This is a genomic window from Streptomyces radicis, from assembly GCF_003626575.1.
Lineage (GTDB): Bacteria > Actinomycetota > Actinomycetes > Streptomycetales > Streptomycetaceae > Streptomyces > Streptomyces radicis.
Genome location: NZ_RBDY01000016.1, coordinates 57,672 through 115,216, shown reverse-complemented (window position 1 = coordinate 115,216; position 57,545 = coordinate 57,672). Strand labels below are relative to the sequence as shown.

The window sequence follows — 57,545 nt, the reverse complement described above, 5'->3', positions numbered from 1 at the left end:
CGCACACGACGCGGTCGCCGAGACGCAGCTCGGTGCCGAGCACCCGCTCCTCGCCGCCCTGTCCCTGCCTGCGGGCCATGGTGTCGGTGCGCGCCCTGCGCAGCGAGTCGGCCTGCGCCCGTCCGCGGCCCTCGGCGACGGCCTCGGCGAGGTTGCCGAACAGCACGGTCAGCCACAGCCACGCGGCGATGGTCCAGCCGAACCAGTCGCCCGGGTCGGTGAGCGCGAGCACCGTGGTGAGCAGCGAGCCGACGCCGACCACGAACATGACGGGCGACCTGACGAGCAGCCGCGGGTCCAGCTTGCGGAACGCCTCGGGCAGCGACTCCCACAGGAGCGCGGGGTCGAAGGCGCCGTGGCGGACGCGGGCCCTGGACGCCTGGTCCTTGGGGCGTTGCGGGGTCTTCTCCGGTCGTGGGCGGACCGGCGTCGAGGTGCTCATGTCGCGAGTCCTTCCGCGAGGGGGCCGAGGGAGAGTGCGGGGAAGAACGTGAGGCCGGCGACGACGACCGTGCTGGCCACGAGCATCCCGGCGAAGAGGGGTTGGTGGGTGCGCAGCGTGCCCGCGGTGACGGGGACGCGCCGTTGCTCGGCCAGCGAGCCGGCCAGGGCGAGGACGAACACCATGGGCAGGAAGCGGCCGAGCAGCATGCACAGGCCGAGCGTGGTGTTGAAGAACTCCGTGTTGGCGCCGAGGCCCGCGAACGCGCTGCCGTTGTTGTTCGACGCGGACGCGTAGGCGTAGAGGACCTCGGAGAAGCCATGGGCGCCGACGTTGGTCATCGCCTCCTCGCCGTCGCCGTTGGCCATGGCGTAGGCGGTGCCGCCGAGCACCAGGGCCGGGGTGACCAGGATGTAGAGGGCCGCGAGCTTGATCTCGCGCGCGCCGAGCTTCTTGCCCAGGTACTCGGGCGTGCGGCCGACCATGAGCCCGGAGATGAACACCGCGATCACGGCCAGCATCAGCATCCCGTAGAGGCCGGAGCCGACGCCGCCAGGGGCGACCTCGCCGAGCACCATGCCGAAGATCAGCACGCCGCCCGAGAGCCCTTGGAAGGAGTCGTGGAAGGAGTTGATCGCCCCGGTCGAGGTCATGGTGGTGGAGACCGCGAACAGCGAGGAGGCGCCCTCGCCGAACCGCTGCTCCTTGCCCTCCATCGACCCGCCCGCCAGCTGCGACGCCGTGCCGGGCGCCTGGTGCTCGACGACGGTGACGGCGATGACGCCGGCCAGCCAGATCACGCCCATCGCGGCGACGATCGTCCAGCCCTGCTTGACGTTGCCGACCATCCTGCCGAACGTGCGCGGCATCGAGAACGGGATCACCAGGATCAGGAAGATCAGCAGCATGTTGCTGATCGCGTCGGGGCTGGAGAACGGATGGGCGGAGTTGGCGTTGTAGAAGCCGCCGCCGTTGGTGCCCAGGTGCTTGATGGCCTCCTGGGACGCCACGGGCCCGCCGGTGACGCTCTGATCGGTGCCGGTGAGCGTCTGGACCTGCTGGATGTCCGAGAAGTTCTGGATGGTACCGAGCGCGACCAGGACGATCGCGAAGAGCACCGAGATCGGCAGCAGGACGCGGATCGTGCCGCGCACCAGGTCGGCCCAGAAGTTGCCGAGCTCGCCCGTGCGGAAGCGCGCGAAGCCGCGCACGAGGGCGACGGCCACGGCCATCCCGACGGCGGCGGAGACGAAGTTCTGCACGGCGAGGCCGCCGGCCTGGACGAGGTGGCCCATGGCCGCCTCGCCCGAGTAGGACTGCCAGTTCGTGTTGGCCACGAACGACACGGCGGTGTTGAACGCCTGGTCCGGCGTGATCGGGTCGAAGCCGAGGGACCAGGGGAGGTGGTTCTGGACCCGCTGGAGCAGGTAGAGGAAGAGGACACCGACGAACGAGAACGCCAGCACCCCGCGTAGATAGGCGGTCCAGCGCATCTCCGCGTCGGGATCGGCGCCGATCGAGCGGTAGATCCACCGCTCGACGCGCAGGTGCCTCGTGCTCGAGTAGACGGCGGCCATGTAGTCGCCCAGCGGGCGGTGCACGAGCACGAGCGCCACGATCAGGGCGGAGACCGCGAGTATGTCCGCGAGAGATTCGTTCACGGCGGGCGCTCAGAACTTCTCGGGGAACAGCAGGGCCAGGACGAGATATCCGAGCAGTGCCACGGACACGCACAGGCCCGCGATGTTCTCAGCGGTCACAGCTTCGTCACCCCTTGGGCGACGAGCGCCACCAGGGCGAAGCCCGCCACGGTGACGAGGACGAAGACCACATCGGCCATCGAATGCTCCTGAAGGGGACAGGGGTCGGTGTTGCTGACCCCTTCAGGGAACCCCCGCCCGAGCACGATCGGTCATTCCTTGATGCGGCTCTGACACGGCCCGGCTCAGACTTGACGGGACACTTACGCGGCCTCTTGTCCCCCGCTGTCCTCTTCCGTGTCGGTCCCCGCCCCGGTGTCCCGCTCCTGGTCGAGCCCCTGCTCACGGCGGCGGCGCAGGATGATCGCGAGGTCGATCGCCGCGATCACCGTCAGGACGGCGGACGCCAGCGTCAGACCGCCGAGGGCCCAAGTGCCCGAGATCCCCCACCAGATGGCGAAGAGAATGGTCAGCAGCACGAAGAAGGGCAGAAAGATGCCGGACAGCAGCAGTCGCAGCCGCAAAGCGCTGTAGGCGGTCACCGGCTCGGTGCCGGTCCGCTCATGGCGTCTGTCGACCATGGTGGCCTCCTCCCGGAGGCCCACGAGTACCCTGGCCGACCGCCATGACACCCGTGACACTGACACCCGTGACACACCCCGCCGCCCCCGGCGGGGTGTGCGCGTGCCGTCGAGCGGCGGCCCTTCGCCCGCGCCCGGGTCCTACCTGACCTCGGAGATCTCCGGGCCGCGGCGCAGCTTGTCCAGGCCACCGGCGAAACGGGAGACGGGCGTGCCGTCGTCGGGCGCCTGCTCCTGCTTGACCCCGTCGGGCACCATCTGGGCGTCCTGGGGAAGCTTGAGGACGATCGGGTCGCGGGGCGCCATCGGCGACTCGCCGCGGACCACGACGGTGTCCTTGAAGATCTGCTCGAGCAGGCCACCGGCCTGGGGCTGCACCGCGCCCTGCCCGGAAATCACCCCCCGCAGGAACCAGCGCGGGCCGTCCACGCCGACGAAGCGCACGACCTGCATGCCGCGCTTGCCGTCGGGCAGCTGCACCGGCACCTTGGCGCGCAGCTCCCAGCCGAGCGGGCCCTCGATCTCGTCGATCACGCCGCCCTGCTGCGTGATCCCGGCGGCGATCTCCTCGCGGACCTCGGCCCAGATGCCCTCGCGCTTGGGGGCGGCGAACGCCTGGAGCTGGACCGCGCTGTCCTTGACCACCACGGTCGCGGCGACGATCGCCTCACCGGCGACCTCGACACGCAGCTCCATGCCCTGCACACCGGGGACGAAGAGGCCACCGAGGTCGACGCGGCCCTCGGCCGCCTTGCTGACCTCGCTCACGTCCCAGGGGCCCTCGGGCCGGGGCGCGGGCTCGAGCTTGACCCGGCGCACCTCGTCCTCGTCCAGAGCCTCCTCGTCCGCGGTGGCCTCGACCGCGTCCTCGGGCTCCTCGTTCCGCTTGCGACGACGTCCGAACACGTCATTGTCCTTTCCGGTCGGCAGTCCCGCCGGGACCGACCGCAGCATAAGGGGTGAGCACGCCGGGATGGCCGCCCGTCGAGCCGAAACCCCCCATGGCCCGCGCCGATCCCGGCAGCTCCGCGACCTCGTGAAAACGGACCGTCTCCACCCGCTGGACAACGAGCTGGGCGATCCGGTCGAATGGCTGGAACCTTACGGTCTCCCGCGGATCCAGATTGATCACGATGACCTTGATCTCCCCACGGTACCCGGCGTCGATGGTCCCCGGGGCGTTCACCATGGCCACCCCGCAGCGGGCGGCGAGGCCGGAACGGGGATGCACGAAGGCCGCGTACCCGTCGGGGAGGGCGATCGAAACGCCGGTGGGCAGCACGGCACGCTCGCCGGGAGCCAGCTCGGCGGCCTCGGTGGTGATCAGGTCGACGCCGGCGTCGCCGGGGTGCGCCCGGGCCGGCACGGGGACCGACGGGTCCGTCCGCCGGATCAGCACGTCTACGGGGGCTCTGCTCGCGGGGGCACTCACGGTGCAGACCCTACCGCCGCACGGCAGCGCGGGGGACGAGCCTGCCATGCTTGGGCCCATGAAGCCCTATGACGAGCGACTGACGGTGCCGAGGACGTGGTGGCTGCTGGCCGTCCTCGGCGTGGCTCTGTTCGGGGTCGCGCTGGCTCCGCTGGGCGCCGTGCCGGTGCTGTGCGGGCTCGCGGTGGGCGGCGCGGTGGCCGGGGTGGCGCTGAGCGCCTACGGATCGGCCAGGATCCGGGTGGTGGCCGACTCCCTGATCGCCGGACAGGCCAGGATCCCGCTCACCGCCCTGGGAGAGGCCCGGGCCCTCGACGCCGACGAGGCGCGCGCGTGGCGCTCCCATCGAGCGGATGCCCGGGCACACATGCTGCTCCGCGCCTACATCCCGACGGCGGTGCGGGTCGAGGTGGTGGACCCGGACGATCCGACGCCCTACCTCTATCTGTCGACCCGCCGTCCCGACCGGCTCACCGCGGCGCTGGTCGCGTCCCGCCCGGACATGGCTTAGCCAGCATCCGGGCGCGGACACTCATGCCGCGCAGTCGCGGCAGATGGGCTGGCCGTCCTTCTCCGACGCAAGCTGCGAACGGTGGTGCACCAGGAAGCAGCTCATGCAGGTGAACTCGTCGGCCTGCCGAGGAAGCACCCGGACCGACAGCTCCTCGTTCGACAGGTCGGCGCCCGGCAGCTCCAGGCCCTCCGCCTGCTCGAACTCGTCGACATCGACCGTGGACGCCGACTTGTCGTTCCGCCGGGCCTTCAGCTCCTCGATGCTGTCCTCGTTGACATCATCGTCGGTCTTGCGTGGAGTGTCGTAGTCGGTTGCCATTCGTTCTCCCCCTCCGGGTGTCTGTGGTATCTCCAGCGCTCGTAACGCGCGGGGGGTCGGACTTTGTGCCCGACCTGAGGCGGAGATTTTGCCTCACATCAAGTGGTGTTACTCAATCGACACCCAACCGAACGCCTGAAGAGGTGATCATTCCGGCTGCCGATCGGGCCGTTAACGGGCCAAAACGCCTGTTGCGGCAAGGGCGCGCACGCGCCGCTCCCGCACCGGTATGTGATTGATCACATCTCCTTCTTTCCCGTCCCCTCGTGTGCTCAGACCGGAATGGCCACGCGCATGACGAGGCCACCGCTCTCGCGGGGCTCGGCCACGACATAGCCACCGTGGGCCCTCGCCACCGACCGGACGATGGACAGGCCGAGACCGACACCCTTGTCGCTGCCCGTGCGCTGCGTCCTGAGCCTCCGGAAAGGCTCGAACATGTTATCGACCTCATAGGCGGGGACCACCGGGCCGGTATTCTCCACCACGAGCATGGCCTGCCCTGGCCGGGCCTCCACATCGACGCGCACCCAGCCGTCGGGCACGTTGTACCGTACGGCGTTCTGCACGAGGTTGAGGGCGATGCGCTCGAGCAGCACGCCGTTCCCGTGGACGAACACCTGGTGTCTGACGCCCGACATCTCCACGCCCCTGCGCCTGGCCTCCTCGCGGACCTGCTCGACCGCCTGGTCGGCGACCTCGGAGAGGTCCACGGGCTTCCGGTCCACCAGCTCGTTCTCGCTGCGGGCGAGCAGCAGCAGGCCCTCCACCAGCTGCTCGCTGCGCTCGTTGGTCGCCAGCAGGGTGTTCCCGAGCTGGGTGACCTCGGGCGAGACCTCCGGGTCGGAGAGCTGCACCTCGAGCAGCGTGCGATTGATCGCCAGGGGGGTGCGCAGCTCGTGCGAGGCGTTGGCCACGAAGCGCTGCTGCGCGGTGAACGCCCGGTCGAGCCGGTCCAGCATCTCGTCGAAGGTGTCGGCCAGCTCCTTGAGCTCGTCGTCGGGGCCGTCCAGCTCGATCCGCCGGTGCAGGTCCGATCCGGCCACCCGGCGTGCGGTGCGGGTGATCCTGCCGAGCGGCGACAGGACCCGGCCCGCCATCACATAGCCGAACGCGAACGCCGCCACCGCGAGGCCGAGCAGCGCGAGCAGCGAGCTGCGCAGCAGCTGGTCGAGGGCGATGGCGCGCTGGGTGTCCGAGCACTTGGCCAGCCACGCCTCGAAGTCCGAGGCGTCCACCGGGCTCGGCAGGGCGGGGCAGATCTCGGAGGTGATGGTGACCTGGGTCGTCTGGTTGTTGAACCGGAAGGGGGTGTCCGTGCCGCGGTCGAGCGCCTGGGCCGCGAGCAGATAGATGATCGTCAGCAGCACCACCCCGGCGATCAGGAACATCCCGCCGTACAGCAGCGTGAGCCGGATGCGGATGGTGGGGCGGAGCCAGCTCCTCGGCTGCTCGGTCTCGTGCGGGTCCCAGTGCGGCTTGGGCGGGGCAGGGGGCATCGGCGGCGGGGAGGCCGGGGGTGGCGAGGGCGGGGGGGACGGCGGGGAAGCGGCCATGGCCTAGATCCGGTATCCCGCGCCCGGCACGGTGGTGATCACCGGCGGGTCCCCCAGCTTGCGGCGCAGCGTCATCACGGTGACGCGCACGACGTTGGTGAACGGGTCGGCGTTCTCGTCCCAGGCCTTCTCCAGGAGCTGCTCGGCCGAGACCACGGCCCCCTCGCTGCGCATCAGCACGTCGAGCACCGCGAACTCCTTGGGCGCCAGGCTGATCTCCCGGCCGTCCCTGCGCACCTCGCGGCGGTTGGGGTCGAGGGTGATGCCGGAGCGCTCGAGGACCGGGGGCAGCGGCGGGGTGGCCCGCCGGCTCAGGGCCCGCACGCGGGCGATCAGCTCGCTGAAGGCGAACGGCTTGGGCAGGTAGTCGTCGGCGCCGATCTCCAGGCCCTCGACGCGGTCGCTGACGTCCCCCGACGCGGTGAGCATCAGCACGCGCGTCGCCTTGCCCTGCTCGACGATGTGCCGACAGACGTCGTCGCCGTGGAGCAGGGGAAGGTCCCGGTCGAGGACGACCACGTCGTAGTCGTTCAGGTCGACGCGCTCGGTGGCGGCGGCGCCGTCGTACACCACGTCCACCGCCATGGCCTGTCGGCGGAGGCCGGTGGCGACGGCGTCCGCGAGCAACTGCTCGTCCTCCACGACGAGTACGCGCACGTCCTGCCCCTCTCTCGTCATACACGCTGGCGGGGGCGGCGGCCGGCCGCCCCCGACACCCATCCTGCACCGCACCCTCGTAAACCAGGGGTAAGGGAAGGAGCACGCGGACGGCTCCCGAATTTCTCGTGGGCCGATGTTTCCGGCCGACGCGCACCGGGGAGGACAGCCACACACCCCGCGACCACGCCTCTGTAGGCGGTAAGCCGACGCGCTGCCGACCCACGTGGAGGGACCACAGAGGTCGCACCCACCACGGCACTCCCCCAGTGCCGCCGATCGAAGACGAGGGGGCGCACCTTGGACGCGTTCACCGCTGGAATTCTCAAGCGAATCGAAAGCACCGAGTCCGATCTGCACCGCGCTCGTGAGGCCGGAGACGTGTTCACGATGGATGTGGAGCAGGCCGAGCTGGACGACCTGCGCCGACTTGCCGCGGAGCACGGCGTCCACGTCGGCTGAGCCGGTCAGACCCTTCGACACGGCGCCCCCCGGATCCTCCGGGGGGCGCCGTGCGTGTGGTCACCCGATCGGGTGACCCCCGCGCCCGGGTCAGTCGTGCCAGGCGCCGAGCTCGTCGAGGAGCGGCTGGAGGACGGCGAAGACGCCGGGGGACGCGGCGACCGTGAGGTCGCGGTCGGGGCGCCGCCCCGGGCGGCCGCCGGTCAGGGCGCCCGCCTCCCTGGCGATGAGGTCGCCCGCCGCCAGGTCCCAGGGCGCCAGGCCGCGTTCGTAGTACCCGTCGAGTCGGCCGCCCGCCACGTCGCACAGGTCGATGGCGGCCGAGCCGGAGCGGCGGATGTCCCGCAGCCGCGGGATCAGCCGGGCCGCGAGGGCCGCCTGGGCGGTGCGGACGGTCGCCACGTAGTTGAAGCCGGTGCCGATCAGCGCCTGGTCGAGCGGCGGCGAGGGGCGAGGGGCCAGCGGCTCGGGGGCCCCGGCGGCCTCGAGCAGCCGCCAGGCGCCGCCGCCGCGCACGGCCCGGTAGGTCTCGCCGCGCATCGGGGCGGCCACCACGGCGGCGATCACCTCGCCCTCGTGCTCGGCCGCGATGGACACGGCCCACTGGGGCAGGCCGTAGAGGTAGTTGACGGTGCCGTCGAGCGGATCGATGATCCAGCGCACGCCGCTCGTGCCGTCGCTGGTGCCGCCCTCCTCGCCGAGGAAGCCGTCCCGGGGGCGGTGGTCGGCCAGGAAGCCGGTGATCAGCTTCTCGGCCGCCAGGTCCATCTCGGTGACGACGTCGATGGGGCTCGACTTGGTCGCCAGGACGCCCAGGTCGGCGGGGCGGCCCTCGCGCAGCAGGAGGCCCGCGCGGGTGGCGGCCTCCTGGGCGAGGTCGAGCAGCTCGGCCGCGAGATCGGCGGCGGGGCGTTCGGACACGGTGGTGCTCCTTGCGATGGCGGGCCGCGACGGCGGCGGATCAGGCGTAGGGGCTGTCGGCGCCCGCCGCGGCGGGCCTTGGCGCCCGGCCGGGGCAGCAGCCCACGGGGCACAGGTCGTGGCCGGGCCCGAGGCGGCCGAGCGCGGCGCGGCGCGGGGTCTCGCCCCGCTCGGCGGCGGCGCGTTCGAGCACGAGGTCGCGGATCGCGGCCACGAAACGCGGGTCGGCGCCGACGGTGGCGGACCTGACGGCGGGCAGGCCCAGCTTCTCCGCCGTGTCCATGGCCTCGGTGTCCAGGTCGTAGCGGACCTCCATGTGGTCGGAGACGAAGCCGATCGGGACCATCACCACGGCGGGCGCCCCGCTCTCGCGCAGGGCGGCGATGTGGTCGTTGACGTCGGGCTCGAGCCAGGGGGTCGAGGGGGCGCCGCTGCGGGACTGGTAGACGAGCCGCCACGGGTGGGTGGCGCCCGTGGCCAGGTCGACGGCCTCGGCGACCGTGCGGGCGGCGTCCAGGTGCTGGGCGACATAGGCGCCGCCGGGGCCGTGTCCCGGGGGCGGGCCCGAGGTGTCGGCCGAGGCGTCGGGGATGGAGTGGGTGCAGAAGGCCAGGTGCGCACCGTCGCGCACGCCGGAGGGCAGGCGTTCGATGGCGGCGACGACGCCGTCGGTCACGGTGTCGAGGAAGCCGGGGTGGTTGAAGTAGTGCCTGAGCTTGTCCACGCGCGGCGGCTCGACGCCCTCGTCCTCCAGGGCGGCAAGCGCGCCCGCCAGGTCCTCGCGGTACTGGCGGCACCCGGAGTAGGAGGCGTAGGCGCTGGTGGCCAGCGTGAGGACGCGGCGGCGCCCTTCGGCGGCCATCTCGCGGAACGTGTCGGTGACATGGGGCGCCCAGTTGCGGTTGCCCCAGTAGACCGGGAGGTCGAGGCCGTACTCGGCGAAGTCGGCGCGGATCGCGGCGAGCAGGGTGCGGTTCTGCTCGTTGATCGGGCTGACGCCGCCGAAGAGGTGGTAGTGCGCGCCGACGGCGGCCAGCCGCTCGCGGGGGATGCCGCGCCCGCGGGTGACGTTCTCCAGGAAAGGGATGACGTCGTCGGGGCCCTCGGGCCCCCCGAACGACAGGAGCAGCAGGGCGTCATACGGAGCGGAAACGGGGGCACGGTCCATGTCCCCACATCCTGCCACCCGGGCCTTCGGCGCCCCGAGGGACCGCCTCGCCGCCCACGGGGGGCGCCCCGACCGTTCCCGCGCGCAATCTCCACGGAAAGTTCCGCCATTCGCCGCCTCGCGCACAGTCCGCACACGCGGGCGCCATGGATCGCGTGAGGCGTGCGGGGATTGTCACCGGTTGGCCGCGTCTGTGAGTCTTGTCACCCTTGGGGGTGGGGAAACAACGGGTCAACTCCCTTGGTGAGGGGAAACTTCCGGGGCGCGGCGCCCTTCCCGGCTGGCCCCAATGGAGTAATGTGAAATCCCAGGCCTTGGCCCGCCGCGGCCCGAGTGCGCGCATTTCGCTCGCGCCGGTCACCGCACGTGGCAAAGTGGTGACTGTGCCACAACAGCGGATCAAGACCATGGCCCGACACGCCGGGCAAGTCAGCAAGGTTGTGGCAGGCTGCGCCCGGGCAAGTCACACTCGTCTAGCGGGAGCAGCGACGTAGGTGACGTCGGCAGGCACCACCGGGAGGTCCTCGTGCCCGAACTGCGTGTCGTGGCCGTGAGCAATGACGGCACACGCCTGGTGCTCAAGGCTGCCGACAACACGGAGTACACCCTGCCCATCGACGAGCGGCTGCGCGCCGCCGTGCGGAACGACAGGGCGCGTCTGGGCCAGATCGAGATCGAGGTGGAGAACCACCTGCGCCCGCGCGACATCCAGGCGCGCATACGAGCAGGCGCGACCGCCGAGGAGGTCGCCCAGTTCGCGGGGATCCCCGTGGACCGGGTGCGGCGCTTCGAGGGACCGGTGCTGGCCGAGCGGGCGTTCATGGCCGAGCGCGCGCGCAAGACGCCGGTGCGCCGCCCCGGCGAGACGGCGGGGCCGCAGCTCGGCGACGCGGTGGCCGAGCGGCTGCTGCTGCGCGGCGCGGACAAGGACGCGGTGCGCTGGGACTCCTGGCGGCGGGACGACGGCACGTGGGAGGTGCTGCTCGTCTACCGGGTCGCCGGGGAGACGCACTCCGCGAGCTGGACGTACGACCCGCCACGCCGCCTGGTGCAGGCCGTGGACGACGAGGCGCGTTCGCTGCTCGGCGAGACGGACGACACCCCGGAGCCGAGCACCCCGTTCGTGCCCAGGATCGCCAGGCTGCCGCGCGAGGGCGAGCGCCCCGTGGCGCCGCGCTCCTCCCCCGAGAACGACGCGGACTCGCTCACCAGCCTGCTCGAGGCGGTGCCCAGCTTCAGGGGCGACCTCGTGGTGCCCGAGCAGCAGGGCCCGCAGCCCGCGGCGATGGCCGCGGGCGACGAGCCCGAGGGCGAGGAGCCGCCGGCGCGCGGCGGACCGGCGCCCGCGGCCTCGGCCGGCTCGACCTATGCGGACGTGCTCATGCCGCGCTCGGTCGGGGGCCACCGCGACCGGCTGACCGGCAGCACCGACCGGCAGGCCGAGGCGGATGGCGTCCGCCCTGGCCGCCGCGCCGCGGTGCCGAGTTGGGACGAGATCGTCTTCGGCACCCGGCGCAAGAAGAAGGAGTGACGGGTCAGCCAGGCTCCGTGCCCGTGGCGACGGGGCGCCCGGGGTCGGCGGTCCACTCACTCCACGACCCCGGGTACAGCTCCGCGTCGATGCCCGCCTCCCCCAGGGCCAGCACCGCGTGGGCGGCGGAGACGCCCGAGCCGCAGTAGACGCCGACCCGCGCGCCCGGGACGGCGCCCCACTCGGCGTGCCGCGCCGCCAGCTCGGCGGGCGGGCGCATGCGGCCCTCGGCGGTGACGTTCTCCGTGGTGGGCGCGGACAGCGCGCCGGGGATGTGCCCGCCGACGGGGTCGATGGGCTCCACCTCGCCCCGGTAGCGCTCCCCCGCCCTGGCGTCGAGCAGCACGCCCTCCCTGGCCAGCCGCGCCGCCCCCGCGGCGTCAAGCACCGGGAGCGCGCCGGGCGCGGGCACGAAGTCGCCCTCGGGGAGCTCGGGCACGTCGGTGGTCAACGCGCCCTGCCACGCCGGGAGTCCACCGTCGAGGACGCGCACCCTGGGGTGCCCCGCCCAGCGCAGCAGCCACCAGGCCCGCGCCGCGGCCCAGCCCTGGCCGCCGCCGTCGTAGACCACCACGGGACGCCCGTGGGAGACCCCGGCGCGGCGCATCGCGGCGCCGAAGATCTCGGGATCGGGCAGCGGATGGCGCCCCGCCGGTCCCGGCGGGGCGGCCAGCTCGGTGTCCAGGTCCACGTAGACGGCGCCCGGCAGGTGTCCGTCGGCGTACTCACCACGCCCCGGTGGGCCCCCGAGCCGCCAGCGCACGTCGAGCAGTGCGGGGCGCTCGGACGGGGGCGTGCCGGGGCCGAGTGCCGCGGCGAGTTCGGGTGCCGGGATCATTGCAGTCATGGGCCCATTCTCCCCGTCGGGAGGGGGAGACTCGTGAGGGCGAGCAACGGCAGTGGCGTGATGGACCCCGAGGAGAGAAGAGACAGAATGACCGAAGCAGCGAGTCCGCCGATCTCCGGGACGCATCGGTGGGTGAGTCTGATGGTGCATGACCTGGCGGCGAGCCAGGAGTTCTACCACGGGCTGTTCGGCTGGGAGTTCGACGAGGGGCCGAAGCAGCTCGGGGCGTATGTGCGCGCGCTGCGGGACGGTCACCCGGTGGCGGGGCTCGGGGAGATCACGGAGGGCGCGCGGCGCGTGGTCGCGTGGCTGCCGTACATCGCGACGCGGGACGCCGACGCGACCGCGGCGACGATCCGCGAGAGCGGCGGCACGGTCGCCGTGGGGCCGCTCGACGCGGAGCAGGTGGGGCGGCTGGCGATCGCGGCCGACCCGGGGGGCGCGGCGTTCGGGCTGTGGCAGGGCGGGCCGAAGCGGCGCTCGGGGCCGTTCCCCGGGGCCGCCGGGGCTCCCGTGTGGAACGAGCTGATCACGTTCGAGACGCGGGCCGTGAGCACGTTCTACTCGACGGTCTTCGGCTACGAGGCGGCGCCGGAGAAGGCGTTGCCGCCGGAGAGCGACTATCTGACGCTGCGGCTCGGTGAGCGCCCGATCGCCAGCATCCGCGGGGTGGCCGAGGCGGTGCCGCACGACCGTGGCGCGCACTGGCTGACGTACTTCTCGGTGCCCGACGTGGAGGAGGCGGTCGAGGAGGTCAAGCGGCTCGGCGGGCGCCAGCTGACCGGGCCCCAGGTCTCGCCGTTCGGGCAGTGGGCGCAGGTGACCGACCCCGAGGGCGCGCCGTTCGCGGTCATCCGCGAGGCCAAGCGCGGCTGAACGGCGCCACCGCACGACGCCGCTGACCGGCTCCCGGCCCCTGAGGGCCGGTCAGCGGCCCGGCACCGGGTCGGTGGGGAGCACGTCCTGGGAGAGCGGGCCCGCGCCCGCCGCCGCGGCCGTGAGGCGGCGCCGGTGGTGCCGACGGCACAGCACCTCGTACCCGATCTCCGCGGCCTCACCGCCCGTGCCGCCCTGGCTCACGTCGCCCACCACGACCTGCGCGCCCTCGACGACCATCCGCCCGCCGACGGTGCGGGCGTTGTGCGTGGCCTTGGCGCCGCACCAGCACAACGCCTCGACCTGGAGCACCTCGACGCGGTCCGCCAGCTCGATCAGCCGCTGGGAGCCGGGGAAGAGGCGGGTCCTGAAGTCGGTGGTGATCCCGAACGCGATGACGTCGATGCCGAGGTCGTCGACGACCCGGGCGAGCTGGTCCACCTGGCCTGGCGAGAGGAACTGCGCCTCGTCCGCGATGACGTAGTCGACGCGTCCGCCCGACGTCAGGTACTTGACGACGTGGGCGTGGAAGTCGAAGAACTCGTCGGCCTCGATGGCGTCGGTCACCAGGCCGAGGCGGGAGGAGAGCAGGCCGGCGCCGGCCCGGTCGTTCCTGGTGAAGATCAGTCCGATCAGGCCGCGGGCGGAGCGGTTGTGTCGCATCTGGAGGGCGAGCGTGCTCTTGCCGCAGTCCATCGTGCCGGAGAAGAAGGCGAGTTCGGCCACTGTCGATCAGCTCCGGTCAGGTGCGTACTTCGAGGAGCGGGACAAGCTGCTCGGCGGGGGTGACGGATCCGTGCATGCCGATGAGGGCCGACTCCTTGGGCTCGTTGACGCTGGCGATCACGCTGGCCACGCCGGTCATCGCCACCACGACGTCGCCGACGCGGTCGCGGACGCGGTCCTCGAGCGCGGTGCCCGGCGGGCCGAACCAGCCGAGGGCGACGGCCTCGTCGCGGGTGACCACGAACGCCTGGCCCGCGAGCACCTCGCTCCAGACGGCGTGCACGTCGGCCGCGGCGCCGGGCACCGCGTAGACGTGGCGGGCGCGGCCCTCGCCGCCGAGGAGGGCCACTCCGGCGCGCAGCTCCCAGTCCTCGTCGAAGTCGAACCGCGCCTCGGGGGTCTCCGGGATGTTCACCATGCCGTGGTCGGCGGTGATGTACAGGGCGGAGCGCGGCGGCAGCTGCTCCGCGAGGCGCTGGGCAAGGCGGTCGACGTGGCGCAGCTCGGCGAGCCAGGCGGGGGAGCCGGTGCCGGTGCGGTGGCCGGTGCCGTCCACCTCGGAGTAGTACGTGTAGACCAGCGCCCGGTCGGCGGCCGCGAGCCGGCGCGCGGCGACGTCCATGCGCTCCTGCGCGTCGAGGCGGCCGACGAACGTGCCGCCGGAGAGCGCGACCTGGGTGAGCGGGGTCCTGGCGAAGTGCGGCGCGGAGACCTGCGCGGTGGCGACGCCCGCGGCGTGGGCGAGCTCGAAGACCGTGGGGTGCGGCTGCCAGCGCCTCGGCTCGGTCCAGGGGTCCCAGCGGAGCTGGTTCATCAGGCGGCCCGTGCCGGGGTCGAGCGCGGCGTAGCCGACCAGGCCGTGGGCGTGCGGGGGGAGGCCGGTGCCGACGGAGGCCAGGGAGGTCGCGGTGGTCGCGGGGAAGCCGCACGTGATCGGCTCACCGGCCCCGGCGCGCGACGTGGGCAGCAGGGAGGTGAGGAACGGTGCCGCCTCGGGGTGGGCGCGCAGCGACTCCCAGCCGAGGCCGTCGACGAGGAAGACGCAGACGCGATCGGCGGGCGGCAGCGCGAGACCTGAGCTCAGACCGGGGACGCCGAGCCCCGCGGCCACCGCCGGGAGGACGTCGGCGAGCGATCCCGACCCGTACCTCGGCGCGGGCGCCTCGCGCGGATCGAGCGGCGCGGGGTCGTGGGCCTGGGACGGGGAGAACCCCGAACTCCCCTGCGGGGGGAACGTCACCTGCCGGCCACCGCCGTCGCCTCGGAGAGCGCCTGCGCGAACTCGAGGGTCTGACGGACCGTCTCGGGGCCGTCGCCCGCCTCGCTGATGCGCAGCGACAGGTCGTCGGCCGTGGTCGAGCCGGTGTAGCCGTGGTCCGCCTCGCAGTTGGGGTCGCCGCAGCTCGCGGGCTCCATGTCGATGCGTGAGACGGCGCCCCAGCCGATGGTGAGCACGACCTCCCTGGGGAGCGTGCCGGGGGCGTACGACTGGGGGTCGGACACGACGCGGCTGATCACCACGGAGGCGATCCGCGAGAGCTTGACGGACTCGGTGGAGGTGGTGGCGTACGGCGCGGGCGCTGAGCTGTCCGCCGACTGCTCGTCGGTGTGGCTGACGATGAAGCGGGTGCCCGTCAGCACGAGGACGGTGGCGTGCCGGCGCACTTCGTTGCTGTCGAACGTCGTCTCCTGGTGGACCAGGAAGGAGACGACGGGCTCCCGTCCCACGGCGGCCTCCACCGCCTCGGCGACCAGCGCCGGGTAGTACCCGCTGCGCTCGATCGCCTCCCGCAGCCCCTGGGACGTCGTACCGGTCTTCGCCATGCCGCCCATCCTACGGGGCGGCACCGTTCCGGGAAGGGCCGCTCGACGTCAGTAGGCGGGCAGCCGGCGCGGGCCCAGGTCGGTACGCGGTGGCGGGGGCGCGACGCGCACGGCCGCGGCCAGCGCGGTGGCGCCGCGGGGGGCCACGACGACGGGCTCCAGGGTGACTTCGGCGATCTCGGGGTGGTCGTCGACGAGGCGGCCGAGGCGCAGCAGCAGCTCCTCGAGGGCCGCGGTGTCGACCGGCTCGGCGCCGCGCCAGCCGAACAGCATGGGGGCCGCGGCGATGGAACGCACCAGCTCGGCGGCGTCCCGGTCGGTGACGGGCAGCAGGCGGTGGCCCATGTCGCCGAGCAGCTCGGACGGCGCCCCCGCCAGGCCGAACGACAGCAGCGCGCCCACGGCGGGATCCACGGTCGCGCGCGCCACGGTGTCCACGCCCCGGGGCACCATCGCCTGCACCACAAGCCGGAGTGCGCCGGGGGCGCCCCGCGCGCCCGGGTGGCGCGTCAGCTCGGCGTGCGCCCTGCGGAGTTCGCCCTCGGTGGCCAGGCCGAGGCGGACGCCGCCGAGGTCCGCGCGGTGGCGTAGGTGACCGGCGGTGGGCTTGAGGGCGACCGGGTAGCCGAGCCGCCTCGCCGCCTCGACCGCGGCCTCCGGGTCGGGGGCGGGCAGCGTCGGGGGCACGGCGATGCCGTAGGCGGCGAGGAGCTCTCGCGTGCGATCGGCGTCGAGGGCGGCGGGCGGTGCCGCCCCGTCGGCCCTGGCACGGGTGGCGTCGGCGAGCAGGCGGGCGGCGGCCGACTCGTCGATGTCGTCGTACGCGGGCACGCGCCCCGGCTCGGCCGCGTCCGCCCGCCAGGCGGCGTGCCGGACGGCGTGCGCCAGCGCGCGGACGGCGCGTTCCGCCGAGGGATAGGCGGGCACGCCCCGCGCGCTGAGCGCGTCGGCCAGGCCGTCGAGGGCCAGGTGCGCGACGACGACCGGCTTGCCGCCGCCCGCGGCCCGCCTGACGGCGTCGGCCACGGCCGTCACCACCTCCCCCTCGCCCTCCCCCTCGCCCCGGCCGCCCGCCTCGTCGCCCACGCTGGGCACCGCGGTGACGACGACCGCGTCGGTGCCGGGGTCGGCGAGCGCGGCCTCGAGCGCGGGCCCGAGGTCGTCGGGGCGCGAGGGCGGCAGGGGGTCGAGGCCCTGGGCGCGGCAGGCGTCGTACGCGACGAGGGCCAGCGCCTCGGCGCCGCCGACCACGGCGACCCTGGGCCCTCGGGGCAGCGGCTGGTGGGCCAGGAGCAGCCCTGTGTCGATCAGCTCGACGGCGGTGTCGGTCTCGATCACCCCGGCCTGGCTGAGCAGCGCGGAGACGGTGGGCTCGGGGGCGTTGCCCACGGGGACGGCGTGGCCGTGCGGCGGCAGCCCGCCGCTGTGCCGACCGCCGCGGACCACCACGACCGGCTTGCCCGCGGCGGCGCTGCGCCGGGCGACGCGGGTGAACTTGCGGGGGTTGCCGACCGATTCGAGGTACATCAGGGCCACATCGGTGTCCCGGTCCTCGTACCAGTACTGGAGGGCGTCGTTGCCCGACAGGTCGGCGCGGTTCCCGGCGGAGAGGAACGTGGAGAGCCCGGCGCCGCGGCGTTCCAGCTCGTCGAGGACGGCGATGCCGATCGCGGCGGACTGCGTGAACAGCCCGATCCGCCCGGCCCTCGGCAGCCGGGGCGCGGGGCTGGCGTTGAGGCGCACGGCGGGGTCGGTGTTGATCACGCCGAACGCGTCGGGGCCGATGATCCGCATCCCGTACGACCGTGCGCGGGCCACGAGTTCGCGCTGCTCGTCGCGCGAGTGCCCCGCGGCGAGGACCACGAGGCCCTGCGTCCCGTGCTCGCCGCAGTCGACGACCACGTCGGCCACCTGGGCGGCGGGCACGGCGAGCACGGCCAGGTCGACGGGCGCGCCGATGGCGCCCACGGAGCGGAACGCCGGAACGCCGCCAAGCTCGGTCAGCCCGGGCGTGAGGGCGGCGTTGACCGCGTACAGGCTCCCCGTGAACCCGCCCGCGCGCAGCCCCGCGAGCACGCTCAGGCCCGCGCCTCCCGCGCCCCGGCTCACCCCGACGACGGCGACGCTGCGCGGGGCGAGCAGCCGCTGCACCGACCTGGCCTCGGCGCGCTGCTCCCTGGCGCGCATGACGGCGAGGGACTCGGCGGTCGGCTCGAGGTCGAGGGTGAGGTGGACGGCGCCGTCGGCGAAGCTGCGGCGCTGGGCGTATCCGGCGTCGGTGAAGACCTTGATCATCGCGGAGTTGGCGGGCAGCACCTCGGCCTCGAAGCGGCGGATGCCGCGCTCCCCGGCGACCGCGGCGATGTGTTCGAGCAGCGCCGAGGCCAGGCCGCGGCCCTGGTGGGCGTCCTCGACGAGGAACGCGACCTCCGCCCGGTCGGCGGGCGGCGAGGCCGCGGCGCCCCGTTCGTCCACCCGGTCGTAGCGGACGGTGGCCAGGAAGTCGTCGCCCACGGTGGCGGCGAGGCCGACGCGGTCGACGTAGTCGTGGTGGGTGAAGCGGTGGACGTCGCGGTCGGAGAGGCGCGGGTAGGGCGCGAAGAAGCGGTAGTACTTGGACTCGTCGGAGACGCGCTCGTAGAAGCTGACCAGCCGGTCGGCGTCGTCGGGGGTGATGGGTCTGATGTGGGCGGTGCCGCCGTCGCGCAGCACCACATCGGCCTCCCAGTGCGCCGGGTAGGGAGTCTTGGCGGGCGCGCGCATGACATCAGCGTACGGTTGTGCGTGTCCGGACGGGAGGCTCCACGCCTTCCGCCATGGACGCTGATCCGCGCACCTGTTCACCCCCGGAGGGCACCACCATGGCCGAGCGCCGCGTCTCCATCGGCTGGGCAGAAGGGCTGCACGCCCGTCCCGCCTCGATCTTCGTCCGCGCCGCCATGGCGACCGGCGTCCCGGTGACCATCGCGAGGAAGGACGGCCCCGCGGTGAACGCCGCCTCCATGCTCGCGGTGCTGAGCCTGGGCGCGGAGGGCGGCGACGAGATCACGCTGACCTCTCGGGCGGAGGACACGGCGGCAGCCGAGGCGGCGCTCGACCGGCTGGCGAAGCTCGTTTCCGAAGGACTTGAGGAGCTTCCGGAAACCGTGTGAATACATGCGCACACAAGGCCGCCAATTCCGGGCACGGAAATGGCGGCCGCGCCATTCACGCAACGGAATTCGGGCGGGCCATTCCCAGGTGTATACGGTCGCTGTTAAATCTGGCCGCGCACTGTGTTTACGGCAGGTTTCGGGCTTCTCACCGCGACCGCCCTGAACTGCCGCCTCGCGGGGGTGGCCCGGTCGAGCTGGGCCGCCGACAGGGCGCGGGCGCGTTCGGCGTCGCCGCGCGCGATGGCGTCCACCAACGCGCCCCGCTCCTGCCACAGGACGACGGCGCGTGAGACGGGCTCCGCGGTGTAGAGCCAGGTGATCTTGCGGCGGATCTGGATCAGCAGCGAGGTCAGCCCGGGCGAGCAGGTGGCCTGGGCGACCGTCTCGTGGAACCAGTCGCCGAGCGACCGCAGGTCCGACTCCTGCCCCTGGCCTGCGCGCTGACGCCCGAGGCGCACCAGACCGCGCAGCACCTTCAGGTGCGCCTCGGTGCGCCGCTGCGCCGCCCTGGCCGCGCCGAGCGGCTCGATCAACGCCCTGATGTCGAGCAGATCGGCCGCCTCGCGGTCGCCCAACTCCGCGACACAGGCCCCGGCGTGCCGCCGCGAGACGACGAAGCCCTCCGACTCGAGCGTGCGCAGCGCCTCGCGCACCGGGACGCGGGAGACGCCGTACCGCTGCGCCAACTGCTCCTCGGCGAGCCGGACACCCGGCGGCAGGACACCGGCGACAATGTCGTCACGGATCGCCGTGCATACCGTGTGCGCGGAGATACGCATGAACAAACCCCCAAGGCAAGCCGGCGTCTGCCCTGTCGCATTACTACCGGGTCACTGGGGGGAACTGTATGGCACAACTCCGTGAATGCCGATAGCGCCCCGGTAAAACGAAGCGTTTTTCGGCCTCGAGCCGAAGCGCGCATGAAGCGCGGTCACTCCCGGGGAAGCGCGCGCGAATGCCCGCGGCCCCCGGCGCGCACGCCGAGGGCCGCGGCGCGGGTCGCCGCCCCGGGTCAGCCGCCGAGCACCGTCACCTCGCCGATGCCGAGCTCCCGTACCGGCCCGGCGATCTGCTCCGCGTCCCCCACGAGGACCGTCACCAGGCGGTCGGCGGGGAACGCGCGGACCACCGCGGCCGTCGCCTCGACCGCGCCCGTCTCGGCGAGCCGGGCGTAGAGCGTCGCCTGGTAGTCGTCGGGCAGCTCCTCCTCCACCTGGTCCGCGAGCGTCCCGGCCACCGCGGACGCGGTCTCGAAGCTCAACGGGGCCACGCCCACCAGGTACTGGGCGGCGGAGTCGCGCTCCTCGTCGGTGAGCCCGCCATCGGCGAGGTCGCGCAGCACCGTCCACAGGTCGGCCAGGGCGGGCCCTGTCACCTCGGTGGCCACCGAGCCGCGGATGCCGAGCAGCGAGAGCCCGGTGCCGTCGGCGCGGGAGAGCAGCACCTGGCTGAACGCCCTGATGCCGTAGGTGTAGCCCTTCTCCTCGCGCAGCACCCGGTCGAGGCGCGAGGTGATCGTGCCGCCCAGGCAGTACACGCCGAGGCGGCGGGCCGGGTGGACCGGGTCGTGCCGGTCCGGGCCCGTACGGCCGATGAGCAGCTGGGTCTGCACCGAGCCTGGGCGGTCCACGATGATGACGCGGCCGGTGTCGTCCGCCGTGACCGGCGTCCAGGCGAACGGCTCGCTGGCCTTGCCGGTCCAGGCGCCCAGGGTGCGGCCCAGCTCGGCGTCCAGGTCGATGCCGGTGAAGTCGCCGACCACCACGACCGTGGCGGCCGAGGGCCTGATGTGCGCCTCGTAGAAGGCGCGCACGGACGTGGCGTCGATGCGCGCGACCGTCTCCGCCGTGCCCTGCCTCGGCCGGGAGATCCGGGCCTCGGCCGGGAACAGCGAGGCGTAGAGCGCCATGGCGGCGCGGCGGGCGGGGTTGGCCAGCTCGTGAGGGATCTCGTCGAGCCGATTGCGGACCAGCCGCTCGATTTCGCTCTCGGCGAAGGCGGGGGCGCGCAGCGCGTCGGCCAGCAGGTCGAGCGCCTTGCCGAGCCGGGAGGCCGGAACCTCCAACGACACCCGCAGGCCCGGGTGGTCGGCGTGCGCGTCGAGGGTGGCGCCGTACCGCTCGAGCTCGGCCGCGAACTCCTCGGCGCTGTGCTTGTCGGTGCCCTCGTTCAGCGCGCGGGCCATGATCGTGGCGACGCCCTCCTGGCCCTTGGGCTCGGCGGCGAGCGGCGCGGTGAGGTTGACCTCGACGGCGATCAGCCGCTGGCCGGGGCGGTGGCTGCGCAGCACCGTGATCCCGTTGGGGAGGCCGCTGCGCTCGGGCCGGGGGAACGCCCAGGGCGTGGGCTCACCGCCGGTGGGCCGGGGATGGAGCTGCATGGCTGGCTTGGCCTCGGTCACTGGTCAGCCCCTTCGGCGTCGATGATGTCGGTTCCCTCGGTGGCCTCGGCGTCCGCGTCCTCGGTGGGCTCGGTGGGCTCGTAGACCAGCACGGCTCGGTTGTCGGGGCGGAGCCTGGCGGCGGCGACGGCCCGCACCTCCTCGGGGGTGACCTCCATGATCCGCCGCACCGCGGTCAGCGCGAGCTGCGGGTCGCCGAACAGCACGGCGAAGCGGCACAGCTCGTCCGCCCTGCCGCCCACGGTGGCCAGCCGGTCGAGCCACTCGCGCTCGAGCTGCGCCTGGGCGCGCTCCATCTCCTCCGGGGTCGGGCCCTCGGCGGCGAACCGCGCCAGCTCCTCGTCCACCGCCGTCTCGATCTCGGGGACGGTCGCGTCGCCCGAGGTCTTGACGTCGAGCCAGCCCATCGAGGGCGCCCCGGCGAGCCGCAGCAGGCCGAACCCCGCGGTGACGGCGGTGCGGTCGCGGCGGACCAGGCGGTTGTGCAGGCGGGACGAATCGCCGCCGCCGAGCACGGTGAGCGCGAGGTCCGCGGCGTCTCCCTCGCGCGTTCCGTCGTGGGGCAGCCGGTAGGCGGCCATCAGGGCGCGGGCGGGCACGTCCTCCTCGATCACCTCGCGCAGCTCCTCGCCGATGACGTCGGGCAACGAGCCGTCGCGCGGGGGGCGTTTGCCCTCGTGCGAGGGGATCGAGCCGAAGTACTTCTCCACCCACGCGAGGACCCGCTCGGGGTCGATGTCGCCCACGACGGCGAGCACGGCGTTGTTGGGCGCGTAGTAGGTGCGGAAGAACTCATGCGCGTCCTCGAGCGAGGCGGCGTCGAGGTCGGCCATCGAGCCGATGGGGACGTGGTGGTAGGGGTGGCCCTCGGGGTGGACCTTGGCGGTCAGCCGCTCGAACGCCGTGCCGTAGGGGACGTTGTCGTAGCGCTGGCGGCGTTCGTTCTTCACGACGTCGCGCTGGTTCTCCAGGGACTTCTCGTCGAGCGCGCTCAGCAGCGTGCCCATGCGGTCGGCCTCGAGCCACAGGGCGAGCTCGACCTGATGGGCGGGCATGGTCTCGAAGTAGTTGGTGCGTTCGAAGCTGGTGGTGCCGTTGAGCGAGCCGCCGGCTCCCTGGACGAGCTCGAAGTGGCCGTTCCCTTCCACCTGTTCGGAGCCCTGGAACATCAGGTGCTCGAAGAGATGGGCCAGCCCGGTGCGTCCTGGGACCTCGTGGCGCGAGCCCACGTCGTACCAGAGGCAGACCGCGGCGACGGGGGTGAGATGGTCCTCGGAGAGCACGACGCGCAGTCCGTTGTCCAGGCGGTGCTCGGTCGCTGAAAGCCCGCCGACGGAATCCTGCGGAATGGCCGTGTGGCCCATGGGGTCGGGTCCCTTCGCTCGGACGGTCGGAGTCCCCGCCACCTTATGCAAGGTGAGCCGGGGTGTGCGAAGTTCTCGCTTGTCGGTGGAGCGGGCCACAATGGTCCGCGGTAACCCGTCCACCCGTACGAAGGAGCCCTGCCGCGATGGCCCGCCGCAGCACGCAGTCCCCGCCTCCCGAGGAGTTCGAGGAGCGCATCCTCGACATCGACGTCGTCGACGAGATGCAGGGGTCCTTCCTCGAGTACGCCTACTCGGTGATCTACTCCCGTGCGCTGCCCGACGCGCGGGACGGGATGAAGCCGGTGCACCGGCGGATCCTGTACCAGATGCACGACATGGGGCTGCGGCCCGACCGCGGCTATGTGAAGTGCGCCCGGGTGGTCGGCGAGGTGATGGGCAAGCTGCACCCGCACGGTGACACGGCCATCTACGACGCGCTGGTGCGCATGGCCCAGTCGTTCTCGATGCGGCTGCCGCTGGTGGACGGCCACGGGAACTTCGGCTCGTTGGGGAACGACGACCCGCCCGCCGCCATGCGGTACACCGAGTGCCGCTCGGCGCCCGCGGCCGGGCTGATGGTGGACGCGATCGACGAGGACACCGTCGACTTCGCGCCCAACTACGACGGCAGCGAGCGCGAGCCGGTCACGCTGCCCGCCGCCTATCCCAACCTCCTGGTGAACGGGTCGAGCGGCATCGCGGTCGGCATGGCGACGAACATGCCGCCGCACAACCTCGGCGAGGTCATCGCGGCGGCCCGCCACCTGATCCGCCACCCCGCGGCCGACCTGGCGACGCTGATGCGCTTCGTGCCGGGGCCCGACCTGCCGACGGGGGGTCAGATCGTGGGCCTCGACGGCATCCGCGACGCCTATGCGAGCGGGCGCGGCACGTTCCGGATGCGGGCGAAGGTGACGGTGGAGAAGGTCTCGGCCCGCCGCAAGGGGCTCGTCGTCACCGAGCTGCCGTTCACCGTGGGCCCCGAGAAGGTGATCGCCAAGATCAAGGACCTGGTCAACGCCAAGCGCCTCCAGGGCATCGCCGACGTCAAGGACCTGACCGACCGCGAGCACGGGCTGCGCCTGGTCATCGAGGTGAAGAACGGCTTCAACCCCGAGGCCGTCCTCGCCCAGCTGTACAAGCTGACGCCGATGGAGGAGACCTTCGGCATCAACAACGTCGCGCTGGTGGACGGCCAGCCGCTGACGCTCGGGCTGCGCGAGCTGCTCCAGGTCTATGTGGACCACAGGTTCGAGGTGGTGCGGCGGCGCAGTGAGTTCAGGCGGGCCAAGCGGCGGGACCGGCTGCACCTGGTCGAGGGCCTGCTGGTGGCGCTCGTCGACATCGACGAGGTCATCAGGATCATCCGTTCGAGCGAGAACGCCGCGGAGGCCAAGGAGGGGCTGATCGCCCGCTTCGGGCTCTCCGAGGTCCAGACCCAGTACATCCTGGACACTCCGCTGCGGCGGCTGACCAGGTTCGACCGGATCGAGCTCGAATCCGAACGCGACCGGCTGACCGCGGAGATCGAGGAGCTGACCCGGATCCTGGACTCGGACGCCGAGCTGCGGAAGCTGGTGTCCGGCGAGCTGGCCGAGGTCGCCAAGAAGTACGGCACGCCGCGCCGGACGGTCCTGATGGAGTCCGAGGGCGCGCCCGCCGAGGCGCTGCCGCTCGAGGTCTCGGACGACCCGTGCCGCGTGCTGATGTCGTCGACGGGGCTGCTGGCGCGGACGGCGGACGGCGAGGCGTCGTTCGAGGCGACGGACACGCCGCAGTCCACGTCGCGCGGGAAGCACGACGTGGTGGTCTCGGCCGTGGCCTCCACGACCAGGGGCGAGGTGGGCGCGGTGACGTCCACGGGCCGCCTGCTGCGGATCGCGGTGGTGGACCTGCCGCAGCTGCCGAGCCGCGCGTCGGCGCCGAGCCTGGCGGGCGGGGCGCAGGTGTCGGAGTTCCTGTCGCTCGAGGGCGACGAGCGGGTGGTGTGCCTGACGTCGCTCGACGAGTCGTCGCCGGGGCTCGCGATCGGCACGGAGCAGGGCGTGGTCAAGCGGGTGGTGCCCGACTACCCCTCGAACAAGGAGGAGTTGGAGGTCATCACCCTCAAGGAGGGCGACCGCATCGTGGGCGCGGCCGAGCTGCACACCGGCGAGGAGGACCTCGTCTTCATCACGAGCGACGCCCAGCTGCTGCGCTACCAGGCGAGCCAGGTGCGGCCGCAGGGGCGGCCCGCCGGTGGCATGGCGGGCGTCAAGCTGGCCGATGGCGCCTCCGTCGTCTCCTTCACGGTGGTCGATCCGGCGCGGGACGCCGTGGTGTTCACGGTGGCGGGGGGCAGCGGGACGCTGGACGACTCGCTGGGGACGGCCAAGCTGACGCCGTTCGACCAGTATCCGCGCAAGGGGCGCGCGACGGGCGGGGTGCGCTGCCAACGGTTCCTCAAGGGCGAGGACCGGCTGGTGTTCGCGTGGGCAGGGGCGGCTCCCGCGCGGGCCGCGACGGCGACGGGCGCGCCGGTGCCGCTCCCCGAGACCGACCCGCGCAGGGACGGCTCGGGCGCGCCGCTGGCCAAGGCCGTCGCGGTGGTCGGCGGCCCGGTGTAGCCGGTCCGCGCGGCGGTCAGCCCCTGGGGTCGGCCGCGCCCTCGGGGTCCTCCACCTCGACGCGATCGGCGGGGTCGGCCGGGTCCGCCGGGTCGCCATGGTCGACATACCGGAGGAACTCCCCGTGGGCGCGGCCCCCTTCGGCGCCCTCCGGGGCCCCGGGGGCGGCGACGCACGCGTCGAGCTCCTTGCGCAGCGCCCCCGCGTCGATGCCGGAGCCGATGAGGACCAGCTCGGTGCCGCCATCGGGCGAGGCGGGGTAGAAGCGCAGGAACCGCCCGACGGCGTGGACGGCGAAGCGCTCGGCGCCCACCTGGACGAAGCCCTTGATCCGGTAGAGGCCAGGCGGCCGCTCGTCGAAGAAGCGCATCAACGGGCCTGGCGCGAGCGGCGTCCCGGCCGTGAACGCCACGCTCTCGTGGTGGGTGTGCGGGTGGTCGTCCGCGGTGGCCGCCGCGTCGAGGTCGGCGAACGACAGCTGCCGCGGCCCCCGCGCGGGCTCGCCCGCGGCCTCGGGGTCGAACAGCAGCCGGGGGTCCACGCGCCCGTGCGCGGCCTCGACGACCGGGGCGCCGCCGCCGCGCCGCCGCAGCTCGGCGGCGAGGGCCAGGCGCGTCGCCCCGTCCACGCGGTCGGTCTTGTTGAGGACGATGAGGTCGGCGACGCCGGGGTGGCGGGTGCCCGCGGGCTCGGCGGCGTCCACGACCAGGACGAGGCCGCCGTAGACGATGCGGTCGTTCTCGCTGGCGAGGATCATCCGGATCAGCGCGGGGGGCTCGGCGAGGCCGCTGGCCTCGACCACGAGCAGGTCGATCGCGGCCTCGGGGCGGGCGAGCCGGTCAAGGGCCGCGTCCAGGTCCTCGGTGTCGACGGCGCAGCACAGGCAGCCGTTGCCGAAGGAGGCCATCGCGTCGACCTGTCCCGCCACGGTCATGGCGTCCACGGGGATGGACCCGAAGTCGTTGACGACGGCGCCGATGCGGACGCCGGAGCGGTTGCGCAGCAGGTGGTTGAGGAGCGTGGTCTTGCCCGCGCCCAGGAAGCCGGCCAGCACGATGACCGGGATCCTGCGGCCTTGCGCGCCCCGGCCGTTGATGCCATGCATGCGTCGAACGATACGCCGGGCGGGCACCCCGGCGGCGCCGGAGAGGCGCGCCGCCGGGATGCCGCCCCGGGGGATCCGGCGTCAGGAGGCGTACGCCTCCAGCTCGGCGAGCTGACCCGCGGGCCAGCCCGTGTTGGCGGTGAACACGAGGTGCAGGTAGCGCACTTCGGTGGAGCCCGGCAGGGTCTGGGCGACCTCGTTGCCGCGGGCGGGGTCGAAGGTGTAGAGCCGTGAGGCGACCAGGTCGGTGAGGGATCCCGGCTGGTCGCCGCCGCGGATCGTGATGGTCTGCGAGCGGGTCTCCCAGGCCGCGGGCGGGGGCAGCTTCAGGACCACGCGGCCCACCTCGGTCGGCGCGCCGAGGTCGACGGTCAGGGTCTCAGGGAAGCTGTGGTTGGCGGACTCCCAGTAGGTGGAGGCGTTGCCGTCCACGGCGTTGGGGCCGCTGTGGACATCGGTGTGGCTGGTGACGGTGACGGGCCTGCCCGCCGCGAGGTTGCGGTCGGGGTCGGGCTCGCCCGGGGTGTCGCCGGGCTGGGGCCAGGTCGAGCAGTCGGTCCACTCGCCGTCCCAGCCGGAGTTCCCGCCGCCGTCGTCGAGCCGCATCGGGGCGATGCCGGTCGGATAGGGGCAGTTGTAGACGCCGGTCACGCCGACGCCCGTGGCGGTCACGCCGCTGATGGTGGCGGATCCCGTGGTCTCGGCCTGGAAGACGACGGTGCCGACGTTCCGCACGGTGGCGCCGTCGATCGTGACGCGGTCGGCCGCGAGCCCCGTGCCGCCGCCCGAGACGAACTGGAACGCGCTCCACGGGCTGTCGATCACCGTGGTGTCGGTGATCCTGACGTCCGCCTCGATCGGGTGGTTGTAGGGGTCGACGCGCAGCGCGGACATGGGGTGGTTCCAGTTGGGGTTCATGGCCCCGGTGCGCACGAGCGTGTTGCCGTGCACGGTGATGGTGCCGGCGAGGGGGAAGAACGGCTGGAGGAACGCCTGGTTGGAGATGGCGATGCCGCTGCCCAGGGCGTTGGTGTCCTGGACGTGGTTGTTGGTGACGCTGATGTTCTCGCCGCCGTAGATCGCGATGCCGTTGGCCAGGTTGGGCTGGATCACGGTGTTGCTGTCGAACGTCGCGTCGCGGTTGATCTGGGGCAGCGACCACATGGCGAGCGCGTCGTCACCGGTGTTGCGGACGTAGTTGTTCCGCACGGTGATGTCGTCGGCGTTGCCGTTGAGGTTGAGGCCGTCGGCCGCCATGTCGACGATGCGGTTGTCCTCCACGACCAGGCCGTCGTTGGTGCCGGTCATCCACAGGCCGACCTTGAGGCGCTGGAGCCACAGGCCGGAGACCGACGAGCCGGGCCCGAGGCTGCCGTTGACGGCGTTGTCGGGGTCGCTGTCCACGCGCTGGGTGACGTCGCCCACGACGGCGAAGTCGGCGAGGTGGACGTCGCCGGGGGACTGGCCCTGGTTGATGAAGCGGGAGCTGCGCACGATCGAGTGCCAGTTGCCCGCGCCGCGCAGGGTGACGTTCTCGACGTAGAGCGGCTGCTCGACGCGGTAGGTGCCCGGCGGGATCCACACCGTGCCGCCGCGGCCCTGGGCCACGGCCTGGACGAACGCCTGGGTGGAGTCCGCCTGGCCGCTGGGGTCGGCGCCGAGGGAGGTGACGTCGAGCGCGCCGGGGGGCGGCGAGGCGGGCGCGGCCACCTGCTCGAAGTCGACCGAGTCGATCGTGTAGTCGCCCGCGGTGTCGCCCGGGTCCACCCGGAGCGTGACGGTGTCGCCCGCGGCGAGGTCCTGGCCGAGGAGCAGTCGGCCGTGGTTGAAGAAGTGGTGCGTCTTCGACCCGGCGATCCACGGGGCGTCGAAGTAGGCGTACCGGGAGGTGACGTCGAGGCGCTGGTCGAGCCGCTGCCCTTCGGCGTACACCGACAGGGTGCCGGAGGCGCCGTCCTGGAGGCTGTAGACGACGGTGATCGCGTTGGCCGGCTCGTCGAGCGTGAACTCCACGTGCTGGCCCGAGGCGATCCGCACCGCCTGGCGGCCCGACGCCTCGGAGGCGACGGTGCCCTGGGTGTGGTCGGGACCGATCACGGTGCCGTTGTGGTCGGCGTCCTCCGCCTCCTGGGAGACGAAGGGGAGGTCGGCGCCGGCCAGTGGGGAGACGTCGGCTGTCGCGGCGGACGGCCGCGCCGCCTCGGCGCCCTGGACCGGGGCCGCCGCCCCGAAGGCGCCGAGAACGGCCGCACACGCTCCGACGGTGAGCGCCGCACGCAGGCGCGGACGGGACCGCCGCGCTGCTTGTGGTGCGGTCATGACATTCCCTTCCGTGGGGGGTGGGGTGGGTGGCGGCCTCGCCGCGGGGGTCAGCCCCGCAGCCAGGCCGCCGTGTCCGGCGGCAGCAGGGCCGCGTCGTCCAGCGGACCGCTGCTGAGCAGGACGGCTGTGTGGGCGGGGAGCGGAACGGGCTCACCCGCCAGGTTGACGGCACAGATCAGCCCGTCGGCGCGGGCGAAGGCGAGCAGCCCAGGCTCGCCCTCGAGCCAGGTCAGCGCCTCCGTGCCGGGGTCGGCCCAGCCGCGCCGCAGCCGCAGGGCGGTGCGGTAGAGGCTGAGCATGGAGTCGGGGTCGTTCTCCTGCCGCGCCGCGGTGTAGGGCGCCCAGTCGGCGGGCTGGGGCAGCCAGGTGTCGCGCCCGCCGAAGCCGTAAGGGGGCCGCTCGCCCTCCCAGGGCAGCGGAACGCGGCAGCCGTCGCGGCCCGGGTCGACGCCGCCCGACCTGTCGTGCATGGGGTCGGTGACGCGGTCGCGGGGGATCTCGGCCTCGGGCAGGCCGAGTTCCTCGCCCTGGTAGATGTAGACGGCGCCCGGCAGGGCGAGGGTGAGCAGGGCCGCCGCCCTGGCCCTGCGGGTGCCGAGGGCCAGGTCGGTGGGGGTGCCGAAGCGCTTGGCGGCGAACGCGAAGCCCGTCTCGGCGCGGCCGTAGCGCGTGACGGTGCGGGTCACGTCGTGGTTGCAGAGCACCCACGTGGCGGGGGCGCCCACCCCGGCGTGGGCGGCGAGCGTGGCGTCGATGGAGGCGCGCAGCTCGTCGGGCGCCCAGGGGCGCGACAGGAAGTCGAAGTTGAACGCCGTGTGCAGCTCGTCGGGGCGCAGATACCGCGCGAACCGCTCGACGTCGGGGAGCCACAGCTCGCCGATGAGCACGCCGTCGTAGGCGTCGGCGACGGAGCGCCACGAGCGGTAGATGTCGTGCAGCTCGTCGCGGTCCACATAGGGGTGCGGGTCGCGCCCCGGCTCGAAGTCCGGCAGGTCGGGGGCCTTGGCGAGCAGGGCGGCCGAGTCGATGCGGATGCCCGCGGCGCCGCGGTCGAACCAGAAGCGGAGGATGTCCTCGTGCTCCCGGCGGACGCGCGGGTGGGCCCAGTTGAGGTCGGGCTGCCCGGGAGCGAAGAGGTGCAGGTACCACTCCCCCGGCGCGCCGTCGGCGGCCTCGGTGCGGCTCCAGGCCGGGCCGCCGAACTCCGAGCGCCAGGCGTTCGGCGGCTCGTCGCCGTTCGGGCCGCGCCCGGGGCGGAAGTGGAACAGCTCGCGCTCGGAGCTGCCAGGCGGGGCGTCGAGCGCCGCCCTGAACCACGCGTGCTCGTCGGAGACATGGTTGGGGACGACGTCGACGATGGTGCGCAGGCCGAGCTGGCGCGCCTCGGAGATCAGCTTCTCCGCCTCGTCCAGGGTGCCGAACGCCGGGTCGATGGCCCGGTAGTCCGCCACGTCGTAGCCGCCGTCGGCGAGCGGCGAGACGTACCAGGGCGTGAACCACAGCGCCTCGACGCCGAGCGCGGCGAGGTAGGGCAGCCGGGCGCGGACCCCGGCGAGGTCGCCGGTGCCGTCGCCGTCGCCGTCGGCGAACGACCGTGGATAGACCTGGTAGATGGCGGCGGTCCGCCACCATGCGGAGGGGTTGTGCGGCACGGGCCGTCCTTTCGGTGATCAGGTGCGATCGGGTGCGATCAGCCCGATCGGATAGCGATCGGCTTCGATCGGGTCGCGGGGGGATCAGCCCTTGAGGCTGCCCGCGGTGAGGCCGGCGAGTATCTGTCGCTGGAATATCAGGAAGATCGCCACGAGAGGAATGCTGGCCAGGACCAGCCCGGCGATCAGCAGGTTGAGCGAGGTGGTGTCAGCTATCCGCTGGAGATAGACGGTGATGGGCTGCTCGGCCGGGTCGGGAAGGACGACGAGCGGCCAGAGGAAATCCCGCCAGAGGGCCGAGATGGAGAGGATCGACACCACGGCGATGATGGGGCGCGAAAGGGGAAGGATGATGCGCCACATCGTGGCGAAAGGCCCGGCCCCGTCGATTCTCGCGGCATCGAGAAGGTCGTTCGGTATCTGGTCGAAGAAGTTCTTGAGGACATAGATGTTGAACGCGTTGGCCGCCGCGGGGAGCCAGACCGCGGCCGGTTCGTTGATGAGGTTGGTGCCGAATATCGGCACGTCGGAGACGGTGAGATAGGTCGGGATGAGCAGGACCGTGGCCGGCACCATGAGCGTGATCAGCATCAGCCCGAGAATGACGTTGCCGAAACGCGGCCTGAGCTTCGAGAGGGCATAGGCGGCCGGTAGCTGAACGGCGAGGCCGAGCAGCCAGGCGCCACCGATCAGGACGATGGTGTTGCCGAAGTATGTGGCGAGGTCCAATTCGTCCCACGCGTCGGCGTAGTTGCCCGGATGCCACTGCTCGGGTACGTAGGTCGGTGGATTGCGGGCCAGCTCGGGCGAGCTCTTCATACCGCCGGTCGTCATCCAGTAGAGCGGGATGATGAACGCGACGGTGAACGCCAGCAGCGCCACGACCAGCAGCGACCAGTAGACCAGCCGACCGCGCGGCGTCCTGAGCACCGCGGGGCGGACCAGGGTACGCATCGGGATCCCCTCTCAGCTCTGTCGGCCGCGGGTGACCCGCAGATAGGCGGCGGAGAAGACGGCGAGCACGGCGAGCAGGAGCAGGCTCATGGCGCTGGCCGCGCCGAAGTTGTTGTAGACGAAGGCATAGCGGTAGATGAGGAGCATCACCGTGACCGTGGAATCCTGGGGTCCGCCACCGGTCATGACGAATGGCTCGGTGAACACCTGCATCGTCGCCACGATCTGGAGAAGAAGCAGCATCAGGATCACAAAGCGCGTCTGCGGGATCGTCACATGCCACACCCGCCGCCAGATGCTCGCGCCGTCGAGCTCGGCGGCCTCGTACAAATCCCCGGGAATGGTCTGGAGCGCCGCCAGATGAATGAGCGTCGCGGTGCCCATGTTGGCCCAGGTGGAGACGATCACCAGCGAGATGAGCGAGGTGTCGGCCGAGTTGAGCCACTGGGACGTCGGCAGGTTGACGGAGCCGAGGACCTCGTTGATGAGGCCGCCCTCCGGCAGATAGAACCAACGCCACATCAGGGCCACGACCACCGGCGGGAGCATCACCGGCAGATAGACCAGGATCCGGAAGTAGGCGCGGGCGTGCCGGAATTCGTTGATCAGCACGGCGGTGAGAAAGGGGACGGCGAATCCGAGCACCAGGGCGTAGAGCGTGAACAACGCGCTGTTGCGCCACGCCGTGCCGAACAGCGGGTCGTCGAGGACATGGGCGAAGTTCTCCAGGCCCACCCAGCTCGAACCCCGGACGAAGTTGACCTCCTGGAAGCTGAGGATCACATTCCGGACGACGGGGTACCAGGCGAAGAGGGCGAAGACCACGAGCGCGGCGCACAGGAAGCCGTACGCGGTGACGTTCTCGGTGAGCCGACGCCGCCGCTCGGGGCCGCGGCGTCGGCTCGCCTCTCGTCCGTGACCCTTGGTCACGGTGGCGGGCGCGGTCATGTCAGGCGGTTTCGTACATCCGGTTGACGGCGGTCTCGGCCTCGTCGAGCAGCGCCCGGATGTCGGCGCCCTCCTCGGTCAGCACGCCCTGCACGACGTTGTCGAGGATCGCGTAGACCTCCTGGGCCCGCGGCGGCTCGATGTGGCCCTCGATCCGGGTGGCCGCGTCCATGAACGGCTGGACGTTGCCGACCGGGACGTTGGCGTGCTCCGCCTTGAGCGCCTCGACGCCGTCGCGGGTCGCGCCGTCCACCCAGATGTCGGGGGTGGGGGGCATCGGCAGGCCGACGGGCAGGTCGTCCTCCAGGGTGTTCAGGACGCGCCGCTCGATCTCATCGGCGTTGACGAAGCGCCACTGGAGCCATGTCATGGCCGCCTCGATCTGCTCGTCCGAGGCGTTGGCGTTGATCATGTAGCCCTCGCCGCCGATCAGCGTGCCCTGGCCGTCGGGGACGGGCGCGAGGCCGAGGTTCTCGTAGGTGCCCTCGTACTGCCGGACGATCATCGGGATGTTGTCGGGGGCGGCGAGGTACATGCCGAGCTGACCCGCGCCCATCTGGATCATCAGGTCCTCGCAGGTGCGCAGCTGCTCGCTGCCCATGGAGTCGTCCTCCCAGCGCATGGCCTGGAGGTTCTCGAGCAGCTCGACCGTCTCGGGGGAGTCGAACGCCGCGCGCCAGGCCTCGCCGTCCCGCTCGGCGACCTGGCCGCCCTTGGAGTAGATGCTCGCGGTCAGGTGCCAGCCGCCGGTGTTCTCGATGGTGCACTCGCCGTAGCCGACCGTGCCACCGCCGAGTCCCGCGATCGCGTCGGACGCCTCGCGGACCTCTTCCCACGTGGTGGGCGGCGCGTCGGGGTCGAGCCCGGCCTCGCCGAACAGGTCGCGGTTGTAGAGCAGACCCATCGAGTAGTTGGCCGTGGGGATCCCGAACTGGCGGCCCTCCTCGTCCTGGAACACCTGATGCAGCTCGGGCCGTATCTCCTCGAACTCCGGGTGGGCGTCCATGAAGTCGGTGACATCCGCGGCGTAGCCCTGCTCGATGATGCGGGCGGGATCGGTGAAGTAGACGTAGAAGACGTCCTCGAGCTCGCCGCCCGCGATGCGGGTGTTGAACGTCTCCGGCTCCATGAAGCCCTCGTGCGGGACGATGTCGATGTCGGGGTGCGCCGCCTCGAACGCCTCGACCTCCTCGTTGAACACCGCCAGCTCGAGCGCGTCGGTGTTCGGAGGCATGCCGTTGATGTCGAGCCGGATCCTGCCGTCCCCGCCCTCACCGCCGCCGTCGTCGGACGAGCAGGCGGTCAGGCCGACGGCGAGAACGGCGACGGTCGCGACGCAGCGGCGCACATGCCGGTAAGCACTGGATGACATCGGTGTCCCCTTGGTGAGCATGGCCGGGAAGTGGGCGACACTCAACCACCGATGTCAGCAGCGCGCAATATACTGAGCTTAGATTGCAAAAAACTGACTGCTAGCTGTTGTCCCGCCGTGGCGCGGGGCCTGTCGACTCGCGCACGACCAGCTCGGGCTCGAACAGCAGCTCGTCGCGGGAGACGTCGCGACCGCCGAACTGCGCGACCAGCACCTCCACCGCGGCGCGCCCGATCGCCTCGATCGGCTGGCGCACGGTGGACAGCGGAGGGGACGTGCACGGCATGAGCGACGAGTCGTCGAAGCCGACCACGGACAGGTCGTCGGGGACCGCGAGGCCGCGGCGCCTGGCCGCCCTGACCGCGCCGAGCGCTATCACGTCGCTGGCGCAGATCACCCCCGTCACGCCGCGGTCCAGGAGCGTGGACGTCGCGGCCTGCCCGCCCTCGAGCGTGTACATCGCCCGCGCCACCCGCTCGTCGGGCAGCTCCCCGCCGCCCGCCCTGGCGGCTGCCCTGGCCGCCTCGAGCTTGCGCTGCGAGGGGATGTGGTCGACGGGCCCGAGGACGAGACCGATCCGCTCGTGGCCGAGCGACACCAGGTGGCGCCACGCCTGCTCGACCGCGACGGCGTCGTCGCAGGAGACCCGGGGGAAGCCGAGCCCCGGCACCGACGCGTTGATCAGCACGACCGGCAGGCGGCGTTCGGCCAGGAGCCTGTAGTGCTCGTGCGAGGCGTCGGCCTGCGCGTAGAGGCCACCGGCGAACACCACGCCGGAGACCTGCTGTTGGAGGAGCAGGTCGACGTAGTCGGTCTCCTGGATGCCCCCCGGCGTCTGGGTGCACAGCACGGGCACCAGGCCGCGCTGGGCCAGCACGCCGCCGAGCACCTCGGCGAACGCCGGGAAGATCGGGTTCTGGAGCTCCGGCAGAACCAGGCCGACCAGCCTGCCGCGCTCCCCGCGCAGCTGCGTCGGCCGCTCGTAGCCGAGCACGTCGAGCGCGGTGAGGACGGCCTGCCGGGTGGCCTCGGAGACCCCCGGCTTGCCGTTGAGGACCCGGCTGACCGTGGCCTCGCTCACGCCCACCTTCTGCGCCACCTGGGCAAGTCGTCGCGTCATGCCCGCAAGAATAACGCAAGCGACGCAAGCGAATTGCGTGCACCCATCATCGACCAGCGGGCGACCGCCGCCCGGGGCCCGTGTGACAGCAGAGGTTAGCCTTACCTGTGTGAGCACGTGCACCGCCGCCTCACTGGCGTGGGCCGAGCCCCTCGCCGGCACCGCGGCCACCGCCAGGACATGGCTGCTGGTCGAGCAGCCCGGCCCCTGGGGCGCCAAGGCCCTCCTCCGGAGCCGCCTCGACCCCGAGGTGGGCGCTGCGCTGAGCGCGGCGGCGGACGGAAGCGCCGGGGTGCGCGTGGCCCTCATCAGGCGCCCGGGGCGCACCACCGGCGGCCGACGCGCCTTCCTCGCGCACACCGCGCCGGGCAACGCCTGGATCCGCGTCCTCGCCGACACCGACCCCGCGCGGCTCACCGGCCTCGACTTCGCCAGGCTCGCGCAGGGTCACCACGACGGGATCGGGGAGCCCTACGACGGCGCCCCCCTCGTCCTGGTGTGCACCAACGGCACCCGCGACCGCTGCTGCGCCCTGCTGGGGCGCCCGCTGGCCGCCGAGGTCGCCACCGCGGGCGGCGCCGACGTCTGGGAGATCACCCACCTCGGCGGCCACCGCTTCTCCCCCACCCTGCTGACACTGCCGCACGGGTACGCCTACGGCCGGATGACCCCGGTCGGCGTCAAGAACACCGTGGCGGCGCTGGCCCGGGGGCGCGTCGCCCTCGAGGGCTGCCGCGGGCGCTCCACGTGGGACCGCCCCGGGCAGGCGGCCGAGCTGGCCGTGCGGGCCCTGATCGGCGAGGAGGGGGCCGACGCCCTGACGGAGGTCATCACCTCGCGCGCCCAGGACGCCACGGGCGAGGGCGCGGCGTGGACGGCGACCGTCTCCCACGCCGATGGCCGCCGCTGGTCGGTGACGCTCGCCGAGGGGCCGACCGGGGCGGCGGCCCCCGCCTCGTGCGGGGCGGCGCCGGCGCCCGTCGCCCGGCTCACCGCGCGGGCCATGGAACGCCTGCCCTGAGCCCGCCGCGCCCGGCGAGCCGGGGCGGCCCGCTCAGGTGTCGATGCGCGAGCGGTCCAGGGTGGCGGCGGAGCTGGAGATGAACTCACGGCGGGGAGCCACCTCGTTCCCCATCAGCAGGCTGAACGCCTCTTCGGCCGCCTCGAGATCGCTGATGTTGATCCGGCGCAGGGTCCGCTTGCGCGGGTCCATCGTGGTCTCGGCGAGCTGGTCGGCGTCCATCTCCCCCAGGCCCTTGTAGCGCTGGATCGAGTCCTTGTGGCGGACCTTCCTGCGCTCCAGGTCGAGCAGCGTGTCGCGCAGCTCCTGGTCGGAATAGGTGTAGACGTACTTGTCCTGGCCCCGCCTGGGGTTGCTCAGCTCGATCCGGTGCAGCGGCGGCACGGCGGAGAAGACGCGGCCCTGCTCGACCATCGGCCGCATGTAGCGCTGGAAGAGGGTGAGCAGCAGACAGCGGATGTGCGCGCCGTCCACGTCGGCGTCCGCGAGGAAGATCACCCGGCCGTAACGCGCCTGGTCGATGTCGAACGTCCGCCCCGACCCGGCTCCTATCACCTGGATGATGGCGCTGCACTCGGCGTTCTTGAGCATGTCGGAGACCGAGGACTTCTGGACGTTGAGGATCTTGCCGCGGATGGGCAGCAGCGCCTGGAACTCGGAGTTCCGCGCGAGCTTGGCCGTGCCGAGGGCGCTGTCGCCCTCGACGATGAACAGCTCGCTGCGGTCCACCTCGTCGCTGCGGCAGTCGGCCAGCTTGGCGGGGAGCGCCGAGGACTCCAGGGCCGTCTTGCGGCGCTGCGCCTCCTTGTGCTGCCGCGCCGCGATGCGCGTGCGGGCGGCTGCCACGACCTTGTCGAGCACCGCGCGGGCCTGCTGCTTGGCGTCCCGCTTGGTCGACGTCAGGAACTCCTTCAGCTCCTTCGCCACCACGTTCGACACGATGCGCGCCGCGGCCGAGGTGCCGAGCACCTCCTTGGTCTGCCCCTCGAACTGCGGCTCGGCCAGCCGGACGGTCACCACCGCCGTGAGGCCCTCGATGGCGTCGTCCTTGGTGATGTCGTCCTCGGCGACGCGCAGGAGCTTCGCGGAGCGCAGCACGTCGTTCACGGTCGTGCGCACGGCCCGCTCGAACCCCGCGACGTGGGTGCCACCCTTGGGGGTGGCGATGATGTTGACGAACGACTTGAGTGTCGTGTCGTAGCCCGTGCCCCAGCGCAGCGCGACGTCCACCTCGAGGTCGCGCCTGACCTCGGTGGGGATCATGTGGCCGCGGTCGTCCAGGACCGGGACGGTCTCCTTGAACGTGCCCTGGCCGGTCAGCCGCAGCACGTCGCACACGGGCTTGTCGGGCGCCAGGTACTCGCAGAACTCACTGATGCCGCCGTCGTACCTGAAGACCTCGTCGGACGCCTCGGCGCCGTCCACGCCCCGCTCGTCACGCACCGTGATGGTCAGCCCCGGCACGAGGAACGCCGTCTGCCGGGCGCGGGCGTGCAGCGTCTCCAGGGAGAGCTTGGCGTCCTTGAGGAAGATCTGCCGGTCCGCCCAGTACCGCACGCGGGTACCCGTACGGGTCTTGGGGATCTTCTTGCCCTTGAGCAGCCCGCTGCTGGGGTCGAACGGCGCGTCCGGGCCCCACTCCGTGAAGATCCCGGGGGTGCCGCGCCTGAAGCTGATCGCGTGCGTGCGGCCGCCGCGGTCCACCTCGACGTCGAGACGGGCGGACAGGGCGTTCACCACGGAGGCGCCGACGCCGTGCAGGCCGCCCGAGGCGGCGTAGGAGCCCCCGCCGAACTTCCCACCGGCGTGCAGCTTGGTCATGACCACCTCGACGCCCGAGAGGCCCGTCTTGGGCTCGACGTCGACCGGGATGCCGCGCCCGTTGTCCCTGACCTCGACCGAGCCGTCGTCGCGCAGCAGCACCTCGATGCGGTCGCAGTGGCCGCCGAGCGCCTCGTCCACGGCGTTGTCGATGATCTCCCACAGGCAGTGCATCAGACCGCGACTGTCCGTTGACCCGATGTACATCCCGGGGCGCTTGCGCACCGCCTCGAGGCCCTCGAGGACGAGCAGGTGCCGCGCGGTGTAGTTGCCCCCGGGATCGGATCCGGTCAGCAGTGCGGTCGATGGCACGGACGTGTCGGCGGTCACGCAGTTCGCTCCTCGCTGAATCCTGATCGGTGGCAGAGTGCCGCTCAGAGGGTACCGAGGCCCTGTAGAGCGGTTGTGCAGCTACCCGAGAAGTATCAGGGTAACCCAGAGTCGCTCACGTGTTCGATGACTCGGCCGGGTGACGCCAACATCACGTTCCCTTCGAGGCATGAACCATTTAGGGTTCGGGCACGTCCTCCTGAACGAAGGAGGGGAGCCCGGGTACACGGAAGTAGCCGGAATAAGAACCACCAGACAACGCTTACACGAAACAACTACCGCAATACGGCTCTTTCGCCGCCATACGGCAGCGTTTGGCCATCTCGGAAGATTTTTTCGCCGAGAAGCCGCGAGCGGGAACGTTCTCGGCCTGGTTGGATGTTGTCCCTGGTACGACAGCTCGTCGAGCTAGAGAAGAGGCGACGTGACTACTGTTCTGACCCCCGCGACCCCGCTGACGGCCGGGGACCGCTGCGATCGCTGTGGTGCCCAGGCGTATCTCCGCGTGGTCCTCATCAGTGGCGGAGAGCTGCTGTTCTGCGCCCACCACGGCCGCAAGTTCGAGCCCGAGCTCAAGAAGATCGCCGCTGAGATACAGGACGAGACGGAGAAGCTGACGGCGACTCCCGCGTCCGCGAGCAACGACGAACGTTGACCTGACGTCTCGCGTCTCCACCACCGACGGGCTGCGTCCGGCCGCCCACGCCGGATGTCGGGCGGTCTCCCCTCGTCACTCGGGGTGACCGCCCGTTGCCTTGTCGGGCCGGATCGTCGGGCCTGATCGTTCTTGTCCCTCCGGGCGTCCGCGCGCCCCTGACGCGCGAACGCCGACGGCGGCGGTGGTACGCACCCCGGGGGTGCGTACCACCGCCGCCGTCGGCGTTGTGGGGGCCCGGGACCGGCCCCGGCGCTCCTCAGTCCAGGTAGTCCCGCAGAACCTGCGAGCGGGACGGGTGGCGGAGCTTCGACATGGTCTTGGACTCGATCTGCCGGATGCGCTCCCGGGTGACCCCGTAGACCTTGCCGATCTCGTCCAGCGTCTTGGGCTGGCCGTCGGTGAGGCCGAAGCGCATGGAGACCACTCCGGCCTCGCGCTCGCTGAGCGTGTCGAGCACGGAGTGCAGCTGCTCCTGCAACAGGGTGAAGCTCACCGCGTCCGCCGGGACGACCGCCTCGGAGTCCTCGATCAGGTCACCGAACTCGCTGTCGCCGTCCTCGCCGAGCGGGGTGTGCAGCGAGATGGGCTCCCGGCCGTACTTCTGGACCTCGACGACCTTCTCCGGCGTCATGTCCAGCTCCTTGGCCAGCTCCTCCGGGGTGGGCTCACGGCCCAGGTCCTGGAGCATCTGCCGCTGGACGCGGGCGAGCTTGTTGATCACCTCGACCATGTGCACCGGGATGCGGATGGTGCGGGCCTGGTCGGCCATGGCGCGGGTGATCGCCTGGCGGATCCACCAGGTCGCATAGGTGGAGAACTTGTAGCCCTTGGTGTAGTCGAACTTCTCCACGGCCCTGATCAGACCGAGGTTCCCCTCCTGGATCAGGTCGAGGAACAGCATGCCGCGGCCCGTGTAGCGCTTGGCCAGGGAGACCACCAGGCGGAGGTTCGCCTCCAGCAGGTGGTTCTTCGCGCGGCGGCCGTCCTCGGAGATGATCTCCAGCTCGCGGCGGAGCTTGGGGGCGATCTTGTCCGAGCTCGCGAGCTTGTCCTCGGCGAAGAGGCCCGCCTCGATGCGCTTGGCCAGCTCCACCTCCTGCTCGGCATTGAGCAGGGGGACCTTGCCGATCTGCTTGAGGTAGTCCTTGACCGGGTCGGCGGTCGCGCCCGCGGCGGCGACCTGCTGCGCCGGGGCGTCGTCCTCGTCGTCGTCGGAGAGGACGAAGCCCTCGTTCTCCTGCTTGGCGCCCTCGGGGCCCTCGGCCGGGGCGGCGCCCCTGGCGGCCCGCTCCGCGGGCTCTTCGAGGCCCGCTTCCTCGCCCTCGAGGAACTCGTCGACGATCTCCTTCTTGGAGTCCGTCTTCTTGCCCGGGGCCGCCGTCTTCTTCGCCGCGGTCTTCTTGGCCGGAGCCTTCTTGGCCACGGTCTTCTTCGCGGGAGCCTTCTTGGCGGGGGCCTTCTTCGCCGTGGGCTTCTTCGTGGCGGGCCTGGCGGGCGCGCCTCCGACGGCCTCGGCGTCCTCGAGCCCGATGGCGGGCTCCTCCGGGCGGGCGGTGGCCGTGGCCTTCTTGGCAGGCGTGGTCTTCGCCGCGACCGTCTTGGTCGCGGTGCGCTTGGACGCGGTCTTCGCGGCGACACTCTTCCGGGTGCGCTTGGACGTCTCGGCATTCACCATCAGCGTCACGCCCTCCTCGTCGAGGATCTGGTTGAGGCTGCGCAGAACGTTCTTCCACTGGGTTGCCGGGATCTGGTCAGCCTCGAAGGCCCGGCGCACGTCGTCGCCGGCGATCTGCCCTTCAGCCTTGCCCCGCTCGATGAGCGCCATCACAGAATTGGACTCGGCGATCTCTGCGGGGAGAGCACGGGAAGTACTGGCCGACACGAACAACCTCTCGGAAACTCTGGGAACGGCTTCGGGCCCCGTCCGAAGCGGACAGGACCGGTCACCGACGGCGGGGTCAGCCGACGGCTGCGGTGGAGCGGCGGCGGACCACCGGTCCGGCCACTGCTGCCACCTCTTGAAACATCGCGCTGCTCCCCGAAGCGTTACGCAGCTTTCGCGTGTCGCGAGTCACACCGCACGCTCGACTGTAGCGGGCCGGGGCAGAAGCGTCGCCGGAGCCCTGCCCCGATCCGGCCCGGCGACACCCCCGTCCCTTCCGTATCAGTGTTCGCGTGGGGCCGGGACCACGTGGTCCGCGCCCGCGGCGGCCGGTCCGCCCGCCGGGGCGGCGGCCTCGGACGGGGCGCTGAGCAGGTGCCGCATCGCGGACTCGGCGGCGGCGGGGTCGCCGGCGGAGACCGCGTCCACGATCCGCTGGTGCAGGGCCACCGACGCCTCGGTCGGCTGCTCACAACCGGAGGCGGCGCCCCCGGAGACCTGGAGGGCGGCGGCGACGATGCCGGAGAGGTGCTCCAGCATCCTGTTCCCGGCGGCCTGGAGGAGCAGGCCGTGGAACTCCGCGTCGGCGCGCGAGAAGGTGAGGGCGTCCCCCTGCCCCAGGGTGTGGGTCATGATGTCGACCATGTCGCCGAGGCGCTGGCGGACCTCCTCCGGGGCGTCGACCGCGGCGAGCCTCGCGGCCAGGGGCTCGATCGTGAGGCGGAGCTCGCACAGCTCCCGGCGCTGGTCCTCCCGCTGGGGGCCGAAGGCGCGCCACTCGATGATGTCGGGGTCGAGGAGATTCCAGTCGCCGACGGGCCGGACGCGAGTGCCGACGTTGGGGCGCGCGCTGACGAGGCCCTTGGCCTCGAGGACGCGGAGGGATTCACGGACGACGGTGCGGGAGACCTCGAAACGCTGGCCGATCTCCTCGGGAACGAGCGGCCGGTCGGCGCCGAGGTCGCCGGAGACGATCATCTGTCCGAGCTGCTGGACGAGTTGGCCGTGGAGGCCACGGCCACGGCTCCCGGCGGCGCGGCGGCCGACGCGGCTCATGTCCGGGTCGCCGTCCCAGGCCGGGGCGTTGGTGATGCGGGCGGCTCCGGTGGATTCGGCGTAGGAGTAGCGGTCGAACTCGCCCGGTCCGGCGGGGCCGGAGTCGGCGGAGCGAGTGGCGGTCATCATCGAGTGCGCAAGGGTAGTCACGCCTCCTTTGTCGGCGGCCCTCGTTGGCACCTTGAGGTCTTTGGTGAAAAGCACACGAAAGGGTGATCGGCGACTCCTGCATAATTGACGCCTAACCGGAAGCAAATGGTCTCGTCTTGCGCAATGCGGACACGGGAAGCGGGTGTTGAGGCCGGAACCCCCCGCGTCCGACGCCTGGTCGGGGCCTTCTCTGACGGTCAGCGGACTCCGTTCCGCAGGCTGACGAGGGCATATCCACACAGGAGCACGGCGAGCGAGAGCCCGAGGGCCCAACCGATCGGACGGGACGCGAGATGCGCCGTTGCGGACACCCAACGATCGACTCCGGAAGGGAACGGAAGCGAGGTCAACGCGTGCAGCCGGCCTGGCAGTCCGTCGAGGGACGGTCCGCTCCAGCCGTGCAGCAGCGAACGCAGCGCCGGGGCCAGCGCCAACGGCACGGCGGCGACCGCCGCAAGCCCCACCAGCGTCGAGCGGAAGATACCCGCGGCGAGGAGCCCGGCCCAGGCGCAGCCGACGGAGAGCGCGGCGGTGCCGAGCAGCGCGAACTCCCATGACCCGTCGACCGGCATGTCCTGGCCGAACAGCAGGGTGAACGACGTGGAGTTGACCGTGATCGCGGCGCAGCACAGCAGGAACGCCACCACCGCCGAGACCACCAGCTTGCCGGTCAGCAGGGACAGCCGCCGCGGGATCGGCACCCGGGCGGGGACCAGCGCGGGAAAGCGGAACTCCTGCCCGAAGGCGAGCGCCCCGAGCACGCCGGCGACCATCGCCACGGGCGGCAGGGGCAGCTGGTCCGCCCAGCCGGTGAGCACCCGCTCCGCGGGCTGGGTCCCTGAGGAGGCGAGGGCGAGCGCGGTGACGAGCCCGGCCAGCAGCGCGGCCGCCATCAGCCACCAGGCGGTGCGGACCCCCGCCCAGCGGCGCAGCTCGTACCGGACGGGCCACGTGGGACCCGGGGGAGGCAGCGCGGGCAGCGGCGGCGGCAGCTCCACGTCGCCCGTCGCCACACTGCTCGCCACCGCGGCCCCGGCCTCGGCCCGTGCCTCGCCCGGCTCCGCCCGGCCGTCGGCCCGGTGCAGGGGCCCGGCCGGAGAGCGGTCCCCGGCGGGGCCCACCTCGTCGGCGAGTTGGTGGACGACGACGCGGTGCTGATAGGCGACCTCCCCGACGACGGCACAGGTGCTGCCGAACACCGAGAGGCGGGTGCCCGACTCCCGCAGGACCTCGACCGGCTCCTCCCCCGCCGGGCGCCCCTCGCCGCGGAACTCCCGTGTCAGCGCGGCCGAGAGCCGGTCGGCATGCGGGGTGATGACCGCGACGCGGGGGCGGAGGCGGGCCCTGGCGAAGTCCTCCGCCGCCTGGTCGGCGACCAGCCGCCCCGCCTCGATGCTGACCACGCGGTCGGCGAACCTGACGGTCTCCTCGGGTCCCCTGGCCGTGATCAGCACGGCGCCGCCCTGTCCCGTGTAACCGCGCAACAGCCCCTGGAGCCAAGCGTTCTCGCGCGGCGAGAGTCCCCGCGCCGGCTCGTCGAGGACCAGGGTGTGGGGGTCGCCGAGCAGCGCGGCGGCCAACCCGAGGCGGCGGTCCATCCCCCGGGAGAGCCGTCCGAGCCGCTGGTCCGCGAGACCGCTGAGCCCCACGACGTCGAGGACGTCCTCGGCGCGGCTGGCCGGTACCCCGGCGGCGGCGGCCAGCATCCGCAGGTGTCCGAGCGCCGTGCGCCCCGGGTGTCCCGCGACCTCTCCGAGCAGGACGCCGATCTCCCGGGCGGGGTGCGGCACCCTGGACAACGGCCGCCCGCGGAACAGGGCGACGCCGCGCCCCGGGGCGAGCTGGAGCATCAGCCGCAGCGTGGCGGACTTCCCGGCTCCCGGTGGGCCGAGCAGCATCGTCACATGGCCGGGGCGCGCGTCGAAGGTGAGATCGTCAACGGCTGGCGGTCGGTCGCGCCGAGACGCGCTGGTGAGTCCGATGGCCTGGATCATCGCTGTTCCCGTTGATCGTGCACCCTGGCACGATAACGGGACATATCGGATATTCCCTGCAACGCGCGGGCGCTGTCGGGCGGCAGCGGGAGGCCCCTTACACCTCGGGGCGCAGCATCGGGGGGTTGAGCTCGGTGGCACCGCCCGCCCTGAACAGCTGGGCGGGGCGCCCGCCCTGACGCGTCGTCGTGCCGCCGACCGGCACGAGGAACCCCGGCGTGCCGGTGACCTTCCGATGGAAGTTCCGTGGATCGAGGGCGACTCCCCACACCGCCTCGTAGACCCTGCGCAGCTCGCCGACGGTGAACTCGGCCGGGCAGAAGGCCGTGGCCAGCGAGGAGTATTCGATCTTCGAACGGGCGCGCTCGACGCCGTCGGCGAGGATGCGGGCGTGGTCGAAGGCCAGCCCCTCCTCGGAGGCCTGGTCCTGCCCGCCGAGCAGCTTGCTGACCGGCATCCACCGGGCGCCGCCCGCGTCCCCGCCCGCCGTCGGCGCGGGAAGGTCAGGAGCCAGCGCCAGATGCGCCACGCTGACCACCCGCATCCGCGGATCCCGGGACGGATCGCCATAGGTGGCGAGCTGTTCGAGGTGGGCGTCGGCGGGACGGCTGTCGGAGTCCTGTGCCCGGAGCCCCGTCTCCTCGGCCAGCTCACGCGCCGCCGCGGAGGCCAGGTCCTCCTCGGCGCGCACGAATCCGCCCGGGAGGGCCCACTGCCCACGAAAAGGCTCCTCGCCCCGGCGCACGGTGAGGGCGCACAGCGCGTGCCGCCGGACCGTGAGCACGACCAGGTCGACGGTGACGGCGAACGCCGGGAACTCGGAGGGGTCGTAGGGCATGCGGTGATCATAGGGCTCCGCATCGCGGTCATCAGCGCCCCCGGGCGGCCCGCTGCCGCCTCAGGAATCGGCGCAGCGACTCGGGGTCCACCCCGTCGCTGCACCCCTGGTGCAGCAGTCTCGCGAAGAGGTAGTGGCCGTCCAGGTCCAGCGCCCGGCCGAGGGCCACCCGGGCCGGTGCCTCGTCCCCGAGCGACCACGACACCCAGGCTGCGAGGGTCAGCGGTGGAACGGCGTACTCCGCGAACTCCCCTACGCAGCGCCGGGACAGGGCCCGCCACAGCCGCAGGGCGGCCGCGCCCTCGGCGCCCTCCATCCACTCGGCCACCATGTCCCTGGCCTTCCTGTCCTGGAGGCCGATCACCAGGCGGGCCGACTCCTCCGAGGTGATCAGGGCGTCGTCCATCGCGTCGGCGACGGCGTCCTCCGACTCCCGGGTGGCTGCGGCGCGGCGGAAGCGGCTCAGCAGGCGCTCGGCCAGCCGCAACGTCTCGCCCCTGGCCACACGGCTGTTGGGCTCCTCGCCGAGGATCCGCGGAAGCAGCTCCTCGGCCACGGTGTTGAACGCCTGCACCTGCCGTGCGGCGACGGGCTCCCCCAGCGGCCGCAGCCGCCGCCCCATCCCCCGCAGGGAGCCGCGCACCCTGAGCCCGGCGTAGGCGGCGGCCGCGGCCATCGGCGAGGTCCCGGCGGGAGGAAGCTCCTTGCCCTCCGCGCCACAGCAGCGCTCGTCCACGCAGCAGTACGACCAGTACCGCCGGGCGGCGAGGAAGATCGCCTCGAAGACCGGGACGTCCAGTGCCCCGCACGCGGTGCGCACGCGCTGGGCGAGGGGCCGGTGCCGATCCATCGCCTCGCGCGCGGACACGCCGTCGGATGGCTCGTGACAGATGAAGACGATCGCCGCGTCCGGCCTTGGCCCCGGCATCGCCCCGCCGTCGACGAGGCGGGCGGCCAGCTGGTCGGCCGTCTCGTCCCATGCGCCGGGATCGGAGGGGATGTCCGCCCTGACGCGACCGCCCACGCGACCGCTCGGGCCGTGCAGCGCGATCAGGACGACGGAGTCGTCCGGGTGGTAACCCAGCAGATACGGCAGGGCGTCGGCGAGGTCGGCGGCGCCGCGGAGCGTGACTCGGCTCTCCGTCGCGGAGAGTTCTGAAGCGGATTCGCTGTGCGATGTCATGAGAGGAGGATGGACTGGATCGCCGGTTTCGTGTCGGCCGTTATCCACAGGCGGCGTTGAAGGTCATAAGAATGGTCGGGTTATCCACAGGGGGATTGGCGGCCTGTCGGTCCGATCGGCTTGCATGGGGGCATGCAGCAGCGAACCGCGAGTCACCCCTCGCCTCCCGCTCCACAGGACCCCGATCTGCGCGCCGCGGCCGACGCCGTGCTCGCCCGCCTCGTGGGCGGCGCCGACGGCGACGCCAGGCTCCGCGAGGACCAGTGGCGGGCGATCCACGCGCTCGTCGCCGAGCGGAGGCGGACGCTGGTGGTGCAGCGCACCGGTTGGGGCAAGTCCGCGGTGTACTTCGTGGCCACCGCGCTGCTCCGCGAGCGCGGCAGCGGCCCGACGGTGATCGTCTCGCCGCTGCTCGCCCTCATGCGGAATCAGATCGAGGCCGCCGCCAGGGCCGGGATCCACGCCCGCTCGATCACCTCGGCCAACCCCGAGGAGTGGGAGGCCATCCAGTCCGAGGTGGCGACGGGCGACGTGGACGTCCTGCTCGTCAGCCCCGAGCGGCTGAACAATCCGGACTTCCGCGACCAGGTGCTGCCCCGCCTCGCCGAGACCACCGGCCTGCTCGTGGTCGACGAGGCGCACTGCATCTCCGACTGGGGACACGACTTCCGCCCCGACTACCGTCGGCTGCGCACCCTGCTCGCCGGGCTGCCGGGCGAGGTGCCGGTGCTGGCCACGACGGCCACGGCCAACGCCAGGGTGTCCGCCGACGTGGCCGAGCAGTTGGGTACCGGCGACGACGCGGCGCGGGCGCTGGTGCTGCGAGGGCCGCTCGACCGCGAGAGCCTGCGGCTCTCGGTGCTGCGGCTGCCGGACGCGGCCCACCGGCTGGCCTGGCTCGACGGGCATCTCCACCGGCTGCCGGGCTCCGGCATCATCTACACGCTCACGGTCGCCGCCGCCGAGGAGGTGTCCGCCTATCTCTCCTCGCGTGGCCACACGGTGACGCCCTACACAGGCCGCATGGAGAACGCCGATCGGCTGGCCGCCGAGAACGCCCTCCTGGGCAATCGCGTCAAGGCCCTGGTCGCCACATCGGCGCTCGGCATGGGCTTCGACAAGCCCGACCTCGGCTTCGTCGTGCACGTCGGCTCGCCGTCCTCGCCCATCGCCTACTACCAGCAGGTCGGCCGCGCCGGACGCGGGGTGGACCACGCCGAGGTGCTGCTGCTTCCGGGCCCCGAAGACGAGGCGATCTGGCGGTACTTCGCATCGCTCGCGTTCCCACCGCAGGAGCAGGTGCGCCACACCCTCGAGGTGCTCGCCGCGGCCGGGCGGCCCCTGTCGCTGCCCGCCCTTGAGCCCCAGGTCGACCTGCGGCGCGGGCGGCTGGAGATGATGCTCAAGGTCCTGGACGTCGACGGAGCCGTGCGGCGCGAGCGGGGTGGCTGGACCGCGACCGGCGCCCCATGGGAGTACGACGCGGACCGCTACGCGCGGGTGGCCCACCAGCGCGAGGCGGAGCAGCAGGCCATGCGCGAGTACGCCACCACCACAGGCTGCCGGATGGAGTTCCTGCGGAGGCAGCTGGACGACGAGGAGGCGGCTCCCTGTGGGCGCTGCGACACCTGCACAGAGACTTCTCCCTCGCCCGAGGTCGCGCCCGACGCCGTGACCGCCGCCCGGGGAGAGCTGGCCCGGCCCGGGGTGACGCTGGAGCCGCGCCGCATGTGGCCCACGGGGCTGCCGGGGGTGGGGGTCGGCCTCAAGGGGAGGATCGATCCCGGCGAACAGGCCGCGGTGGGCCGGGCGTTGGGGCGGCTGTCGGACATCGGCTGGGGGAACAGACTGCGTCCCCTCCTCGCCCCGGCCGCCGGGGACGGACCGGTGCCGGACGATGTGGCGAACGCCGTGGTCACCGTGCTCGCCGACTGGGCCAAGGGACCGGGCGGCTGGGCATCCGGCGCGGCGGACGCGCTGCGGCGACCGGTCGGCGTGGTCACCGTGGGGTCGCGTTCCCGCCCTCGGCTGGTGCGCTCGCTCGGGGAGCGGATCGCCGAGATCGGCAGGATGCCGGTGCTCGGCACGGTGGACACCGGGGCCGAGCCACTGACCCGGAGCAACAGCGCGCGGCGCGTTCAGGCGCTGGACGGTTCGTTGCGGCTGGCGCCCGAGGTGGCCGAGGCGGTGAGGACGGCCGGTGGGCCCGTGCTGCTGGTGGACGACTTCGCCGAGACCGGTTGGACGCTGGCGATGGCGGCGCGGCTGCTCAGGGCCGCCGGTGGTGGGGAGGTGCTGCCGTTGGTGCTCGCCCTCCAGGGCTGATCAGAACATACCGAGCTGGCCCGCCTCCTCCAGATCCTCGGCGGCCAGGGCATCACGATGCGAGGGGAGCTTGAGATGACGCCAGCGGGGCAGTGCGTCCAGGAACGCCCACGAGCGGCGGTGGTGCGGGGTGGGACCATGCTCCTCCAGCGCGGTCTTGTGCACCGGCGAGGGATACCCGGCGTTGGTCTCGAAGCCGAACGGCGGGTGCTCGGGGGCGAGTTCGGCGAGCATGGCGTCGCGGCGCACCTTCGCGATGACCGAGGCGGCGGCCACCGCGACACAGGACTGGTCGCCCTTGATGACGGTCCGCACCTGCCAGGGCGGCCCCAGATAGTCGTGCTTCCCGTCCAGGATCACGGCGTCCGGCCGATCGGGAAGCCCCTCCAGGGCCCGGGACGCCGCGAGGCGCAGGGCGGCGGTCATCCCGAGGGTGTCGATCTCCTCGGGGGAGGCGTGGCCCAGGGCATAGGAGGTGACCCAGCCGGTGAGCACCTCCGCGAGAGCGGTGCGGCGCAGCGGGGTCAGCAGCTTGGAGTCGGTCAGGCCCTCGGGCGGGCGGCGCAGCCCGGTGACGGCGGCGCAGACGGTGACCGGCCCGGCCCAGGCGCCGCGCCCGACCTCGTCGATCCCGGCGACGACGCGCGCACCGGTGAGGGCGCGAATGGACCGTTCCACGCGATGAGTAGGAGGTTCGTACGGCATGACAGGGTCCACCCTAAGTGCGCCACCCTTCGAAGGGTCGCTCGGGTGTGTGCCAGTGCTCGAAGGGCCGATCCAGGTGATAGCGACCGTCGTTGCCCAGCAGGAGGGCGCGGGTCTCGCCGTTCCCGGGGTTGGACAGCGACTCGAACTCCGGGACGGTCCAGTGCAGCCAGCGCATGCAGAACAGCCGCATCGTCAGACCGTGGGTGACCAGCAGGACGTTGGGCGGGTGGTCGGGCTCCTCGAAGCTGCGCCACAGGCTCTCCAGGAACGCGCCCACCCGGTCGTAGACATCGGCGCCCGACTCCCCCTGCGCGAAGCGGTAGAAGAAGTGGCCATAGGCGTCACGCGCGCGCTTCTGGCGCTGCACGTCGTCGCGGTCCTGCCAGTTGCCCCAGTCCTGTTCGCGGAGGCGGGGCTCCTCCCTGACCCGCACCCGCGCGGGATCGAGCCCGAGGACCCGGAACGTCTGGTGGGTGCGCTGGTAGGGGGAGACATAGGCGGAGACGCGCTCGTCCCCGAAGAGGGACCGCAGCCGTTCCCCCGCCGTCTGCGCCTGCTTCCTGCCCTTCTCGGTCAGGGCCAGGGCGTGGTCGGGAATGCGCTCGTAGACGGCGTCGTCGTAGTTCCCCTGGGACTCGCCGTGCCGGAGGAGGACGATTCGCCGTGGTCGCGCCATGGACCACAGCCTAATTCGACGGCGCGGGGACCGCCGGACGGACCACTGGCCGGACGGCTCACACCGTCCAGCTCGGCTCCATGTCGATGATGTCCCCGTTGATCGCGGCGACATCCGCGCCCATCTGGGAGCGCAGCACCAGCCGCTCCACCCGCTCGGTGCGGTACTTGGCGCGCTCGGCGGCGGAGTCCCACATCGACAGCACGAGGAACTCACTCTCCGGCTCCGCCTCGGCGACGACGCCCCGCAGCATGCCGGGCGAGCCTGCCATCGCGGGGTTCCACACCTTCTCCTGCATGAGGGCGAAGTGCTCGGCGCGGTCCCGGTGGACGCGGAGGTGGGCGACGCGCAGAAGGTTCGCCTCGGTGAAGCGCGGCTCGAAGCCCATCTTGACGTCGAAGCGGTACTGGAAGAGGCGCACCCTCATGTCCTGATACGTACCGGTTTGCGCGGCGGCGAGGCGGTCGTGGGAGCGGGCCATGAAGGAGTCGTAGAACGACCTGCTCTCCCAGAATCCAAACAAGTGAACGACGCCGGGCTGTGAGCGGCTCCACCCGCCGCCCTGCGCCCGGAACCCCGGCTCGCCGGACAGCCCCGCCCACTTCCGCTGCCCCCGCTCGAATCCCGCTCGATCGAGCACGGTACAGCGCATCCACTTGACCAGCACCGCGCCATCGTACGGCCATCTCCCCGGCGCCGAGCACGAGATCACGGAACGCCCGAAACGCGCGAACCGGGTTCCCCAAGTCGTTACAACCGGCCCGTCGGGTGGCGAGTCTTCCTCTCAACAGGGGGGCGCATACAGGGCAACGCGCCCTTTCCCGCTCGACGGCGCGCAGGAAAAGGACAGGCATGAGCAATCGACCACTGATGAGGATCGCCGCACCGTTACTGGCCCTGGTCGTGGCCCTCGGGCCTGCCCGAGGTCTCCGGCTGGCACTCGGTGAACGCCCGCTCGCCCCACGACGTCTGGGCCTACGGGAGCAACGGCCAGGACGAGCTCGCGGCCCACTTCGACGGCCGCCGGTGGAGCCGGGTGGAGCTCCCCGAGCTGCCGAGCGGCGGCCGGTTCGGCAGCCTCGGCGAGATCGTCGCGGTCCGCGGCGGCGCCTGGCTGGCGGGCGACCGCTGGATCAGCTCCTACCGTGACGGCCGCTGGGAGACCACCGATCTGGGCTCCGGCCACGCCATCCGCGACCTCCAGGCCCTCTCCTCCCACGACATATGGGCCATCGGCGGCGCCGCGGCCCTCGGGGAGCGGCTCCGGCCGGTCGTGAAGCACTGGGACGGCCGCGCCTGGAGCGACATGCCGCCGCCCACCCCGGGTCTGCGCCCGATCCACCTCTACGCCGAGTCCGACGACAGCCTGTGGCTGATCGGGGACGCCGTCCCCTGGGGCGAGAACGGCCCGGAGTACGCGATGTGGCACTGGGACGGCGAGGACTGGGAGCAGGTGGACGCGCCACTCGATGAGTTGACGCCGTCGGCGCTGGCCGGGGACGGCCGCGGCGGCCTCTGGCTCACCGGCGACCCCGAGGGCTTCGAGTCCCCACCCTTCTACTGGCACCACGACGGTCACGGCTGGGACCGCGTCGAGGGCGAGCGCGTCACCGGCGCCCCGACCCACGCCTACGCCATCGCCGACCTGGCCCCGATAGGCCACACCGGCCGCCTCTGGGCGGTGGGCGGCTTCACCCGCCTCGATGACGACGGGTGGGCCAACAGCTACGACCTCATCCAGTACTCCACCCGTTGACCCGCTGACCCGCCCGGACAGCGGACAAGGGGGTGCCGACTCCTGTCGGCACCCCCCTTCAGGCGCTGGCCCAACGGATCAGGCGCTCCCGCCCGTTGGCGCGGCGGACGCGACCCCGCCGGGTCTCAGCTGCACCCGCTCGTCGAGCCGCAGCCCTCGCAGAGGTAGCAGCTGCCGGCCCGGCGCATCTTGGTGCCGCAGGACAGGCACAGCGGGGCGTCGGCGTTCAGGCCGAGCTGCATCTCGGCCAGCTCCGTCGAGCTGTGCGCCTCCCGGGGCGCCGGGGTCGCCGTCGCGGCGGACGCCGGCTCGGGGACCGCGGCGGGCGGCGGGGTCGGCGGGGCGCTCTGGCGCGGCGCCGACTGGGAGAGCCCCTCGACGTCGAGCTCCTCGTCGGTGGGCTCGTACGACCCCGTCTCCAGGTGACGCTGCCGCTCGGCCGCCGTGTGGATCCCCAGCGCCGACCGCGTCTCGAACGGCAGGAAGTCGAGCGCCAGCCGCCGGAAGATGTAGTCCACGATGGACTGCGCCATCCGCACGTCCTGGTCGTCCGTCATGCCCGCGGGCTCGAAGCGCATGTTGGTGAACTTCGAGACATAGGTCTCCAGTGGCACGCCGTACTGGAGGCCCACCGACACGGCGATGGAGAAGGCGTCCATCATGCCCGCCAGCGTCGAGCCCTGCTTGGACATCTTCAGGAAGACCTCGCCGAGGCCGTCGTCGGGGTAGGAGTTGGCCGTCATGTAGCCCTCGGCGCCCCCGACGGTGAACGACGTGGTGATGCCGGGGCGGCCCTTGGGCAGCCGCTTGCGCACCGGCCGGTACTCCACGACGCGCTCAGGCTCCGCGGCAGCGGCGCCCTCGCCAGCCGTGCCCTTGGCCGCGGTGCCCTTGCCCGCCTTGTCCTGCTTCTTGGCGGAGAGCGGCTGACCCACCTTGCTGTTCTCGACGTAGACCGCGAGCGCCTTGACGCCGAGCTTCCAGCCCTGGAGGTAGATCTCGGCGACGTCGTCGACGGTCGAGGTGCTCGGCATGTTGACGGTCTTGGAGATCGCGCCGCTCAGGAACGGCTGCGCCGCGGCCATCATCCGGACGTGGCCCATCGGCGCGATGGACCGATCGCCCATGGCGCAGTCGAAGACCTCGTAGTGCTGCCGCTTCAGGCCGGGGGCGTCCACGACGTTCCCGTGCTCGGCGATGTGCGCCACGATCGCCTCGACCTGCTCGGGCTGGTACCCGAGCCGCTTGAGCGCCTTGGGCACGGTGTTGTTCACGATCTGCATCGAGCCGCCGCCGACCAGCTTCTTGAACTTCACCAGCGCCAGGTCGGGCTCGATCCCCGTGGTGTCGCAGTCCATCATCAGGCCGATGGTCCCGGTCGGGGCGAGAACGGAGGCCTGGGCATTGCGGAAACCGTTCTTCTTGCCGAGGCGGATGACGTCCTGCCATGCCTCGGTGGCCGCCGCCCAGACCGGGGTGTCCAGGTCGTCCATCCGCTTGGCCGCGGCGTTGGCGTCCGCGTGCTGGCGCATGACGCGGCCGTGGGCGTCGGCGTTGCGCGCGTACCCGTCGTACGCGCCGACGACGGCGGCGAGCTCGGCGGAGCGCCGGTAGGACGTGCCGGTCATCAGCGATGTGATCGCCCCGGCCAGCGCCCGGCCGCCGTCCGAGTCGTAGGCGTGCCCGGTGGCCATGAGGAGCGCACCGAGGTTGGCGTAGCCGATGCCGAGCTGGCGGAAGGCCCGCGTGGTCTCGCCGATCTTCTCGGTCGGGAAGTCGGCGAAGGAGATGGAGATGTCCATCGCCGTGATGACCAGCTCGACGACCCGGGCGAAGCGCTCGGCGTCGAACGACTGGTTCCCGCGGTCGTCGTCGCTGAGGAACTTCATCAGGTTCAGCGAGGCGAGGTTGCACGAGGAGTTGTCCAGGTGCATGTACTCGCTGCAAGGGTTCGAGGCGCTGATGCGGCCCGACTCGGGCGAGGTGTGCCAGTGGTTGATGACGTCGTCGTACTGGATGCCCGGGTCGGCGCAGGCGTGCGCGGCCTCGGCCATCTTGCGGAACAGCGCGGCGGCGTCGACCTCCTCGATGATCTCGCCGGTCGTCCGCGCCCGCAGCCCGAACTTCTCACCGGCCTCGACGGCGCGCATGAACGCGTCGGTGACCCGCACGGAGTTGTTGGCGTTCTGGTACTGGACGGAGGTGATGTCGTCCCCGCCCAGGTCCATGTCGAAGCCCGCGTCGCGCAGGGCGCGGATCTTCTCCTCCTCCTTGACCTTGGTCTCGATGAACGCCTCGACATCCGGGTGGTCCACGTCGAGGACGACCATCTTGGCCGCGCGGCGGGTGGCGCCGCCCGACTTGATGGTGCCGGCCGAGGCGTCGGCGCCTCGCATGAACGAGACGGGGCCCGAGGCGTTCCCGCCCGAGGAGAGCAGCTCCTTGGAGGAGCGGATCCGCGAGAGGTTGAGCCCGGCGCCCGAACCCCCCTTGAAGATCATGCCCTCCTCCTTGTACCAGTCGAGGATCGACTCCATCGAGTCGTCGACGGACAGGATGAAACAGGCGCTGACCTGCTGCGGCTGCTTGGTCCCCACGTTGAACCACACCGGGGAGTTGAAGCTGAACACCTGGTGCAGCAGCGCGTGGGCCAGCTCGTGCTCGAAGACCTCGGCGTCCTCGGGCGAGGCGAAGTACCCGAAGCGTTCACCGGCGGCCCGATACGTCTTCACCACGCGGTCGATCAGCTGCTTGAGGCTGCTCTCGCGCTGCGGCGTGCCGACGGCGCCGCGGAAGTACTTGCTCGTGACGATGTTGACCGCGTTCACCGACCAGAAGTCAGGGAATTCGACGCCCCGCTGCTCGAAATTGATCGAGCCGTCCCGCCAGTTGGTCATGACGACGTCACGGCGCTCCCACACCACCGCGTCGTAGGGGTGCACGCCTGGGGTGGTGTGGATGCGTTCGATCCGCAGGCCCTTGCTCCCCTTGCCGGTCTTGGCGCGGGACCCTCGTGCCGGGCCGCTCGTCGTCTCAGTCATTCCGCCTCCCTGTACGGGCAACAGCGCCCTGATGCGGCCGTGTACGGCCGCGCGTTCTGTTCTGAATGACCGCAGCGCGACCATGCGCTCCGATCAGGTCTTGGTCGGCTCCGGGCCGTCGGGCCCGCCGGTCCGGCTCAGCCGGCGACGGGTGGTCGCGCCTGCGCGGGCGCGTCGGTGGCGCCCTCGCGCAGCTCGGCGACGGCGGCCTCGAAGTCCTCCAGCGAGTCGAACGCCCGGTACACGGACGCGAAGCGGAGATAGGCCACCAGGTCGAGCTCGCGGAGCGGCCCGAGTATGGCGAGGCCGACGTCGTGGGTGGACAGCTCGGCGCTGCCGGTGGCGCGCACGGCCTCCTCGACGCGCTGGCCGAGCTGGGCGAGCGCGTCCTCCGTCACGGGGCGGCCCTGGCACGCCTTGCGCACGCCGGCGATCACCTTGTCCCGGCTGAACGGCTCGGTGACGCCGCTGCGCTTGATCACCATGAGCGAGGCGGTCTCCACGGTGGTGAAGCGCCGGGAACAGCTCGGGCACTGGCGGCGACGGCGGATCATGGTGCCGTCGTCGGTGGCTCGCGTGTCAACGACACGGCTGTCGGGGTGGCGGCAGAAGGGGCAGTGCATCGCGTCTCTCCCTTCCTCCGCGCGTGGCTGATCATGACGCAACGTGACGACACCCCGCCCTCGGGGCGCGGTGGCACGAGCCCGATGAACCGCCGGGGCGAATCCGTCGTGGCGGTGTCCAGCATAGGCGATCCCGGGAGCCGATGAGGACCCTCGACCACAATTTGTGGGGAGCCACCAGGAAGGGGACCACTAGATCTAGGATGGGCCCGGGATCCACCCGCCAACGCCACCGGCGGGCGTGTCGCGGTGCGACAACCGGGGGCCCGGCGCGGAGGCCGGGCGGGCGCATGGCAGGCTATCGCACGGCCGGTGACGCTGTGCGGCCGGGTGCGGGCATAAAATCACGGCGTCATACACCCTGTTTCTTGATCCTGTAGGTCGATCCGGAATATTTCACTCGAACGTGTGTTTGGCGCAACCTTTCGATAGCAACTACCGTTGTCTGACTAGGGAGAACCACCTGAGAAGGGGCGAACATTGACCACCGCAGCAGACGACGCCATCACCGCCGCTGAGCGCCGCCAGGACCGGCTCGGTGCGCCCGGCGGAGCGACGCCCGGCCGCTCGCTGCCGGGGCGTCCACCGGGGATCCGGGCCGACAGCTCCGGGCTCACGGACCGCCAGCGGAGGGTCATCGAGGTCATCCGCGACTCCGTGCAGCGCCGGGGATACCCCCCCTCCATGCGGGAGATCGGCCAGGCGGTCGGCCTGTCGAGCACCTCATCGGTCGCCCATCAGCTGATGGCCCTGGAGCGCAAGGGCTTCCTCCGCCGCGACCCCCACCGCCCCCGCGCCTACGAGGTGCGCGGCGCCGAGACCCCCGCCCCCCAGGCCACGGACACCGCGGGCAAGCCCGCCGCCTCCTACGTACCGCTGCTCGGTCGCATCGCCGCAGGTGGCCCGATCCTGGCCGAGGAGTCCGTCGAGGACGTCTTCCCGCTGCCGCGTCAACTGGTGGGCGACGGCGAGCTGTTCGTCCTCAAGGTCGTCGGCGACTCGATGATCGAGGCCGCCATCTGCGACGGTGACTGGGTGACCGTCCGCCGCCAGCCCGTGGCGGAGAACGGCGACATCGTCGCCGCCATGCTCGACGGCGAGGCGACCGTCAAGCGGTTCAAGCGGGAGGACGGCCAGATCTGGCTCCTCCCGCACAACGCCTCCTACCAGCCCATCCCCGGTGACGAGGCCACCATCCTCGGCAAGGTCGTCGCCGTGATGCGGCGCATCTGACGCCGCCCGCCACAGACCCCGAGGACTACGACGCGGCGGCAGACCGCGCTGCCGCGTCGATCGCGGCCAGGGAGCGGCGCACCTGGTTCCGGTCGGTGGTGTACCAGAAGTCCGGCATGGAGGCGCGGAGAAAGCTCCCGTACCGCGCCTTCGCCAGCCTCGGGTCGAGCACCGCGACCACGCCGCGGTCCCCCGTCGCCCGCACCAGACGGCCCGCGCCCTGTGCCATCAGCAGCGCCGCGTGCGTTGCCGCCACCGCCATGAAGCCATTCCCGCCGGCCTCCTCCACGGCCTTCTGCCGCGCGCTGACCAGCGGATCGTCCGGCCTGGGGAACGGCACCCGGTCCATCACCACCAGCTGGCAGCTCGGCCCCGGGACATCCACGCCCTGCCACAGCGACAGCGTGCCGAACAGACAGGTCCGCGCGTCCGCCGCGAAGGTGCGGATCAACTCGCCAAGCGTCTCCTCGCCCTGGAGCAGGATCGGCAGATCAAGCCGCCCCCGCAGCTCCTCCGCCGCCGCCTGCGCCCCCCGCATCGAGGAGAACAGCCCGAGCGTCCGCCCGCCCGCCGCCTCCACCAGCTCGGCCAGCTCGTCCAGCATGTCGGTGCGGCTGCCCTCCCTGCCGGGCGTCGACAGGTGCTGCGCGACATAGAGGATGCCCTGCTTGCGGTAGTCGAAGGGCGAGCCGACGTCCAGGCCCTTCCACTCGGGCATCTCCTCGCCGTGCTGCCCCTCGGGGGCCAGGCCGAGCGAGGCGCCCACGCCGTTGAAGTCGCCGCCGAGCTTGAGCGTCGCCGAGGTCAGCACGACCGAGCGCTCCGCGAACAGCTTCTCCCGCAGCAGCCCCGAGACGGACAGCGGCGCGACCCGCAGCGACGCCCCGTACCGGTCGTGCCGCTCGAACCACACGACGTCGAACTCCGAGCCCTGCACGATCCGTTCGGCCACGTCCTGCACGGTCTCGATCGAGGCGAGCGCCTGCTTGCGCACCGCGTCCTCGTCCGAGACGGAGGCGTCCCGTGTGTTCCCCAGGGCGGTGAACGCCGCCCGCGCGGCGTCCCGCAGCGCCGCCAGGGCATACCCCAGGTCCTCGGGGATCTTCTCGAGGCGCCCCGGGAGCGCCAGCTCCATCAGCCGCTCGAACGTCTCGGCCGCCGTCTGGAGCTGGTCCGCGGCCTTCTCGTCGATGATCTTGGCCGCCCGGCGGACCGCCCGGTTCACCGAGCCCGGTGACAGCTCCCCCGTGGCCACGCCGGTGACCCGCGAGACCAACTCGTGCGCCTCGTCCACGATCAGCACCTCGTGCCCCGGCAGCACCGGGGCGCCCTCGATGGCGTCGATGGCGAGCAGCGCGTGGTTGGTGACGATGACCTCGGCGAGCTTCGCCCGCTCCCTGGCCGCCTCCGCGAAGCACTCGGCGCCGTACGCGCACCGCGTGGCGCCCAGGCACTCCCGCGACGAGACGGAGACCTGGGACCAGGCCCGGTCCGAGACGCCGGGCGTCAGATCGTCCCGGTCCCCGGTCTCCGTCTCGTCCGACCACTCCCGCAGCCTCAGCAGGTCCTTGCCCAGGCGGCTGGTCGGCCCCCCGGCGGCCTGCGCGGCCTCGAACTGGTCGAACAACCCCTCCTCGTCGTCCTGCGGGACGCCCTCGTGGAGGCGGTGCAGACACACATAGTTCGACCGGCC

50 protein-coding genes (2 of these 50 cut by a window edge) are annotated in these 57,545 nt (G+C 72.3%); 11 read left to right on the top strand and 39 right to left on the bottom strand.

Translation table 11 applies throughout. The annotated features are described in order from the left end of the window. The 7 genes from kdpB to dut all read right to left on the bottom strand — a co-directional run. On the bottom strand, positions 1-442 hold the beginning of the coding sequence (kdpB, locus tag D7318_RS20415; RefSeq protein WP_120698567.1) for a potassium-transporting ATPase subunit KdpB. Its footprint begins 1,664 nt before the window's first position; the window shows 442 of its 2,106 coding nt (coding positions 1-442); it begins with the start codon at positions 440-442; its stop codon lies off the left edge, out of view. Beyond that, complete coding sequence (gene kdpA / locus D7318_RS20410) at positions 439-2,103, bottom strand: potassium-transporting ATPase subunit KdpA (protein WP_183091528.1); 1,665 nt, start codon at positions 2,101-2,103, stop codon at positions 439-441. Before kdpA ends, kdpB begins: the two co-directional genes overlap by 4 nt. 9 nt (positions 2,104-2,112) lie before the next feature. After that, a complete protein-coding gene (kdpF, locus tag D7318_RS20405) occupies positions 2,113-2,202 on the bottom strand; it encodes a K(+)-transporting ATPase subunit F (protein WP_113685931.1) in 90 nt (29 codons plus the stop codon). Beyond that, a complete protein-coding gene (locus D7318_RS32915) occupies positions 2,199-2,348 on the bottom strand; it encodes a hypothetical protein (RefSeq protein ID WP_183091527.1) in 150 nt (49 codons plus the stop codon). Before D7318_RS32915 ends, kdpF begins: the two co-directional genes overlap by 4 nt. Positions 2,349-2,405: 57 nt before the next feature. Further along, positions 2,406-2,723: a DUF6343 family protein gene (locus D7318_RS20400; protein ID WP_120698594.1), complete on the bottom strand. Its 318-nt coding sequence runs from the start codon at positions 2,721-2,723 to the stop codon at positions 2,406-2,408. Positions 2,724-2,864: 141 nt separating this feature from the next. Continuing rightward, entirely contained in the window at positions 2,865-3,629 is a 765-nt protein-coding gene (locus D7318_RS20395) for a DUF3710 domain-containing protein (RefSeq protein ID WP_120698566.1), read from the bottom strand. 1 nt (position 3,630) lies between these two features. Further along, entirely contained in the window at positions 3,631-4,155 is a 525-nt protein-coding gene (gene dut / locus D7318_RS20390; RefSeq protein ID WP_408055516.1) for a dUTP diphosphatase, read from the bottom strand. A gap of 58 nt (positions 4,156-4,213) precedes the next feature. Here dut and D7318_RS20385 point away from each other — a divergent pair, with 58 nt between their 5' ends. Continuing rightward, a complete protein-coding gene (locus D7318_RS20385) occupies positions 4,214-4,666 on the top strand; it encodes a DUF3093 domain-containing protein (RefSeq protein WP_120698564.1) in 453 nt (150 codons plus the stop codon). Between the two features lie 21 nt (positions 4,667-4,687). On the opposite strand, the gene D7318_RS20380 is transcribed toward D7318_RS20385, so the two are convergent. The 3 genes from D7318_RS20380 to D7318_RS20370 all read right to left on the bottom strand — a co-directional run bounded on the left by D7318_RS20380 (position 4,688) and on the right by D7318_RS20370 (position 7,200). Beyond that, positions 4,688-4,987: a DUF4193 domain-containing protein gene (locus D7318_RS20380; protein ID WP_049571160.1), complete on the bottom strand. Its 300-nt coding sequence runs from the start codon at positions 4,985-4,987 to the stop codon at positions 4,688-4,690. Positions 4,988-5,259: 272 nt separating this feature from the next. Continuing rightward, complete coding sequence (locus D7318_RS20375; RefSeq protein WP_230423926.1) at positions 5,260-6,486, bottom strand: sensor histidine kinase; 1,227 nt, start codon at positions 6,484-6,486, stop codon at positions 5,260-5,262. A gap of 60 nt (positions 6,487-6,546) precedes the next feature. Further along, positions 6,547-7,200, bottom strand: a complete 654-nt coding sequence (locus tag D7318_RS20370) for a response regulator transcription factor (protein ID WP_113685927.1) — start codon at positions 7,198-7,200, stop codon at positions 6,547-6,549. A 300-nt stretch (positions 7,201-7,500) separates the two neighbouring features. On the opposite strand from D7318_RS20370, the gene D7318_RS32910 reads away from it, so the two are divergent. Continuing rightward, positions 7,501-7,662 carry a hypothetical protein gene (locus D7318_RS32910; protein ID WP_181727297.1) on the top strand — a complete coding sequence of 54 codons (162 nt, stop codon included), beginning with the start codon at positions 7,501-7,503 and terminating at the stop codon, positions 7,660-7,662. Between the two features lie 90 nt (positions 7,663-7,752). Here D7318_RS32910 and D7318_RS20365 read toward each other — a convergent pair whose 3' ends face one another. After that, complete coding sequence (locus D7318_RS20365; protein WP_120698562.1) at positions 7,753-8,583, bottom strand: inositol monophosphatase family protein; 831 nt, start codon at positions 8,581-8,583, stop codon at positions 7,753-7,755. 40 nt (positions 8,584-8,623) lie between these two features. After that, on the bottom strand, positions 8,624-9,751 hold the full coding sequence (locus D7318_RS20360) for a ferrochelatase (RefSeq protein WP_120698561.1): 1,128 nt from the start codon (positions 9,749-9,751) through the stop codon (positions 8,624-8,626). Positions 9,752-10,277: 526 nt separating this feature from the next. Between D7318_RS20360 and sepH the strand changes: the two genes are divergently transcribed. Next, entirely contained in the window at positions 10,278-11,282 is a 1,005-nt protein-coding gene (gene sepH / locus D7318_RS20355) for a septation protein SepH (RefSeq protein ID WP_120698560.1), read from the top strand. A 4-nt stretch (positions 11,283-11,286) separates the two neighbouring features. Here sepH and D7318_RS20350 read toward each other — a convergent pair whose 3' ends face one another. Then, positions 11,287-12,129: a sulfurtransferase gene (locus tag D7318_RS20350; protein WP_120698559.1), complete on the bottom strand. Its 843-nt coding sequence runs from the start codon at positions 12,127-12,129 to the stop codon at positions 11,287-11,289. Between the two features lie 141 nt (positions 12,130-12,270). Between D7318_RS20350 and D7318_RS20345 the strand changes: the two genes are divergently transcribed. Then, on the top strand, positions 12,271-13,005 hold the full coding sequence (locus D7318_RS20345; protein WP_230423925.1) for a VOC family protein: 735 nt from the start codon (positions 12,271-12,273) through the stop codon (positions 13,003-13,005). Positions 13,006-13,056: 51 nt separating this feature from the next. Here the strand turns inward: D7318_RS20345 and D7318_RS20340 are convergent, their stop codons facing one another. The 4 genes from D7318_RS20340 to D7318_RS20330 are packed head-to-tail and all read right to left on the bottom strand — an operon-like array spanning position 13,057 to position 18,318. After that, the gene (locus D7318_RS20340) at positions 13,057-13,731 is read right to left on the bottom strand and encodes a thymidine kinase (RefSeq protein ID WP_120698557.1); all 675 of its coding nucleotides are present in this window, start codon (positions 13,729-13,731) and stop codon (positions 13,057-13,059) included. 16 nt (positions 13,732-13,747) lie between these two features. After that, positions 13,748-14,971 carry an alkaline phosphatase family protein gene (locus tag D7318_RS20335; RefSeq protein WP_220729722.1) on the bottom strand — a complete coding sequence of 408 codons (1,224 nt, stop codon included), beginning with the start codon at positions 14,969-14,971 and terminating at the stop codon, positions 13,748-13,750. Beyond that, entirely contained in the window at positions 14,968-15,555 is a 588-nt protein-coding gene (locus D7318_RS33470) for a DUF5998 family protein (RefSeq protein WP_220131202.1), read from the bottom strand. Before D7318_RS33470 ends, D7318_RS20335 begins: the two co-directional genes overlap by 4 nt. Positions 15,556-15,603: 48 nt before the next feature. Continuing rightward, positions 15,604-18,318, bottom strand: a complete 2,715-nt coding sequence (locus tag D7318_RS20330; RefSeq protein ID WP_120698555.1) for a bifunctional acetate--CoA ligase family protein/GNAT family N-acetyltransferase — start codon at positions 18,316-18,318, stop codon at positions 15,604-15,606. Positions 18,319-18,416: 98 nt separating this feature from the next. On the opposite strand from D7318_RS20330, the gene D7318_RS20325 reads away from it, so the two are divergent. Next, a complete protein-coding gene (locus D7318_RS20325; protein ID WP_120698554.1) occupies positions 18,417-18,707 on the top strand; it encodes an HPr family phosphocarrier protein in 291 nt (96 codons plus the stop codon). 104 nt (positions 18,708-18,811) lie between these two features. Here the strand turns inward: D7318_RS20325 and D7318_RS20320 are convergent, their stop codons facing one another. The 3 genes from D7318_RS20320 to D7318_RS20310 form a co-directional block, all read right to left on the bottom strand. Next, positions 18,812-19,489: a GntR family transcriptional regulator gene (locus tag D7318_RS20320; protein ID WP_120698553.1), complete on the bottom strand. Its 678-nt coding sequence runs from the start codon at positions 19,487-19,489 to the stop codon at positions 18,812-18,814. Positions 19,490-19,722: 233 nt separating this feature from the next. After that, positions 19,723-21,090 (bottom strand): M16 family metallopeptidase, encoded by a 1,368-nt coding sequence (locus tag D7318_RS20315; protein ID WP_120698593.1) that lies wholly within the window; start codon positions 21,088-21,090, stop codon positions 19,723-19,725. Between the two features lie 17 nt (positions 21,091-21,107). Then, complete coding sequence (locus D7318_RS20310) at positions 21,108-22,475, bottom strand: M16 family metallopeptidase (protein ID WP_120698552.1); 1,368 nt, start codon at positions 22,473-22,475, stop codon at positions 21,108-21,110. A gap of 146 nt (positions 22,476-22,621) precedes the next feature. Between D7318_RS20310 and D7318_RS20305 the strand changes: the two genes are divergently transcribed. Further along, positions 22,622-25,084 (top strand): DNA gyrase/topoisomerase IV subunit A, encoded by a 2,463-nt coding sequence (locus D7318_RS20305; protein WP_120698551.1) that lies wholly within the window; start codon positions 22,622-22,624, stop codon positions 25,082-25,084. A 16-nt stretch (positions 25,085-25,100) separates the two neighbouring features. Here D7318_RS20305 and D7318_RS20300 read toward each other — a convergent pair whose 3' ends face one another. The 7 genes from D7318_RS20300 to D7318_RS20270 all read right to left on the bottom strand — a co-directional run bounded on the left by D7318_RS20300 (position 25,101) and on the right by D7318_RS20270 (position 34,557). Further along, positions 25,101-26,189, bottom strand: a complete 1,089-nt coding sequence (locus D7318_RS20300) for a CobW family GTP-binding protein (RefSeq protein ID WP_120698550.1) — start codon at positions 26,187-26,189, stop codon at positions 25,101-25,103. A gap of 81 nt (positions 26,190-26,270) precedes the next feature. Continuing rightward, positions 26,271-28,508 carry a discoidin domain-containing protein gene (locus tag D7318_RS20295; protein WP_120698549.1) on the bottom strand — a complete coding sequence of 746 codons (2,238 nt, stop codon included), beginning with the start codon at positions 28,506-28,508 and terminating at the stop codon, positions 26,271-26,273. A 50-nt stretch (positions 28,509-28,558) separates the two neighbouring features. Beyond that, on the bottom strand, positions 28,559-30,163 hold the full coding sequence (locus tag D7318_RS20290) for a glycoside hydrolase family 13 protein (RefSeq protein ID WP_120698548.1): 1,605 nt from the start codon (positions 30,161-30,163) through the stop codon (positions 28,559-28,561). Between the two features lie 84 nt (positions 30,164-30,247). Continuing rightward, positions 30,248-31,117, bottom strand: a complete 870-nt coding sequence (locus tag D7318_RS20285; RefSeq protein ID WP_120698547.1) for a carbohydrate ABC transporter permease — start codon at positions 31,115-31,117, stop codon at positions 30,248-30,250. Positions 31,118-31,129: 12 nt separating this feature from the next. After that, on the bottom strand, positions 31,130-32,065 hold the full coding sequence (locus D7318_RS20280; protein ID WP_120698546.1) for a carbohydrate ABC transporter permease: 936 nt from the start codon (positions 32,063-32,065) through the stop codon (positions 31,130-31,132). Position 32,066: 1 nt separating this feature from the next. Beyond that, positions 32,067-33,437 (bottom strand): ABC transporter substrate-binding protein, encoded by a 1,371-nt coding sequence (locus tag D7318_RS20275; protein ID WP_120698592.1) that lies wholly within the window; start codon positions 33,435-33,437, stop codon positions 32,067-32,069. Positions 33,438-33,537: 100 nt separating this feature from the next. Then, entirely contained in the window at positions 33,538-34,557 is a 1,020-nt protein-coding gene (locus D7318_RS20270; protein ID WP_120698545.1) for a LacI family DNA-binding transcriptional regulator, read from the bottom strand. Positions 34,558-34,666: 109 nt separating this feature from the next. On the opposite strand from D7318_RS20270, the gene D7318_RS20265 reads away from it, so the two are divergent. Beyond that, on the top strand, positions 34,667-35,578 hold the full coding sequence (locus tag D7318_RS20265; protein ID WP_120698544.1) for a sucrase ferredoxin: 912 nt from the start codon (positions 34,667-34,669) through the stop codon (positions 35,576-35,578). Between the two features lie 33 nt (positions 35,579-35,611). Here the strand turns inward: D7318_RS20265 and D7318_RS20260 are convergent, their stop codons facing one another. Beyond that, positions 35,612-37,729, bottom strand: coding sequence for a DNA gyrase/topoisomerase IV subunit B (locus D7318_RS20260; protein WP_120698543.1), 2,118 nt, complete (start codon positions 37,727-37,729; stop codon positions 35,612-35,614). Positions 37,730-38,153: 424 nt separating this feature from the next. On the opposite strand from D7318_RS20260, the gene D7318_RS20255 reads away from it, so the two are divergent. Beyond that, the gene (locus tag D7318_RS20255; protein ID WP_113685912.1) at positions 38,154-38,384 is read left to right on the top strand and encodes a DUF7455 domain-containing protein; all 231 of its coding nucleotides are present in this window, start codon (positions 38,154-38,156) and stop codon (positions 38,382-38,384) included. A gap of 259 nt (positions 38,385-38,643) precedes the next feature. On the opposite strand, the gene D7318_RS20250 is transcribed toward D7318_RS20255, so the two are convergent. From D7318_RS20250 to D7318_RS20230, 5 genes are all read right to left on the bottom strand, one after another. Then, complete coding sequence (locus D7318_RS20250; RefSeq protein WP_120698542.1) at positions 38,644-40,275, bottom strand: RNA polymerase sigma factor; 1,632 nt, start codon at positions 40,273-40,275, stop codon at positions 38,644-38,646. A gap of 276 nt (positions 40,276-40,551) precedes the next feature. Continuing rightward, positions 40,552-41,529, bottom strand: a complete 978-nt coding sequence (locus D7318_RS20245) for a FadR/GntR family transcriptional regulator (protein ID WP_120698541.1) — start codon at positions 41,527-41,529, stop codon at positions 40,552-40,554. Positions 41,530-41,672: 143 nt separating this feature from the next. After that, positions 41,673-43,469, bottom strand: a complete 1,797-nt coding sequence (locus D7318_RS20240) for an ATP-binding cassette domain-containing protein (RefSeq protein WP_120698540.1) — start codon at positions 43,467-43,469, stop codon at positions 41,673-41,675. Between the two features lie 97 nt (positions 43,470-43,566). Beyond that, positions 43,567-44,307, bottom strand: coding sequence for an NUDIX hydrolase (locus D7318_RS20235; RefSeq protein ID WP_120698539.1), 741 nt, complete (start codon positions 44,305-44,307; stop codon positions 43,567-43,569). A gap of 31 nt (positions 44,308-44,338) precedes the next feature. After that, entirely contained in the window at positions 44,339-45,490 is a 1,152-nt protein-coding gene (locus D7318_RS20230; RefSeq protein WP_120698538.1) for a DUF4192 domain-containing protein, read from the bottom strand. Positions 45,491-45,622: 132 nt separating this feature from the next. Between D7318_RS20230 and D7318_RS20225 the strand changes: the two genes are divergently transcribed. Beyond that, positions 45,623-47,815, top strand: coding sequence for a RecQ family ATP-dependent DNA helicase (locus D7318_RS20225; protein ID WP_120698537.1), 2,193 nt, complete (start codon positions 45,623-45,625; stop codon positions 47,813-47,815). Here D7318_RS20225 and D7318_RS20220 read toward each other — a convergent pair whose 3' ends face one another. From D7318_RS20220 to D7318_RS20210, 3 genes are read right to left on the bottom strand one after another with little or no spacing between them, the layout of a single operon-like run. Continuing rightward, complete coding sequence (locus D7318_RS20220) at positions 47,816-48,520, bottom strand: ribonuclease HII (RefSeq protein ID WP_120698536.1); 705 nt, start codon at positions 48,518-48,520, stop codon at positions 47,816-47,818. It lies immediately after the preceding gene. Between the two features lie 13 nt (positions 48,521-48,533). Further along, the gene (locus tag D7318_RS20215; RefSeq protein ID WP_120698535.1) at positions 48,534-49,199 is read right to left on the bottom strand and encodes a histidine phosphatase family protein; all 666 of its coding nucleotides are present in this window, start codon (positions 49,197-49,199) and stop codon (positions 48,534-48,536) included. A 58-nt stretch (positions 49,200-49,257) separates the two neighbouring features. Next, on the bottom strand, positions 49,258-49,866 hold the full coding sequence (locus tag D7318_RS20210) for a YdbC family protein (protein ID WP_120698534.1): 609 nt from the start codon (positions 49,864-49,866) through the stop codon (positions 49,258-49,260). A 276-nt stretch (positions 49,867-50,142) separates the two neighbouring features. On the opposite strand from D7318_RS20210, the gene D7318_RS20205 reads away from it, so the two are divergent. Next, positions 50,143-50,955 (top strand): hypothetical protein, encoded by an 813-nt coding sequence (locus tag D7318_RS20205; RefSeq protein WP_120698533.1) that lies wholly within the window; start codon positions 50,143-50,145, stop codon positions 50,953-50,955. A gap of 125 nt (positions 50,956-51,080) precedes the next feature. Here D7318_RS20205 and D7318_RS20200 read toward each other — a convergent pair whose 3' ends face one another. Together D7318_RS20200 and nrdR are read right to left on the bottom strand one after the other, a co-directional pair. Beyond that, positions 51,081-53,996, bottom strand: a complete 2,916-nt coding sequence (locus D7318_RS20200; protein WP_120698532.1) for a vitamin B12-dependent ribonucleotide reductase — start codon at positions 53,994-53,996, stop codon at positions 51,081-51,083. A gap of 137 nt (positions 53,997-54,133) precedes the next feature. After that, a complete protein-coding gene (gene nrdR, locus D7318_RS20195) occupies positions 54,134-54,619 on the bottom strand; it encodes a transcriptional regulator NrdR (protein WP_120698531.1) in 486 nt (161 codons plus the stop codon). Between the two features lie 480 nt (positions 54,620-55,099). On the opposite strand from nrdR, the gene lexA reads away from it, so the two are divergent. Further along, entirely contained in the window at positions 55,100-55,852 is a 753-nt protein-coding gene (lexA, locus tag D7318_RS20190) for a transcriptional repressor LexA (RefSeq protein ID WP_120698530.1), read from the top strand. A gap of 25 nt (positions 55,853-55,877) precedes the next feature. On the opposite strand, the gene D7318_RS20185 is transcribed toward lexA, so the two are convergent. Next, positions 55,878-57,545, bottom strand: the 3' portion of a protein-coding gene (locus tag D7318_RS20185) for an ATP-dependent DNA helicase (protein WP_120698529.1). The gene runs 330 nt beyond the window's last position; the window shows 1,668 of its 1,998 coding nt (coding positions 331-1,998); its start codon lies off the right edge, out of view; it ends in the stop codon at positions 55,878-55,880.

Bases quoted from the DNA above. Each gene is read 5' to 3' on its own strand.
- D7318_RS20400 (WP_120698594.1), bottom strand. From the start codon at position 2,723: ATGGTCGACAGACGCCATGAGCGGACCGGCACCGAGCCGGTGACCGCC.
- D7318_RS20385 (WP_120698564.1), top strand. From the start codon at position 4,214: ATGAAGCCCTATGACGAGCGACTGACGGTGCCGAGGACGTGGTGGCTG.
- D7318_RS20380 (WP_049571160.1), bottom strand. From the start codon at position 4,987: ATGGCAACCGACTACGACACTCCACGCAAGACCGACGATGATGTCAAC.
- D7318_RS20375 (WP_230423926.1), bottom strand. From the start codon at position 6,486: ATGCCCCCTGCCCCGCCCAAGCCGCACTGGGACCCGCACGAGACCGAG.
- D7318_RS20360 (WP_120698561.1), bottom strand. From the start codon at position 9,751: ATGGACCGTGCCCCCGTTTCCGCTCCGTATGACGCCCTGCTGCTCCTG.
- D7318_RS20350 (WP_120698559.1), bottom strand. From the start codon at position 12,129: ATGACTGCAATGATCCCGGCACCCGAACTCGCCGCGGCACTCGGCCCC.
- D7318_RS20345 (WP_230423925.1), top strand. From the start codon at position 12,271: ATGGTGCATGACCTGGCGGCGAGCCAGGAGTTCTACCACGGGCTGTTC.
- D7318_RS33470 (WP_220131202.1), bottom strand. From the start codon at position 15,555: ATGGCGAAGACCGGTACGACGTCCCAGGGGCTGCGGGAGGCGATCGAG.
- D7318_RS20330 (WP_120698555.1), bottom strand. From the start codon at position 18,318: ATGCGCGCGCCCGCCAAGACTCCCTACCCGGCGCACTGGGAGGCCGAT.
- D7318_RS20325 (WP_120698554.1), top strand. From the start codon at position 18,417: ATGGCCGAGCGCCGCGTCTCCATCGGCTGGGCAGAAGGGCTGCACGCC.
- D7318_RS20320 (WP_120698553.1), bottom strand. From the start codon at position 19,489: ATGCGTATCTCCGCGCACACGGTATGCACGGCGATCCGTGACGACATT.
- D7318_RS20315 (WP_120698593.1), bottom strand. From the start codon at position 21,090: ATGCAGCTCCATCCCCGGCCCACCGGCGGTGAGCCCACGCCCTGGGCG.
- D7318_RS20310 (WP_120698552.1), bottom strand. From the start codon at position 22,475: ATGGGCCACACGGCCATTCCGCAGGATTCCGTCGGCGGGCTTTCAGCG.
- D7318_RS20305 (WP_120698551.1), top strand. From the start codon at position 22,622: ATGGCCCGCCGCAGCACGCAGTCCCCGCCTCCCGAGGAGTTCGAGGAG.
- D7318_RS20300 (WP_120698550.1), bottom strand. From the start codon at position 26,189: ATGCATGGCATCAACGGCCGGGGCGCGCAAGGCCGCAGGATCCCGGTC.
- D7318_RS20295 (WP_120698549.1), bottom strand. From the start codon at position 28,508: ATGACCGCACCACAAGCAGCGCGGCGGTCCCGTCCGCGCCTGCGTGCG.
- D7318_RS20285 (WP_120698547.1), bottom strand. From the start codon at position 31,117: ATGCGTACCCTGGTCCGCCCCGCGGTGCTCAGGACGCCGCGCGGTCGG.
- D7318_RS20280 (WP_120698546.1), bottom strand. From the start codon at position 32,065: ATGACCGCGCCCGCCACCGTGACCAAGGGTCACGGACGAGAGGCGAGC.
- D7318_RS20275 (WP_120698592.1), bottom strand. From the start codon at position 33,437: ATGTCATCCAGTGCTTACCGGCATGTGCGCCGCTGCGTCGCGACCGTC.
- D7318_RS20270 (WP_120698545.1), bottom strand. From the start codon at position 34,557: ATGACGCGACGACTTGCCCAGGTGGCGCAGAAGGTGGGCGTGAGCGAG.
- D7318_RS20240 (WP_120698540.1), bottom strand. From the start codon at position 43,469: ATGATCCAGGCCATCGGACTCACCAGCGCGTCTCGGCGCGACCGACCG.
- D7318_RS20235 (WP_120698539.1), bottom strand. From the start codon at position 44,307: ATGCCCTACGACCCCTCCGAGTTCCCGGCGTTCGCCGTCACCGTCGAC.
- D7318_RS20230 (WP_120698538.1), bottom strand. From the start codon at position 45,490: ATGACATCGCACAGCGAATCCGCTTCAGAACTCTCCGCGACGGAGAGC.
- D7318_RS20225 (WP_120698537.1), top strand. From the start codon at position 45,623: ATGCAGCAGCGAACCGCGAGTCACCCCTCGCCTCCCGCTCCACAGGAC.
- D7318_RS20220 (WP_120698536.1), bottom strand. From the start codon at position 48,520: ATGCCGTACGAACCTCCTACTCATCGCGTGGAACGGTCCATTCGCGCC.
- D7318_RS20215 (WP_120698535.1), bottom strand. From the start codon at position 49,199: ATGGCGCGACCACGGCGAATCGTCCTCCTCCGGCACGGCGAGTCCCAG.
- D7318_RS20200 (WP_120698532.1), bottom strand. From the start codon at position 53,996: ATGACTGAGACGACGAGCGGCCCGGCACGAGGGTCCCGCGCCAAGACC.
- nrdR (WP_120698531.1), bottom strand. From the start codon at position 54,619: ATGCACTGCCCCTTCTGCCGCCACCCCGACAGCCGTGTCGTTGACACG.